Below are 57,671 nucleotides of genomic sequence, written 5' to 3'. Positions count from 1 at the left end.
CGCCTTCCTGTTACAGGAAGGAGTCTTCACCAAGGTTTCGGACACGATGGTCGTCTATATCCGCGCGCGGGCGCAGAACGGCCTGCTGCGCGGGATCATGGTCGAAGATGACCGCCAGCCCGATAACCGGGCCACGATCCTGGCCAACCATGGCACCATTATCATTGTGAACAACGCACCGAGGGTTATTCTTTACGATGGCACGCGCCAGAGCATCGACCACAAGACCGGTCGGCTGAACGTGCTGGCCTTCAAGGAGGACACCATAGACCTTGCCTCCGCCAAGCAGACGGATAACGGGTCGCGCGATGTGGGCGAAATGTCGCTTGGGGAACTGCTCTACCCCAACCCCAAGGAAGTGGCACCCAAGGATATCGGCAAGGTCAAGGTAGAGGGGTGGCGGCGCCTGGCGTCACCGCTGACATGCTTTTCCTTTGCCATGGTGGGGCTGTTCGCGGTGCTGCGCGGGGCGTTTTCGCGCCATGGAAACATCAAGCGCCCGCTGGCGGCGGTGCTGAGCGTGGTGGCACTACTGGCGGTAAGCCTGCTGCTGCAAAACCTGGCCGGCCGCAATATTGCCCTTATTCCCCTGATACCTGTGCTCGCGCTGCTGCCCGGGCTTGTCTGCTCGGCCATCCTGTTCGTGCCGGAGATGCAGGCAGCCAAGGCAAGGCCACGACAAGCGTGAGGAAAGGGTCTGGCGGATGATGGTGGCCGTTACCCTCTCCCGTTACATTGCCCGGCAGTTCGTGCTGTCGGTATTGTCGATGCTTGCGTCGCTGACGGGTATCGTCTGCCTGTTCGACTTTATCGACCTGCTGCGGCGGGTCGCGACCAAGCCCGATGTCTCCACCAACGTGGTGACGAAAATCGCCGCCCTGCATATTCCCTATTTTTCCATGGAAATCCTGCCCTTCGCCATTCTTCTGGGCGGCATTGTCTGTTTCTGGCGCCTGACGCGTTCGTCCGAACTGATCGTGGCGCGGGCATCGGGGGTTTCGGCCTGGCAGTTCCTGACCGCGCCGGTGGCCTGTGCCATTGTCACGGGGGCGATCGGCACCATGCTGATTTCTCCCCTGTCGTCCATGATGTACCGCCAGGCGGAGGAACTGGACCAGCTTTACCTGCGCACCGGCGGCGGCCCGCTCAATTTTTCCAGCGGATCGCTGTGGCTGCGCCAGTCGGACACGCAGGAAGACACGCATGGCGTTGCGATCCTGCATGCGCAGGGCGTGCAGCTCAAGGACGGGGTGCTGCGGATCGAGGGCATTACCGTCCTGCGCCTGAGCCCGCAGGACACGCTGATATCGCGAATCGACGCGCCGAGTGGCTACCTGGCCAAGGGTGCGTGGAGCCTGGAAGGTGCCTCCACCGTCCGCCCCGATGAAGTGCAATCCCCCGTGGGGCACATGCTGCTGCCGACCGACCTGACGGTGGACAGGGTGCAGGAAAGCTTTGCCTCCCCCGATACGCTGTCCGTCTGGGCGCTGCCCAGTTTTATCTCCCTGCTGGAACGCTCGGGATTTTCCTCCATCCGGCACAGGCTGCATTTCCAGTCGCTCCTGGCGCTGCCCATCCTGGCGGGCACCATGGCCCTGGTGGCTGCGGGTTTTTCCATGCGTCCTTCGCGCCACGGGGGTGTGGCGAAAATGATCGGGTCTGGTGTTGCGGCCGGTTTTCTGCTTTTCACCGTATCGAAGGTGGCGGAGCAGTTCGGCAAGTCGGGAGCGCTCCCGCCGTTGCTGGCCGCATGGGCGCCTACCCTTGCCGGCCTGTGCCTGGCGATCACGTTGCTGCTGCATCTGGAGGATGGCTGATTGACTGTGGTGCTTCGGCCTTTACGCGGCTCCCTGCCGCGCCGCCGCACGGCACTGAGTGCAGCCACGGCACTCGGCGGCGTTGCCGCGTGCTTCATGGCAGCACCACAGGCGCAGGCGCAGTTTGCGCCCACTCCCATGCATATCAGCACGGGCAGCGGCCATACCGCCCCCGACGAACCCGCGACCTTCCAGGCCGACCGGGTCGATTATAACGATGTCGAGCACACCATAACCTGGACCGGCAACGTGCAGGTCTGGCAGGGCGATCACGTCATGCGGGCGGACAAGATCGTCTATGACCGCGATACCGGTGTTGTGGCCGCGCGCGGCAATGTGGCATCCGTCCAGTCCGACGGGTCCGTCCTGTATGCCCATTATGCCGAACTGACAGGCGGCATGAAGGACGGCATCATGCTGCACGTCAACGCCACCCTGGCCGAAAACGCCAAGCTGGCAGCAAACGGCCTGCGGCGTACCGGCGGCAAGGTGAACGACCTGAGCCGTACGGTCTATACCGCCTGCGAAATCTGCGAAAAAGACAAGACACGCGCACCGTTCTGGCAGTTCAGGGCCTTCGATGCGACGCAGGATCTCGAACACAAGAAAATCGACTTCCGCGACGCGTATATGGACATTCTGGGCATTCCCATCCTGTACCTGCCGTTCTTTTCCATGACCGACCCGTCGGCCAAGCGGCATAGTGGCTTTCTCATGCCCGGTATCACGCCCCATGACCGTTACCTGGGGTCGTATGTCACCATTCCCTATTACTGGGTGATCGACGACCAGTCTGACCTGACGGCACAGGGCCTGTTCTCGACCCGGACCGGCCCGCAGATCAGTGGTGTGTACCGCAACCGCCTGAACTTCGGCTCGCTCAACGTCCAGCTCGGCGTGGCGGACGATACGAACCACAGTTCCAACTACACCAACGGATTTGGCGAGAATGTCAGCGGCGGCAACAGCCATGGCATGCAGGGCTACCTGTTCGCGAACGGGCAGTTCTCCATTGACGAGCACTGGCGGGCGGGGGCGAATGTCAGGCTCGCAACATCCGCGAACTACATGCGCGACTATCGTGTGCAGGGCTACGGGAGCGATACGCTCAATTCCAACGCCTATATCGAAGGCTTTGGCACGGGCGCCTATTCCCGGCTGGATACCCAGTTCTACCAGGGGCTGAACCAGGGCGTGATCCACAACTCGGACCTGCCCTTCGCCCTGCCGCGCTATACGTACAGCTTTGTCGGCCAGCCGGATGCCTGGGGCGGGCGCATCAGCTTCGACACCACGGATTTCAATGTCTACCGCGCCAACGGTACGTCCGACATGCGCGGCCAGCTTGCCGTGAACTGGGATCGGGCCTTTCTCAGCAAGGCGGGTGAGCAGTTCCTTTTGACCCTGCGGCTTGATTCCATGGTCTACCGGGCCAAGAAGCTTTATCAGCAGCCCAATTATTACACGAACACCGGCACGCTCGTCAGCGGCCAGGTGCTGCCGACCATCGCGCTCAAGACCAACTGGCCTTTCGTGCGCACCTTTGAAAACGGCCGCGGCACCCAGCTTGTCGAACCGATCGTGCAGGGGATCTACGCCCCCAATACCGGCTCGGGCATGGACGACCTTATCCCCAACGAAGACAGCCTGGCCTACGAGTTCACGGATTCCACGCTGTTCTCTCTCAACCGCTACCAGGGCACCGACAGGCTTGACGGCGGGCTGCGCGCCAATGTGGGCATCCATGGCAACTGGACGTGGGACGGCCATGAAATCGACCTGCTGGCGGGCGAGAGCTTCCAGGAACATATCGAGCATGACCGCCTGCCCTATTCCGGGCTGGACCACCATGCCTCCGATATCGTGGCGGGCGGGCGTGTCGCCCCCAACCAGTATTTCGACTTCACGGCCCGCATGCGCCTGAACCCCTATACCCATCAGTTCGATTTCGGGGATGCGCTGTTCAGTGCCGGTCTTCCGCACTTCCATGTCCGGGGCGGCTATGTGTGGGAACCTGTCACGCCCTATTACTACTACGCCACCAATTACCGTTCGTATTCTCCGCCGTCGCTGTATTTCGAGCGCGTGAACGAACTGAGCGGCGGTTTTTCGGCCGACTATTCGGGCTGGCATCTGTCGGGCTTTACCCGCCGCAGCCTCTCCCGCAAGGAATTCGTGACCCTGGGCGGCGATGCGGGCTTCAACAACGACTGTTTTGGCATCGATTTCATGTATTTCAAGCAGTATACCTCCATTGGCGGTGAACAGCGCAACTCCACCTATCTGGTGACAGTCAGCCTGAAAACGCTGGGCTCGTTCGGGCTCAAATAAGAACCGCTTCAAAAAAGGCGCTGTCTCCGTTATCAGGGGTAATCGTTCCTGATCTGGCAGAAAGCTGAAAGACCGTTCCGTATGCGTCTGCGCTCCCTTACTCTGGCCTGCTGCACCCTGACCGCACTGGCTGTTCCGGCTACCCTGAGCACACCCCGTGCGGCACTGGCCCGTGCCAGCACCCCTGCTGCCCACAGCCAGGCCACTGCCCAGACACAGCCCGAACCCGATGACATGATCCTGGCGGTGGTGAACGGCATTCCGCTGACCAAGCGCGACGTGGACAACCGGGGCCGCCTGTTCGCCCTGTCAACCGGCCTGCCTTTGACACCCGACCTGATGGAACGGCTGCGCCCCCAGATTATCCGCCAGATGATCGACGAACGCCTGCGCACGCAGGAAATCCTGAGCCGCCATATCAACGTGCCGCCGGACCAGTTGGCCGAAGCCATCGTCAACATCGAACGCCGCAATGGCATGCCAGAGGGCACGCTGCGCTCGCACCTGGCCCAGGATGGTGTGTCCCTGACCACGCTGATCGACCAGTTGCGCGTGCAGATCGGCTGGATCCAGGTCCTGCGCCAGGAACTGGGGGCCCGTTCGCGCATTTCCCCGCAGGACATCGCGCAGCGCCAGGCGGCCCTGAAGCGTGAAGCCGGGCGCACGGAATACGAAATCAGCGAAATTTTCGTAAAAGTGGATGACCCGCGCCACGCGGAAGAAGAACTGGCTTTTACCAACACCATCATTCAGGAACTGCGCAAGGGCGCCCCCTTCGCGATCGTGGCCGCGCAGTTTTCCCAAAGCCAGACGGCACTGGACGGCGGGTCCATGGGCTGGGTGCAGGAGGACGAGCTTGACCCTGCGGTCGTCAGCATCGTCCGGCAGATGCCCACCGGCGTGGGTGCCGTGTCCAACCCCATTACGGTGCCCGGCGGCTTCCTGATCGTGACATCGAACGCGAAACGCGTGATCGGCACGGAGATGGGGCATGTCATCACCATCCGCCAGCTTTTCCTGCCCTTTGACAGCATGCTGGACCCCGAACACGTCACGCAGCAGCAACAGGCCACGCTGAACAGGGCCGTCCAGATCGAGCAGACCGTTCATAGCTGCGACGAAATGACGGCACTCAACAAGCAGGCGGGTGAAAAACGCCCCAGCGACCCGGGTGAGCTTGCCCTGGAACGCCTGAACGAGCAGATGCAGTCCGTGCTGACCAACCTGCCGATCGGCAAGGCATCCCGCCCCATGATCTCGCGCGACGGCATTGTCCTGCTGATGGTGTGCACGAAAAAGGAAAAGAATTTCGCCAACCGTTCACCCAGCGAAATCGCGGATCAGCTCATGAACGAACGCGTCGAACAGACGGCCCGCCAGCTCGACAGCGACCTGCACCGCCGCGCGATGATCGATCTGCGTATCAAGCTCAAGGGAGTCTAGGCCGCTGCCGCCCGAACTGGAGAGCCTGGCCGAGGTTATCCGCCGCCACGGGCTTGATGCGCGCAAGGCCCTGGGGCAGCACTTTCTTCTGGACCCCGGCATTACCGAACATATCGCGGCTTTGGCTGGCAAGCTTGAAGGCCAGCATGTGGTCGAGGTTGGCCCCGGCCCGGGCGGGCTGACCCGCGCGCTGCTGGCAGCCGGCGCAGCAAGCGTGCACGCGGTGGAACTGGACAGCCGCGCAGTGGCGGTTATCGAGGAACTGGTCCGTTCCTACCCCCAGCAACTGCGCGTGACGGAAGCAGACGCCCTTAAAACCGATCTGACGACACTCTGCCCCGCCCCCCGCCAGATCGTCGCCAACCTGCCCTATAACGTGGCAACCCCCCTGCTGATCGGATGGCTGCGTCAGGCCGCGGCCTGGCAACGGCTGACGCTGATGTTCCAGCTGGAAGTGGCCGAACGTATCTGTGCGCGGCCCGATACGACGCATTACGGGCGCCTTGCGGTTATCAGCCAGTGGTGCGCGGACTGCCACATTGTCATGAAACTGCCCCCCGGCGCATTTTCCCCGCCACCGGCTGTCTGGTCGGCGGTGGCCAGCATCACTCCCCATGCCGAACAACCCGGCCCTGCCCTGTTCCGGGCCATGGAGCAGGTCACAGCCGCCGCCTTCGGCCAACGCCGCAAGATGCTGCGCGGCGCCCTGAAAGGCCTGCAAGGCGACAAGCTGCTGGCAAAAGCGGAGATCGACGGCACCCGCCGGGCCGAAACGCTCAGTGTGACGGAATTCGACCGGCTGGCCCGCGCACATCTGGGCGAACCGCAGATCTGAGGCCTTGGGAAACCACGCCGATTCCGTCGCCGTAATCAGGCCGCCTTACCAAAAGACTGCCATCGACTTGACGCGGATTTCCGCCACATTTCGCTGCGGCTCCTGATAGCCGGTTAGACCGGGCAACAGGCAAGAAGCAAAAGGCCGAAACGCATCCTCCAGACAAGCGGGACAATGTTGATGCATCGCTTGCATCCCACTGGTCTTGCAACATTCAATCGCCGGCCTGCCTGAAGACACGAAATCACGCTGAACATCCAACTGACAGGCTGCTTCAAAATCGATCGGCACGCTGTGGCGGGTCTTTATCGCACCTGAATACGTTGGCTTTTCGATCTCTGCATCGCGACTTCAAACCCGCTTCAACCCACCATCAATCAGAAGCGTGAGCAATTCTGGTCAAAGACGATCTTTATCGAGTTTAGCCACAATTCGCGCTAACGCATTGGACATCGCTATCACCCCCTGGGCCAGCCCATTGATTTGGGCCACCAAATGGTTGGTATGGAAATCATTGATTGTTTTTCCATGAATAAACGACGCCTGCATGACCTTAAGGCCGCTTTTGTTATTTATAGCCTCGCGGATAACATTATTTCTATATGCCAGGTGATAATCGAAATTCTTTTCATGTCGACTTGTATCAGACGCCATGCCTGTGGGCTCTCTATGATGATACGAACACAAAAAGTCTTCTATGATACCAATTTCGCCACACATCATAAGCCTTACGAAGAGGTCATAATCCTCGTAATGATTCATGGTGGTGTTTACGTTCCCGGTCGTCTCAATCAATCCGCGCCTGAAAAGGAACGTAATTGGTAATATTACCCCAACACCGGAAAGATATACCGCAAAATCAACTATAGTACCACTCTTTTTACCTGCAGCCGAACTTTTTTCTTTAATAACAATTCGATTGTTGTCTACATATTCATATATGTCATGATTACTTGTCGTCACTCCGGAAAAAACTTCGGCCGTGTCATGATCAAGGTACGAAACAGTTTTTTCCAGGAATGCGGGCTCCCATGTGTCATCGTCGTCATGGATGGCAATATAGTCCTCACGTGCCAGCCCTATTCCAAAAGACAGGGCGCCGCCACGGCCGGATGAAACGGGAACATCTATCAAACTCACCTTATCTAGAAAACTTTTCCCATAATACCCAATAATTTCTTTCAGATTTGCAGGCTCACCACCATCGTTGATAATATAGACATGCCAGTCAGGAAACGTCTGGCTTATTATCGATTCAATAGCTCTTTTTAAAAACAGAGGCCTGTTTTTTGTTCTTACGATTATAGCGACTTTAGCTATGCTGCTTTTTCCCGATTCCATTTTTTCCTCTCTGTGCTGCGCACTGGGATTCAATTATCTACGAATAACGAAATTCATCTCGCGCCAAGGCCGTCGAAAAGAAACAATGCCCTCTTCCCCAAGAGCAGGTATCTCTCTTTCCCGGTTCGGAAACCTCATTTGCATAACATCATAACCCAACCCTGGATCACGAAACCGAAGAACATTGACATCAGATTTCACACTTCGATCCTTCGGCGATTGATGCGCGCTGAAAGACCTCAAGAAGATGGTGGCTAAAAAGATGCCGTTCCGCTGTCATCCCTTAGATCTGGCCCATGCTGATCTCACTATGAAACAGCACCAGATCGCGTCATCTCGGACAGATGATCAGGTCGAATGAAGGAATGAACCTTACAATCAAAGGCATAACGGTCAAGCGCTTCGACTGCAAAGCGCATAATCAGTTCCGGCAAGGCTCGTCACCGGCCGTCATTCCATCAGAGGAACACTCGACCAATCACTTATCCCTATGGTTCCTTTGAAAATCCTCATAAGTCTGCTGAAGACCGGTTCGAAGGGACCTGGCGTTATTCCATCCTATAGACCGTAACCTTGAAATATCCGCAAGCTTGCGAGGCGTACCATCCGGACGATCTGGGTTAAAAACCAAACTCCCCTTAAAACCAACGACATCGCAAACAGTTTTTGCCAAGTCGGCGATCGATATCTCCTCACCGGAACCGATATTGACAGGCATCATGTCAGAGTAATGCTGCGTGACGAACAATACAGCTTCCGCCAGATCATCCACGTGAAGAAACTCACGCAACGGCTTGCCTGTTCCCCATACCGTCAGCACCGAGGCATCATTTATCTTCGCTTCGTGGGCCTTTCTCAAAAGCGCTGGTAGAACATGGCTTGTCTCAAGGTCATAATTATCTCCAGGCCCATAGAGATTGGTCGGCTGGAGGGAAATAAAGTCGCGCCCGAACTCTTGCCGATAGGCCTGACAAAGTTTGATACCGGCAATTTTTGCGATGGCATACCATTCATTGGTCTTTTCCAGCGGCCCCGACAGCAGGTCTTCCTCACGTATCGGTTGCTTCGCATCCCGCGGATAAACACAGGTCGATCCTAAGAAAACAAGCTTCTGGACGTCGATCTGTGCAGCACACTCGATAATATTCGCCTCTATCATAAGGTTATCGTAAAGAAAGGCTGTCGGCCGATTGCTGTTAGCCGCTATCCCACCAACACGCGCTGCCGCAACGATAACAACCTCTGGCTTATGGTTTTTCATCCATAGTCGCGTTGCCGCCTGGTCTCGAAGATCGAGATCCTTATGCGAGACCGTGAGAATATCACAATTAGTCTTGTTTAATTGTCGAACGAGCGCCGCCCCCACCATGCCCCTGTGACCGGCGACCCAGATCCGCTTTCCTTCCAGACGAAAGAGCGCTTCCCGCTGAATGGCCTGATTAGTGAAATTGTGCATTGCCGGAATACTTCCCGATATCCGATAAAACCATTTCCGTAATCATATCTTCCAAAGAGGTGGTCGCTTTCCAATTCAGTTCCCGAGCCGCCTTGGAAGCATCACCCAGAAGAATATCGACTTCAGCGGGACGAAAGTAGCGAGGGTCCACTTCGACCAGGCATTGGCCAGAGACCCGATCAAGACCACGCTCCGAAAGCCCCTCGCCTGTCCATTCGATATCAATATTAGCCGCCTTGAAAGCAAGCGTAACAAAATCACGTACACTTGTTGTGCGGCCTGTCGCCAGCACATAATCGTCAGGACTATCCTGCTGAAGGATGCGCCACATCCCTTCGACAAAGTCCCGCGCATGCCCCCAATCCCGCTTTGCATTGAGATTACCAAGATATAAACGATCCTGCTTCTTATGCACGATAGCGGCCACAGCCATGGTAATCTTGCGGGTTACGAACGTTTCCCCTCGTACAGGGCTTTCATGATTAAATAAAATTCCGTTTGCAGCATACATACCGTATGCTTCTCTATAATTGACGGCAATCCAGTACGCGTAAAGCTTAGCGACACCATAGGGAGAGCGCGGATGAAAAGGGGTCGTCTCGCGTTGCGGCGTTTCAGCCACTTTTCCGAACAGTTCGGATGTTGAAGCCTGGTAAAAGCGGGTTTCCTTTTCCAGGCCAACCGTGCGGATCGCTTCAAGTAGTCGCAATGTTCCCAAAGCGTCGGAATTGGCCGTATATTCCGGTGTCTCGAAACTGACCTGCACATGTGACTGGGCTGCCAGATTATAGATCTCGTGCGGCTGCACTGTCTGCACGATACGAATAAGATTGGTGGCGTCTGTCATGTCCCCATAATGAAGCACGAGCTTGCGCTCAAACTTGTGGGGATCTTCATACAAACCGTCTATTCTTTGGGTATTGAAACTTGAAGAGCGGCGTTTAATACCATGTACTTCATACCCTTTCCCAAGAAGCAATTCGGCCAGATACGACCCGTCCTGACCTGTTATTCCCGTAATGAGTGCGCGCTTGATACCTGTCATGATTTCTTATCCTTGATACGGCTGGGCAACAGAGGAAAAAACCTCCGCTACGCGTGCGATATCTGCCTCGCTTAAATTGTAATGATTGGGCAAATAAATCCCATAATCATGAATGACATCCGCATGCGGCAGGCTCTGCTTCGGGTGGTCTTTGAGCCAAAAAGGATGACGCGCAATATTGCCGCAAATCAGCGGGCGACACTCAATCCCGTGTGCCGCGAGATGCTTGTAGGTCTCCAGGCGATTTTCAATCAATGTTCCATAGGCAAACGAAGACAAAACAGGCGTATTACTCGTTTGAAAAAAATAATCGCCTAAAAAGTTTTTATATAATTTATAATTTTCGCTCCGCTTTTTTACAATGACGTCCAATTTTTTAAGCTGCGACCGACCAAGATAGGCCTGCAGGTCTGTCGACCTGAAATTGAATCCCGCATGGTAAAAAGTATAGAGATTCTGAAAATCATCGATATTATATTCTTTTTTTAATGCGTCGCGTGTCGCAGGAGCAAGATCGCGGCTCCAGCCATGTGATCTCAAAGAGAGCATAAGCTGATGCATATCGTCATCATCTGTAACGACCATGCCCCCTTCGATGGTCGAAATATGATGTCCGTAATAAAAGGAAAAACTGCCCGCCACCCCCAATGTGCCAAGCTTCCGGTCCCCATACGTCGATCCCAACGCTTCGCATGAATCTTCCAGAAGCATGACCCCATATCGATTACATATGTCGCGTATTGCATCCATGTCGCCAGCATGCCCGAGAACATGGACCAGGATCAGCACGGCCGGCGGCGAAACTCGACACAGAGATTCCAGATGATCCACGTCAAGGCTCAGTGAATGTGGATCACAATCACAAAGCCGCACGTCAAAGCCGAGCTGTAGAAGGGGTGCAACGGTCGTAACCCAGCTCACCCCTGCCGCAATGGCCTTGTTATTGCGCAGGCGACCAGATTCTTTCAAAGCTGCAATCATCAGAAGATTGGCGGAGGAACCCGAATTGACATATACGGCATGCCGACATCCCTGCCATTCGGCAAACTCCTTTTCGAAAGCCAATGTCTGCTCTGACTTGGTCAGTCGGTTGCCTGCCAAAATCCATTCTGTGAGGCTCTCAAGCTCATCATGAGAAATTGTCTCTTCAGCGAGACAAATGGAACGTTCTGTTGTCATTACGCGGTCTTCTGTGCCCGAATTGCCTGCAGGATCTTCAGTTCGATATAATATCTTTTTACTTCCGCATAGGCCGCTGTCAGCGCCGCCTGCTTTTCCGGCGAACCCTGCGCGTCAATTGTGATACTTCCCGGGTGGGAATAGAAAAATGCCAGCGCTTCGTGAACAAACCCGACATTGGGATAACGCAGCATGGAAAGCAGTGTGACAAAGCAGTCAGGCCCCACGCCGTGATAGTCATGGTTTGCCAGAGGCAGACGCCCCTGGTACAGGGCATCGATCAGGATCTGGCGACGAAAGAGCGCGGCAGCCGGCGATATGAGCCCGTTAAGAATCCTGTTTTCCAAATCAACCGCTGGATAAATGCCCGTTTTTGGAAGCCAGTTTCCAAAAAGTTCCAACTTGGGAGCCGCGCCGACAGCCTCAACGACATGGGCGACCGTAAAGGCAAATCCTACGTCTTCTCTCATAACTCCTAGACACGCCTCCACGAATTGGGGAGCGATCCAGTCATCATCGTATTGCAGATGGACGAGGTCGCCTTTGCTATGCAAGACCCCCTCCAGCCAGCAAAAATGTGGCCCCAGATCCTTTTCTCTACGAATATAAGTAATTCTATCCTTATAGGCGGCAGCGACATGCTGCGTCTCGTCAGTAGAGCCGTGATCAATAACAATCACCTCGCACGAAACGGTCTGGGCCAGCGCGCTTTCAATGGCTCGCGGCAACATGGCAGCGCGATTAAATGTAGGAATAACGATTGAAACAAGTTCAGACATCCAAGGCTCCCAGAATTTCGCGCAGCCTTGAGATATCGGCCACTAATGTATTGGCATTCCCAACAGAATGTATTTCAAGTGGTTGAGGACTAAGTTTCTGGACAAAATCTCGAATTCTTGTACCATAACCCGATCCAATATTAACCGGCCCGGTTGCCGAAGCCAGCACAAGACGCACTATCAATTCGGCCGCGCGTTCAGCCGGCAGAAAATCTCGTACGCTCTCCCCCCCCTGAAGAAGAAAGGGCTTCGACAAATCTTCCGACGACAGTCGCCGCTCGATAGAGGGACGCAAGAAAGACCCCACCTGGTCCGGATCATGAATCGAAAAAACACGCGCGGCACAGAAAGGGCGGCCAGTCGCATGACAGATATCAGTGGCAGCACTTTCAGCGGCCCATTTCGTGCGACCATATAAAGAAACCGGGACCTTTTCCGCATATTCATTGATGGGCATCGAAGAACCGGAATAAACATGACTGGATGAACAAAACAGAAAAGACGCATCAATACCAGAAAGGGCACTGAGAAGATTAATTGTCCCCGCAACATTGACACTATAAGCATGCTGGGGATCGGCATTCACTCGTTCAACCGGCGTCAACGCCGCTAAATGAATGACACAATCGACAGATTTTATTTCAGCAATTTCCTGCCGTATATCTTCAAGGCTCGTCAAATCTGCCCGGCTAATGATAATTTCGGAAGCCGGGGAAAGATTACCAAGATGGCGGCAAACATGCCTGCCAAGAATCCCGCGAGCTCCCGTCACCATCACACGCATTTATCGCATCCGAAAATGGAAACACGTCTATATCGACCACATATCAAGACTACAGAAATCAAATCTATATCCAGTCCTCAATGACAGATTTAGCGCCTGCATTCTTTGCCCATTACGGCATCTTCAATCATGACCGTTCTGACAAAAGAGCATATAAAATCTCACATCGACAGATATGGAAACTTTAAACGATTTTAACATTTTATGATAGAGGCGATAAAAGCATCGGCATCTCTTTACCTTGCTCTCCATTACCCAAGATGCCATCCCAGCCCCTCTCATCCGCTATAAAAACAAAAATCTCCACACCTAAAAAATGAGCAACTGCTGCCTTCTTCAACCTTGGGCAATCGACTCTCTGCTATCTTCGGTTACTTGAATTTTTCGATAATTTCTTTAACAATATTCGCGCCCTTCTCGTTCTCATAAAAAGCGCTCGCCGCCTCATAGTTACGGGATGCATACTCATCATAATGATCGACAACCTTTTTGAGGGCCTCAAATATAGAAGGAACTGTCCAATCATCAAACCCTTCAAAGCTTGCATTGTAATTTAAAAGAAATTCCGCGCTGGCCGAACTATTAGGCACGACCACGGGTGCACCGCTCGAAAAACCTTCGCATGCCAAGCCGGACCATGATCCTTTATATGCACCCGGCTCATACGGACAAAGAACGATATCCAGCGAGTCAATAAAGGCATTCCATTCTTCCCCCGAACAGGATCCTTCGAGTATTTCAATGCGATTATCTGCTGCTGCCAACTGATGCAAACTACGCTGGATATCCTGCGCTTGATCAGGTCGGGAATTATGGATCCGGAAACACACATGATCCCAATCCCTTTCCCTGAGAAAACTATGAATAATGCCTTCTAAATGATGATAGCCTTTGGCATGCCGCTGGTGCCCACCCAATCCGATAGTAATCTTTTTTTTCCCTGCCCGATTTTTTGGCGCTGCTAAAACCCGCAAAGGATCAGTCAGGGTAAAAACAGGTTGATGCAAAATTCGGCTATAAATATTACTCACACGAGAATTGAACGATATAAGTCGAAAATTCATATTCTCGGGAGATGGTAATATATCTCCGACATAAAGCCACACCTGATCACTAAAATCTCGTCCATTTTCTTCATAAGTACTTTCATTGAAATCTATATATGTTTTATAAAATACTTCCGCAACTATCGTGGGTGCTTTTTCGCCCATCTCGGACACCCACTCCGTCACGGCAAGAAGTTGCGATGGAAGAACAGAATTAACATAAACTATGTCATCCTGCCCTATTCCGGAAATTCCCCTTAATTCCTCAAGCATTCTTCTTCTAACGGTTTCCGTTGCGCGCAAACTATCCCGCACGGTCTCCCGCAAGACTGAATAAGCGCTAAAACGAAAATATGGTACAATATTGACCTTCATCTCATCCGCAAGATCAGCGGGAAGAGAGTTGTTCGCAAGGACCGTTACCGGAAGACCGGCCTCTTCAGCCATTCCTATAATGCGCTTGCAAAAGTTATAATGATGTCCAGACAACTCTTTCAAGCTGCAATCAAGGTAGATAAATCGCATCTGCCTCTCCTATATCGACACTGCAGGTCTGGAATTGTTCTTTTCTTTAAAGAAAGACATCGTACTATTGTCATTCCCGGAAATAGCCAGGGGCGGAAAAGCAGCAAATGCTTTTATTTTGGGATATACTGCCGACATCTGCTTATCAAGGCTAAACGGCTGATTGGATAGAGACCGAAGCGGTATGCAAGCTTCCAGGAGAAGCCTCGCGCCGCGAGGAGATACTGCGTAGCAATAGAGTCCACTCGCCTGCAGCAGGGGGTAAGCATTTGCTTCAACGGAACGACTATGCCAAGTATAGGCGGCCTTGCGCATTTGATTAAAATCAAAATAAAAGCCACAGGGTGATACGCCCGGTATCGCGTTTATGACGCAGGACGCATCAAAATCATACCCAAAAAGTATAATATCCCAGTCATCATTAAGTTGACCAAGAATTTTCTGACGCTGTTCAACAAAATTCTGACATAAAAGAGCATTATCTTCCATAATCATAAGCGGCTTTTGCTCTGACAACACAGAAGACCATAAAAGTGTATGGGTCAATGCCTGACTTAAAGCAGCAGAGTCACCAGAAAAATCGCTCCGGAGGAAGCCTTTATTTATCAAGTCAGCTTGACTGTTTCCGTCATCTATAATCGCCTGAAATCGTTCAATATCCGGAAAATGCGCATTGGACTGTCTAAATATCGTGGATTGATTCTCAGCGCCTTCCTTATTTATAAAAACTGACCTCATTGCTTCCCCCTATCAATATAGATAAAATCATAGTTTCGTATAACAGATACTCTCAAGCTATCATTTAATTATAACCCTGTCCAGACAACGTGTTTATAGCATTTTTTTAATCTGAACAGATCCAATATCTGCAAGCTGCACGCGTATAGCTACAGTCAGCCAGGTCTTTATTGCATCCGCAGTGTGTGGTCACCAACATGGCGGGAAGAACTGCCTCCACCGCAGACCATCCCAGGGATGGAGCTAAAAAATATTATTCCAGACGGTCTACTTCATCACTTACAGTAATCTACCCTTTTGCCTTTACAAATCTGGGTCAAAATCGTGATACCGATTTTCATCCCGGCCCGTGATACCACCTTTGGCTTCCAATGACTTGTCATTACCTCAGCCTGGGCTTTGAATGGCCGGTTGCCAAAAATCTACGAAAGCACCCTTCATTCAGATCATAGGCCCTCAAGACCCGAAGAAGCCAAAGCAGCCGATGGCGTACCGGCCGTCGTTTTTTCAGGAGCAGGCCGGGCGATCCTGACATCGATGACAAGCCCGGTGTTTGGCAGCAGAACCGCCTGGAGCGTTTTTTGCGCCACGAATTCCGGAGCGAGAAGGGTTGAACTATCCTCTGGCCCAAAATTCTGTCGCCGCATGGGGGTGCTGGTGCGCTCGGGGCTGATGCAGTGGACCCTTATGCCGTCCGCTATCCATTCTTCCGCAAGGGCTTGCGACAGATTGACGATCGCGGCCTTGGTCGATGAATAAACGGCGTAAAGCGCGCGCCCCCGCGTATAGGAACTGGACGAAAAATTAACGAGACACCCTTTTGATTTCAGAAGATGCTGCCTGGACGCCGTTGCGACATTGATGGCACCCAGGTAATTGGTCTCGACCATTTCCCGAATACGTTCGGATGCCGCCTGGGCAAGTGGTTCACGGAACATGACCCCGGATGTATTAATAACCGCATCGATCTGTTTTCCGTCCGCGGCAATCCTGTCCAGAAAGTGCGAAACGGAGCGGGCGTCAGAAACATCGACAGAATTTTCGGAACGGCTGGCGGAGAATACCTCCGCCCCGCAGTGGAGAGCCAGATCCCTTATGGACTTCCCTATTCCACTTCGACCGCCAAATATGACAAGCCGTTTTCCCTGCAATTTGGCAAAATCTGTCGTATCTTCAAGATCAACCATTCTGGACTGAATAAGTTTTTCAGCCAGGAACAAATCTATCGGCTCTGTTATTTTAATGTTACTGGCAGATCCCGGCACAGTAGCAACCTGTATGCCAGGCAGCATTGCCATGACAACACCGCAGTCGCATGTGAATGTCTTGTCGCTGTAATTGTTCTCGATAATCTTTGTGTAAGCTTGTCTTATGATATCAAGACGAAACCCTTGCGGCGTCTGCCCGCGGCGTATCTTGCTGCGGTCGGGAATTGCGGCAACGAGATCGTCGTCCTGCACAGTCACGATGGTATCCGAAGATGGCACGACCGTATCGACGGCGGGGAATTGTTCCAGAGCCTGTATGCAATCATTCAGTATTGTGTTTGTCACGAAAGGACGAACAGCGTCATGAATGAGCACCTTGGTATCAGGCGGACAGGCCGACAGTGCCTCCAGCGCGGCAAGCGTGGATTCCGTCCGGTTTTTCCCGCCGACGACAATGCTTTTCAGTTTTTTCCACCCCGATGAACGGGCTATGTTTTCTACAACACCAATATAGTCGTCTTTCGTGACAACGACTATCTCATCGATAAGGGACGATTTTTCAAAAACATCTATCGTATAGTCCAGGACGGCGCGGCCTGCCAGCTTCGTAAACTGCTTGGGCACGCTCGCGCCAAAGCGGGTGCCATCGCCTGCCGCCAGAATAACCCCAATGGTTTTTGTCTTATGCTTCGTCACAAAATCAATCCATATATTCCGTGGCGAACGCTATCGCCCCGTTCTGACAGGGAAAGTCGCACCTTTCCAACCCACGCAGTTTGCGGGGCAAGATAATGCGCGCCAGCATATCTGGGCCTGACTTGCGCAACAATCCCCGCCCCGCCTTCAAGCGCCCCGATCGACACCCAGACCCGCCGCTATGTCATCAAGAATGATGTCTGACGGAAGCCTGTCACCGGGGAACAGAGCCTTCATAAACCGCTTCCGGTCATCCTGATGCGTATCGACCATGGTTTTATTTTTATAGCCGAGGACGACTTCCTTCATTTTGTCGAAATCAGACACTACGTCCGCACAGGCGACGCCCATCTTGCCAATCTCATTCAGCGGCGCATGCAAGCCGGAGTCAAAGAAGACCAGCGGCTTGCCAAATATCGGGTATTCCACAAAAAACGAGATGCCATCCGTAATCATAAGATCGGAAGCGGCAAAAAGACTGCCATAGCGTCCGTTTTCACAGGTGCAATTTGGAAGGCCGTTCCAAAGCTGCAAAAAAGCATCCACCGTCTGCTGCGAAAGGATGTTGCGATTGACGACACTTTTGAAAAGTTCCGGGTGGGGTTTCAGGACGAATTCTATCCCCGGCTCCTTGCTCGCCCATTCCAGAAAATCCCTGCAAATTCTATGGAAGACGCCGAAATTCAGCCAGGGATCGCCCGCCGTATGATGGGGTGCCCATATGACACGGAACGGACGATCGCCCGCTGTGTCTGCCTTGAATTCGGGCCAGGCCGGCGGTTCATCCAGAAGGCGCTGAAGCTTCGGGTATCCTGAAAGAACAAGCTTTTCCGGGGCTGAATGGTGAAAAGACCTGAAATATTCTAGAGCATACTGGTTTTCACAGAAAATCCGCCACGCCGCCCTGTGATAAGGGGTATCACAGGACAGTTCGTTCGAGCTTTCTCCTGATCCCGTATTACTGGTATATTTTTCAAGGACTATAATACCGTACGGAACGACACAGAGCTTGGCAAAGCTCAGGCAGTCCGATGAAAAGGCGGGAGGATAAAGGTTATCCCATTGCGACTGGCGGAAAATTACATCAGGCGCCAGGCCCCGAAGAATATTGAGGCCCGCGAAGGAATCTTCCATCTCCAGGCGCAAATGGGGAATATCGAGACTGGTCAATCCATCGCTTGCGCGCTGTTCTCCGCTGAAATGCGCATCCCCGCCCAATCGACGGTTGATTGTTGCGACAATCGGGTCGAAATGGTCGTCCTCCAGCATGGCTTTGTAGACGTCATACAAAGCATCCCAGATCTCGATGGAATTGACGAGAAAAACACACCGTATTTTCTTGCCAATGGGTTGTGAGCGTGACGCTGCCAGGGCCTGTATGGCACTTCGCGCCTGCTTGGCCTGCATATGAAGATCAACGACAAGTTGCGACAGGGATCTTAGCAGCGTTTCCATGTTCCCCTGCCTTTCGGCAAGGGAAGACAACATCGTTACCGTTCTCTCGTTGAGTTCCTGGAGATGTTTTTCGCTTTCAGACATGAACTTTCCTTAGCGCAGCGCCGTTATCAATTACATCGAGAGCCAGTGTAATTTCCGGTGGAAGTGACCGAAATTTCGGGGCCCCGTCAAACGAATTCTTCCCTCGCGCCAGCGCTGCATTCCCTGGAGCGCGCGACCCTGCATTGCGAGACGGGGAGCAAAATATTCCCAACTGTATCCTGCCCCTTGCCTGCCGCGGCCTACGCGATGGATATTCGTGAACAATCAGACCCCGGCTATCCGGCGGGGGGAAGGCACGCCCCTGCGGAGTGCTGCATGCAGGGTCACGTCAGTGACCACCCACCTGCGCGCCATGCGCCCGTCTTGCGTGAAGCCGTTCGCGCCCGTCGCGTCGCCTGCCCGAACGCTGCTGCGTTTGCGCCACCTTGCGGAACATCCATCAATTCAGCCCTTCCGCCTTCGCCATATAATCCCGTGTCAGGGGTACTGCGGTCATGGAGCGTGAAAGCTGTAGCTGGAAGTTCATATGGCCCTGGACGCGAAAGGCCAGTTCCGAAGCGGCCAGGTAGAACTCGAACATCCTGGCGAAGCGTTCGTCGTAAAGCGCGACGGCTTCCGCCCGACGGGCGGCGAAGCGCTGGCTCCAGATGGCTATGGTTTTAGCGTAATGCAGGCGCAGGATTTCGCAATCCGTCATCCACAGACCTGAGCGTTCGACTGCGTCCAGCACCTCGCTCAATGCCGGGGAATAGCCGCCGGGGAAGATGTATTTGTTGATCCACGGATTGGTGGTGCCCGGCCCGTCGCTGCGCCCGATGGAATGCAACAGGGCCACGCCATCATCCCGCAGGCTGCGATGGATGGTTTCGAAAAAGATGGGGTAATGCCCCACCCCCACATGCTCGAACATGCCGACAGAGACAATCCGATCGAAGCGGCGGCGCAGTGTACGGTAGTCCAGAAGTTCGAAACGCACGCGATCTTCCAGGCCTTCCGTGCGCGCACGGTCGCGGGCAAAGGCCAGTTGCTCCTCGGAGAGGGTGATACCGGTCACGATCGCCCCGTAATCGCGCGCCAGCGTCAGGGCCATGCCACCCCAGCCACAGCCAATATCCAGGACCTCAAGCCCCGGCCGGTCCAGGAGCAGCTTGGAGGCGATATGGCGTTTCTTGGCCTCCTGCGCCTCATCCAGCGTTTCATCGCCGTGGCGGAAATAGGCGCAGGAATATTGCCAGTCCTTGTCCAGGAAAAGGGCGTAAAGACTGTTCCCCAGATCGTAATGATGCGCGACATTACGGCGCGCGCGCGATGTCGGGTTGAACTGCGTCCACCCCCGTCGCACGTAGCGCAAGGCCGCTGCAAGGCGTTCGGCCACATGCCCGCCCGGCGTCATGGCATTGAGCATGAGCACATGCAGCAGGTCGTAAAGCGTGCTGTCATGCGGCTGGAGGTCACCCTCCATATAGGCTTCGCCAAAACCCAGCCCGGGATTGACGATCAATGCCTGGATCGCGCGCTGGTTTTGCAGCCACACGCCAGCAGTCGGGCCCGGTTTTTGCCCTGTGTAGTGGCTGATGGTCCCATCGGGCCAGCGAACGGCCAGAGCGCCCGCGCCAATGAAATGCTGCAAGATCCGATCAAGAAGGCGTTTCATCCGTCTCTCTCCCCTTCCTGCCGGACACTCTCGCCCAGCGCATGACAAAAAAAAAGAGGGCAGATGAAAATCTGCCCTCTTTTCCAAGTCCTTACAAAAAACAGCCCGCTTACGCGGTTGCTTCCTGCGTCGGTTCTTCAACGCTGTCCTCGGGCACGATCTCGCCTTCAATGAAGGCTTCATCCCCGGCCAGGGTCGCTTCTTCTTCCGGCGTCGCGGCTTCGCCACGGGCCTGGCGTTCGGCTTCTTCTTCCGAACGGGCGACGTTGACGACAACCGGCACCACCACTTCGGGATGCAGTGCCACCTTGACGTCATACAGACCAAGGGACTTGATCGGATGAGCAAGGGAGACCTGCTGGCGGTCGATGGTGAAGCCGGCTTCGGTCACGGCCTGGGCCACGTCGCGCGGGCTGACGGAGCCGTAAAGGCTGCCGCTGTCACCGGCCTGACGGATCAGGACCACAGCCAGGCCTTCCATCCGTTCGGACAGACGCTCGGCTTCTTCACGGCGCTTGATGTTCGCGGCTTCAAGCTGCACGCGTTCACGGTCGAACCGTGCACGGTTGGCTTCGTTGGCGCGAATCGCCTTACCCTGAGGCAGCAGGTAGTTACGGGCATAACCCGGACGCACCTTTACCACTTCACCCATCTGGCCCAGGTGTTCAACACGCTGGAGCAGGATTACTTCTGTAGCAGCCATGGTTGTTCCCCTCAGCTTACGACGTAGGGAAGCAGAGCCAGGAAACGGGCACGCTTGATAGCCTGTGCCAGCTCACGCTGCTTCTTTGCGGACACCGCCGTGATGCGGCTGGGCACGATCTTGCCACGCTCGGACAGGAAGCGGCTGAGAAGGCGCACATCCTTGTAGTCGATCTTCGGCGCGTTCGGGCCCGAGAACGGGCAGGACTTGCGACGACGATAGAACGGGCGGCGCGCACCCACGGCGGGGCGACGGGCGGCGGGATTGATTTCAGTTGTTTCGGACATCTGCTTCACTCCGCTCCGTTGTCGGCCACTTCGGCCGGGCGTTCATCACGACGACCGCCACGGCCGCTTTCAAAACGACCGCCGGTCGGCTTGGGACCACGGAAGCCACCGCGTTCGCCACGGTCGTCACCCTTGCGGGACAGAACCGGAGAAGGCGCTTCATCAATGGTTTCCACCCGCAGCGTCAGCAGGCGCAGCACGTCTTCGTTCAAGGAGAGCTGGCGCTCGATTTCCTTGAGCAGTTCCGAGCGCACGTCCAGACCCAGCAGGACGTAATGGCCCTTGCGGTTCTTCTTGATGCGATAGGCAAGGCTGCGCAGGCCCCAGTATTCCCGCTTGCGGACAGCGCCGCCATCGGCTTCGATCTGGGCGGCCACGCCATCAATGATGGCATCGACCTGCTGCTGGGAAATATCATTCCGCGCGATCAGCACGGTTTCGTACAACGGCATGTTCACTCCCTTCGGATACAATCAACCCGCCCGGACCGGACCCTTCCGGCTTGCGGTAACCCCGGCCAGCCCCAGGGGGACATGCCGGAATGCGCAGGTATAGCCGGGCCAATGCCATGAACCCGGCAGGGAAAGCGCAGTCTCAACCACATTTCGGGGTACAACGCAAGCGTTCAGACGCGCAGGTGCCGTGGAATATCCAGCCCCAGCCTGTCCGGCACATCCCAGATCTCGTCCACTTCACGCAGGGGCGTGAACCCGGCCGCGCGGTAAAGGGGCAAGGCGCGCGGATGATCGGCCGTGCAGGTGTTCACCCGCACCGTGCGCGGGTGGCGTCGCCACGCCCAGCGCAACACGCTGTCCAGGAAGGCGCGCCCCACCCCACGGCCTATGGCTTGAGACAAAAGACCGAAATAGGACAGGTTGATGGCCTGCGGGTCGGTATAATCCAGTTCGTAGAAGCCGCGCAGTGCGCCGTTTTCGCGCAGCAGGCCAATGCCAATGGGGGCGGTGGCCAGAAGTGCTGCCAGAACGCGGTCAGGCTGGGCCTGGCGCATCCACCAGCAGCACGACCGGCCCACCCCTTCATGCAGGGCGCGATATTGCGCAACACTGGGCCGCACGTCGTGCTCAAGCATCCAGCCCGGTGGCAGCAGCAGGCGGGGGGCTGGCGGCGGGGCGGTCATGCGCATGAAGGTGATTGTCACCTTCATGCGCGTTACGGCTTCGTGCAGCGCGGACTCAGTTGTCATCCAGGAAGGACCGCAGCTTGCGGCTGCGGCTGGGATGCTTGAGCTTGCGCAGGGCCTTGGCTTCGATCTGGCGGATACGCTCACGCGTGACGTTGAACTGCTGGCCAACTTCCTCAAGCGTGTGGTCGGTGTTCATGCCAATGCCAAAGCGCATGCGCAGCACACGTTCCTCACGCGGGGTAAGAGAGGCCAGAACCCGGGTCGTCGCTTCACGCAGGTTGGTCTGGATCGCGGCATCGAGCGGAATAACCGCGGACTTATCCTCGATGAAGTCACCCAGATGGCTGTCTTCCTCATCCCCGATGGGTGTTTCGAGGGAGATCGGCTCCTTGGCGATCTTGAGAACCTTGCGCACTTTTTCAAGCGGCATGCCCAGCTTTTCGGCCAGTTCCTCCGGTGCGGGTTCGCGACCGATTTCATGCAGCATCTGGCGCGAGGTACGGACCAGCTTGTTGATGGTCTCGATCATATGCACGGGAATTCGGATGGTGCGCGCCTGATCGGCGATGGAGCGGGTAATGGCCTGGCGGATCCACCACGTGGCATAGGTCGAGAACTTGTAGCCCCGGCGGTACTCGAACTTGTCCACCGCCTTCATCAGCCCGATATTGCCTTCCTGGATCAGGTCGAGGAATTGCAGGCCACGGTTGGTGTATTTCTTGGCAATGGAAATCACCAGGCGCAGGTTGGCCTCGATCATTTCCTTCTTGGCGCGGGCGGAATCACGCTCGCCACGGGCGACGGTCGCATAGACACGGCGGAATTCACCGATCGGCAGCCCGGTTTCCTGGGCCAGCAGCGCAACCTGGTTACGCAGTTCCAGGACCATGTCCGCATGCTTGGCGACAAAATTCTTCCATGACCGGCCCGGCAGGGTGGCGACAACTTCCATCCAGCCCGGGTCCAGTTCGCGACCGCGATATTTCATCAGGAAGTCATCGCGCGAGACGCGACAGCTTTCCGCCAGACGCAGCATGCGGCCTTCAAGCATGTTGAGCTGCTGGAACATCTGCTTGAGATGGGCGACCAGTTCCTCGATCCGGTTGTTGTGCAGGTGAATCTGCTCAACCTTGCCGACCAGGCGGTCCCGCAGCGCCGCATAGGCTTCCTCGAACGAACCATCGACTTCCGAACCGGATGTCAGCGCCTCGATCCGGGTGACCTGCAATTTGCGCAGCTCTTCGTAAAGCGGTTCGATTTCATCGAAATGGGCAAGGATTTCGGGCTTCAGCTTTTCTTCCAGCGCCGAAAGGGACAGGCCGCTGCCTTCCCCTTCCATATCGCCTTCGGCTTCCTGGTCCTCGGAATCCTCGGTCTCGGACTCCGCAATGCCCTCGCCTTCGGTTTCGGATGCACCCTCTTCCATGGGGCTTCCGCCCCCCTGCATGGCTTCAAGATCGACAATGTCGCGCAGCAGCATCTCGCTGTTGCGGATCTTTTCATGCCACGAAATGATGGCGCGGAAGGTCAGCGGGCTTTCGCACAGCCCGCCGATCATTTCGTCCCGACCGGCTTCGATCCGCTTGGCAATGGCGATTTCGCCTTCGCGCGAGAGCAGTTCCACCGTGCCCATTTCGCGCAGGTACATGCGCACCGGGTCATCGGTCCGGCCGACATTCTCGGCATTGACATTGCCGGACGGGCCTTCGGCCTCCGCCTCGGTGTCGGCTTCCTCTTCCTCGGCGTCCTCCTCGCCCTCGGCGGGCTTGGACGCTTCGGTGTCATCCGTGTCTTCGCTCTCGACGACCTGAATGCCCATTTCCGACAGAAGGGCCATGATGTCCTCGATCTGCTCGGAAGACATCTTGTCCTGGGGCAGAACGGCATTCAGCTCGTCGAACGTGATGCAACCGCGCTCGCGCCCCTTCGCTATCAGTTTCTTGACTGAGGAAGACTGCGTATCCAGCAGGCTGGTGTCACCATCCTGCTCCTGCGTCGCGTTCGTAGATGCCGTTTTTGTCGCCATGCCAGACCTGCTCCTCCCCGCCCGCATCCGGCCAGGATGCAGAACGACCAGTTTATCATGTACTGTTCAATTTCCAGGGCGGGCAGGACGTGGGATATCCTGCGCCTTAAGTCAAGGGGAACACGCCTTGGAACATTCCGCCAAACCCTAGATATCCGCGTCGTCCACCCCGCCGCGACGCAACTGGTCCATAATATCCATGCGTGCCTGCAACCTTTGCCACTGGCTGGAATCCCCGCCGTTTTCGGCAAAGCCCGCAATATCGCGCGCCACTTCGCGTATGAACTGCTCCCGGTGCAGCAGGCCATAAAAATGCCACCACTGTGTTCTTGCCGCCACAGTCTGCGCAGGGTCGTCCGACTCTGTAAACTCATCGGGGCGCGGCAGCGTTCCCTCGACCAGTTGCACAAGACGCAGCGCGTCCTCGCCCCCCATCGTTTCGAGCCGCGCGCGTAACGCCCCCCCTGTCTGCGGCAGCCTGCCTTCGGCCGAAAGATCGAGCAGCATCTCACGCAAGGGCGCAAGATCGGCCGGCAGGTCCAGGCGGCAGAGCGCTTCCTCCACCTCCTGCATCAAGGTGGGGACGTGCAGGAGCAAACGCAACATCAGCCGCTGCCGCTCCCGCGCCTGATCGACCATGACCGGCGCCGTGCCCGCAAAGCCCTGGCCCGCAGACATACCCGAAGACCACCCGCCAGCCCCCGCACCACCGGACCGGCCGCCAAACTGCCCCTTGCCCCCTTTACCCCCCCGGAACTTGCTGAAAAAGCGATCGAGCAGGGTCGAGCGGTATTCGGCAGCCAAGGCGCGATCAGGGATCAGGGCCGCAGTTTCGGTCAGGCGGGTGCGCAGGGCGGCGCGTTCCTCCGGCCCGGGGGCGGACATGCCACTTGTCAGCAGGTCGAACAGGACATCGGTCAAAGGCTGGGCATTGGCGAACAGTTCGGCCACCGCCTGCTCCCCCCGCCCGCGCACCATGCTGTCCGGGTCCTCACCCTCGGGCAGCAGGCACAGGCGCAGGGAATGACCGGCCTTGAGCAAGGGCAAGGCGGTTTCCGCCGCCTTGATGGCCGCGCGCCTGCCAGCCCCATCGCCATCGAAGCACAGAATAGGCAGGGGGCTGACCTGCCACAGCACTTCAAGCTGCTCGGCGGTCAGGGCCGTGCCCAGTGGCGCCACGGCCCCGGCAAAGCCCGCCTGATGCAGGGCAATGACATCCATATACCCTTCCACCACCACCAGGGCCGGTGCCTCCACGCCCCTCGGGCGGGGTGCGCGCACGGCGGCACGGGCGCGGTCCAGCCCGAACAGCAGGCGCCGTTTCGAAAACAGCGGCGTTTCCGGCCCGTTGAGGTATTTGGGCTGGCCATCGCCCAGAATACGCCCGCCAAAGGAGACCAGCCGCCCCCTGCGGTCGCGAATGGGAAAGGTCACGCGCCCCCAGAACAGTTCGCCCTTGGGTTTTCCGTCCTCATCGACGCGCATCAGGCCCGCTTCGGCCATTTTCTCGGGCGTGATGCCCTCAGGCGCCAGGGCCTTCACCAGGTCGCCGCGTCCCTCGCTGGCCCAGCCCAGGCCGAAAGCGGTAATGGTCTGGCGCGTCAGGCCACGGCCCAGAAGGTAGTCCAGCCCGGCACGGCCTTCGGGCCGCCAGAGGGCGGCGGACCAGATTTTCTGCGCAGCCGCCAGCACGTCTTCCAACGTGCGGGCATGGTCCATGACCTGCCGCGCCGCCTGGGTCTGGACAGGCACCTCCATGCCGGCAGCAGAGGCCAGTTCCTCCACCGCTTCGGGAAAGGCCTTGCCTTCCATCTGCATGACAAAGGAAATGACATCTCCATGCGCGCCGCAGCCGAAGCAGTGGAAATGATCGTCATAGACATAAAAGGAGGGCGTTTTTTCGCCATGGAAGGGGCAGCACCCCTTCCAGTTCCGGCCCGAACGCGCAAGCTTGACCCTGCGCCCGATGACGGATGTCAGGGGGGTGCGGGCACGCAGTTCTTCCAGAAAACCGGGATCAATCGCCATGATACCCTACCCTGCCCCCGTTGCACCACGCACCCGCGCCACCAGGCGGAATAGACCGCTCGGCCCGCGTTCGCACTCCATCACGCCCCGCCGCACCCGGCACCGGGGATTGGCACCGCCATAGGGCCGGCCCCACTTGGCCCGTCCCGAATTGCCCGGGCCCGAAGCTGCTCCGCCTGGTTCAGCCCAGCCGGGCTTTGACGGCCGCACTGGCGCGCGCCATGTCCAGTGCCGCCCCAAAGCGGGTCTTGAGTGCCGCCATCACCTTGCCCATGTCCTTGAGCGTGGTCGCACCCGCGGTGCCGATGGCCTCGTCCACTGCTGCGTGCAACGCCGCTTCGTCCAGTTCCGGCGGCAGGTAGCTCCGGATCACGGCTATTTCGGCTTCTTCCTTGTCCGCCAGTTCGGGGCGGCCGCCATCGCGGTACATCGTCGCCGATTCCGTGCGAGACTTGATCATGCCGCGCAGGGCGGACAGGGCTTCTTCCTCACCCAGTTCTGTCGCTCCCTTGGCGCGGCCGGCAATTTCCACGTCCTTCAGCCGGGCCGTTATCATGCGGATGGTCGCGACACGCGCGCTTTCACCCGCCTTCATGGCTGTCTTTAAGTCGGCCATAAGGTTTTCACGAAGGGTCATGGACTTGTCTGCTCCGGCAAATGCTGGCGCCCCCGGTGCGAGAACGCCTGAATAAAGGTCCTGACCCACCATACCACCCGGCGCCGGCAAAAGGCATCCACCCCGGAGGGAAAAAATTTCCCATGGGTTTTTCTCATGCGCCGAACAGGTGGGAAATTTCTTCCCAAAGGGATTCCGAAATGCTAGATGGCCAGACGGGGAGGCACAGCCCAGGCCATGTCCATGTCAATCGATTCCATCATTGCCCGCATTGGCGGGCCAGACGCCACCGCCAGACTGACCGGTGTCGGCACCGAGGCCATTCGCAAATGGCGCCAGGCCCAGGCCATTCCGGCCAGGCACTGGCCCGCGATCGCGCAGGCGACCGGCCTTTCGCTGGATGACCTCCAGCCCGCACCCACCGTGACAGACCGATCCTTCCCGCATGCGGAAGGCAGCAAGACAGGAACATCCATGCCCGACGCCCGCCCCGATGGCGCCACCGCCGCTCTTGTTCTCGCAGATGGCAGCGTATTGTGGGGAAAGGGCTTCGGCGCCTTCACACCCAGCCCGGCCATTGGCGAAATCTGCTTTTCCACAGGCATGACCGGCTACCAGGAAACCCTGACGGACCCGTCCTTTGCGGGGCAGATCATCACCTTCACCTTCCCGCATATCGGCAATGTCGGCGCGAATGCGGAGGATGACGAAGCCGCCCGCGTGTTCGCCCGCGGCCTGGTGGTGAAGGAAGACCCCACCGCCCCCGCCAACTGGCGCGCGACCGAAAGCCTGGACGCCTGGCTGAAGGAACGCAACGTGGCCGGTATTGCCGGGGTGGACACCCGCGCGCTGACCCTGATCATTCGCGACAAGGGACCGCAGACGGCAGCCCTCGTGTTCCCCGCCGATGGCCGTTTCGACCTTGAAGGCATTTTGGCCGAAACGCGCGCCTGGCCGGGGCTTGAAGGCATGGATCTCGCGCGCGAGGTGACCTGCGCCGCACCTTACACCTGGCAGGACAGCGTATGGGAATGGCCGCATGGCGCGCGCGCCGTCCCCGCCCGGCGCAGGCGCGTGGTGGCGGTGGATTACGGGGCCAAGCGCAATATCCTGCGCTGCCTGGTAGCCGCCGGCTGCGACGTGACAGTCGTGCCCGCCACCACGACGGGTGAGGAAATCCTGGCCCTCAAGCCCGAAGGGGTTTTCCTCTCCAACGGGCCGGGCGATCCGGCGGCCACGGCAAGCTACGCCGTGCCCGCCATCCGCACTGTGCTGGAAGCCGGCGTGCCGCTGTTCGGCATCTGCCTGGGGCACCAGCTTCTGGCCCTGACACTGGGGGCCAAGACCTACAAGATGGAGCGCGGCCACCGGGGTGCGAACCAGCCGGTCAAGGACCTGCAGACCGGGCGGGTGGAGATCACCAGCCAGAACCACGGTTTTGCAGTGGACGCCGACACCCTGCCGGATGATGCGCATGTCACGCATGTCAGCCTGTTCGACGGTTCGAACGAAGGGCTGGCGACAAGCCGGTATGCCGCATTTTCGGTGCAGTACCACCCCGAGGCCAGCCCCGGCCCGTCCGACAGTTTTTACCTGTTTGAACGGTTTGCCACCCTGATCGACACCCACGGCGCCAAGAACTGACAGGACCGCACGTATCATGCCCAAACGGACAGACATTCGCTCCATCCTCATCATCGGCGCCGGTCCCATTGTCATCGGCCAGGCGTGCGAATTCGATTATTCGGGCGCACAGGCCTGCAAGGCCCTGCGCGAGGAAGGCTACCGGGTCATTCTGGTCAATTCCAACCCGGCCACCATCATGACCGACCCAGGCTTGGCCGATGCCACGTATGTGGAACCGATCACGCCCGAAGTGGTCGAACGCATTATCCTGAAAGAAAAGCCCGACGCCGTGCTGCCGACCATGGGTGGGCAGACAGCGCTGAACACCGCCATGGCGCTGCATGCCTCGGGCTTTCTGGAAAAGCATAATGTGGAACTGATCGGGGCCAAGGCCGATGTGATCGACCGCGCCGAAGACCGTCAGAAATTCCGCGAGGCGATGGACGCCATCGGCATCGAAAGCCCGCGCAGCCTGATCGCCCATACGCTGGCCGAAGCGCATGACGCGCTCAAGCAGATCGGCTTTCCCTCCATTATCCGCCCGTCCTTCACCATGGGTGGGTCTGGTGGCGGCATTGCCTATAACCGCGAGGAGTTCGACCAGATCGTGCTCTCGGGGCTGGATGCCTCCCCCACCACCGAAGTGCTGGTCGAGGAATCCGTGCTGGGGTGGAAAGAGTATGAAATGGAAGTCGTGCGCGACACGGCGGACAACTGCATCATCATCTGTTCCATCGAAAACATCGACCCCATGGGCGTGCATACGGGCGATTCCATTACCGTGGCGCCGGCACTGACGCTGACCGACAAGGAATACCAGCGCATGCGCGATGCCTCCATCGCGTGCCTGCGGGCCATCGGGGTGGAAACGGGTGGATCGAACGTGCAGTTCGGCATCAACCCTGCCGACGGCCGCATGGTGGTGATCGAGATGAACCCCCGTGTTTCACGCTCTTCCGCACTGGCATCCAAGGCCACGGGCTTTCCCATTGCCAAGGTGGCGGCCAAGCTTGCGGTCGGCTACACGCTTGACGAGCTGAAAAACGACATCACCCGCACCACGCCCGCCTCGTTCGAGCCGACGATCGACTACGTGGTGGTGAAGATCCCGCGCTTCACGTTCGAGAAATTCCCCGGTGCCCCTGCCCTGCTCTCCACCTCCATGAAGTCGGTGGGCGAGGCCATGGCCATTGGCCGCTCCTTCCCCGAGGCGCTGCAAAAGGGCCTGCGTTCGATGGAAACCGGCCTGCACGGGCTGGACCCGGTCGAAGTGCCCGGTGATGGCGGGGAAGACGCATTCCGCGCAGCCCTGTCCCAGCCGCGGCCCGAGCGTATTCTCATGGCGGCACAAGCCCTGCGCGCGGGGCTTTCGGTCGAGGATATCAACGAAGCCTGCAAGTTCGAACCGTGGTTCCTGCGCCAGCTCGAAACGCTGGTCCAGGCCGAACGCATGGTGGAAAACCACGGCCTGCCCAAGGATGCACAGGGCCTGCGCCGCCTGAAAGCGCTGGGCTTTTCAGACGTGCAGCTTGCCCGCCTTTCGGGCACGCAGGCGAGCGAGGTCGAGAAGCTGCGTCTTCAGGCCGGCGTGGTGCCCGCCTATCGGCGTATCGACACCTGTGCGGGTGAATTCACATCCGCCACGCCGTATATGTATTCCAGCTACGAGGGGCTGTTCACCCCTCCGACCTGCGAGGCCGATCCCACGGACCGTGAAAAGATCGTCATCCTGGGTGGCGGGCCCAACCGCATCGGCCAGGGGATCGAATTCGATTACTGCTGCGTGCATGCCGCCTACGCCCTGCGCGAAGCCGGTTACGAGACCATTATGGTCAACTGCAACCCCGAGACCGTGTCCACCGATTACGACACGTCCGACCGGCTGTATTTCGAACCGCTGACGGCCGAGGACGTGATCGCCCTGATCCGCCGCGAACAGCAGAACGGCACGGTCAAGGGCTGCATTGTCCAGTACGGTGGGCAGACCCCGCTCAAACTCTCGCGTGCACTTGAAGCGGCCGGCATTCCGCTGCTGGGCACCCCGGCCGATGCGATCGACCGGGCCGAGGATCGCGAACGGTTCCAAGCCATGCTGCACAAGCTCGGCCTGCGCCAGCCCGAAAACGGCATTGCCCGCAACCCGGAGGAAGCCGAGGCCGTGGCCGAGCGCGTGGGCTATCCGGTCGTGGTGCGGCCGTCCTACGTGCTGGGCGGGCGGGCAATGGAAATCGTCTATGACCGCGCGTCGCTCCAGCGCTACATGCGCGACGTGCTGCGCCATGCGGGGCACGATATCTCATCGGGGCCGATCCTGCTCGACCGCTACCTGAACGAAGCGATCGAGGCCGATGTGGACTGCATTTCCGACGGGACGGAAGTGTATGTGGCCGGCGTCATGGAACATATCGAGGAGGCGGGCATTCATTCGGGCGACAGTGCCTGCGCCCTGCCGCCCTACACGCTTTCCCCCGCCATCGTGACCGAACTGAAGGCCCAGACCGAAGCCATGGCGCGCGAGCTTGGCATTGTCGGGCTGATGAACGTGCAATACGCCATCAAGGACCAGGAAGTGTTCGTGCTGGAGGTCAACCCACGCGCGTCGCGCACGGTGCCGTTCGTGGCCAAGGCCACGGGCGTTCCGGTCGCCAAGATCGGCGCGCGCGTCATGGCGGGTGACAAACTGTCCACCTTCAACCTGGACGACCGGGCGGTGGTGCCGCATGTCGCGGTGAAGGAAGCGGTCTTCCCCTTCAACCGCTTTGCCGAAGTGGACACCATCCTGGGCCCGGAAATGCGTTCCACGGGTGAAGTCATGGGGCTGGACACCTCCTTCGAGCGCGCCTTCGCCAAGTCGCAGCTTGGGGCGGGGGTCAAGCTGCCCATGTCGGGCACGATCTTCCTGTCCGTGCGTGAAAGCGACAAGCCCCAGCTTGCGGCCCTTGGCCGCCTGCTGGCATCCATGGGCTTCAAGATCCTGGCCACGCGCGGCACGGCCCGCCGGCTGCGCGAGTCCGGGATCGAGGTGGAAGTGGTGAACAAGGTGCTTGAAGGCCGCCCGCACTGCGTGGACGCCATCCGCTCGGGCGAGGTGCAGATGGTCATCAACACCGCACGCGGCGCGCAGTCGGTGGCCGACAGCTTCGATATCCGCCGTTCAGCCCTTGTTCTGGGCATTCCGCACTACACAACCATGGCCGGAGCGCGGGCGGCGGTGCATGCCATTGCGGCAATGCGCGAAGGACCGCTTGAAGTTGCGCCGCTTCAGTCATATTTTAGTGGATCGTTCTAAGCGACAGGGGCAGGCCATACCAGCCTGCCCCTGCCGTTTGTGGTTCGGCCTCCCCCTTACCCGTAAGGGAGGGGCCGGGCCATGAAGAGTGTGTAACGTTCACGCCGGCCCAGGCCGACAGCTTTATTCCGGGGATACGCCTTGCAGAAAACTCCGATGACGGGCCAAGGCCTGCGGCAACTCGAAGATGAGCTGCGCAAGCTTAAATCAGAAGAACGCCCGGCGGTCATCCGCGCCATTGCCGAAGCACGCAGCCATGGTGACCTTTCAGAAAATGCTGAATACCATGCCGCGCGCGAACGCCAGTCCTTTATCGAGGGCCGTATCCTGGAATTGGAAGAGATCATCTCCACCGCCGAGGTGATCGACCCCGCCACCCTTTCGGGCAAACAGGTGAAGTTCGGCGCCACGGTCAGCCTGGTGGACGAAGACACGGACAAGGAAATCACCTACCAGATCGTGGGCCTGCATGAAGCCGATATCAAGCAGAGCAAGATTTCCATTTCTTCCCCGCTGGCCAAGTCGCTGATCGGCAAGCAGGAAGGAGACACCGTGTCCGTTCCCGCCCCCGGTGGCGATCGCACGTATGAAATCCTGTCCGTAAAATTTATCTGACATGATCTCCATGCAGGATATCACCGCCGCGGCTGAACGGATCCGCGGCAAGGTGATCCGTACACCCACCGTCCAGTCCCATGCCCTGTCCCTGGCCACGGGGGCGGATATCACGCTGAAGCTTGAAAACCTTCAGGCCGTCGGTTCCTTCAAGGAACGTGGGGCCGCCAACAAGCTGGCCCTGCTTTCGCCCGAGGAACGCGCACGAGGCGTTATTGCGGTTTCAGCCGGCAATCACGCCCAGGGCGTTGCCCGCCACGCCAGCCTGCTGGGCATTGACGCGGTCATTGTCATGCCCAGGTTCACGCCCGGCGGCAAGGTGGTGCGCACCCGCAACTGGGGTGCGCGCGTGGTGCTGGAGGGCGAGAACTTTGCCGAGGCGCTGGCCTTCGCCAAGGATTTGCAGGCGCGTGAGGGGCGGACCTTCATCCACCCGTATGATGACCCCGCGATCATGGCGGGCCAGGGCACCTGTGCACTGGAACTGCTCGAAGATGCGGGGGATATCGACACGCTGGTCGTGCCCATTGGCGGGGGCGGCCTGCTGTCGGGCTGCGCGGTCGCGGCCCGGGCACTCAGGCCCGGGATCAGGCTGGTTGGCGTGGAGGTCGAAAATTACGACTCGCTCTGCGCCTTTCCGGGCCCGGCCATCCAGCCCAATGGCGGGGCGACCATTGCCGAAGGCATTGCGGTCCTGCAGATCGGCCAGCAGACGAACGAGGTCATTCGCAAGCTGGTGGACGAAGTGCTGGTCGTGTCCGAATGCGCTATCGAAAACGCCATCACCCTGCTGGCCGAAGGGGCGAAGCAGGTCAGCGAAGGGGCTGGCGCTGCGGCCCTTGCCGCCGTGCTGACCTATCCCGAGCAGTTCAAGGGCCGCAAGGTGGCCATGCCCATCTCGGGCGGGAATATCGACAGCCGCATTCTGGCCAATACGCTCATGCGCGCCATGCTGCGCGACGGTCGCATCCTGCGCCTGATCATGGAAATTCCCGATCGGCCCGGCGTGCTGGCCGATATTGCCAAGACCATCGGGGATGCGGGCGGCAATGTGATCGAAGTCTCGCACCAGCGGCTTTTCTCGGCCCCGTCCGTCCAGGCCGCCGTGCTGGAAATCATGATCGAGGCGCGCGACCCCGAACATGCGGCAACCATTACCACCGAGTTGGAAAAATCCTACACGGTCCGCCGCGCCTGACGCCCCGCGGGTGGGGCCTTTGCCTCACCCATGGGCGAAAACGTCACGCGGAGATTATTTCAAAACGAAAAAAAATATTCGGGTGTCGCCTTTTTTAAAAAAAGTGACAGTCTTCGAAGCTTTTTTGAAAAAAGCTTCACCAGAAACTTTTATAAAATAGACCGGCACTTCGGGGGCAGATTTTTAAAACGGCTTCCTGTCGGCAATGCAGCGTCTTCCACCCCTCGCCTTATCGCGCGGTCATCTTGCAGATTGCGCTCCCAATCGTCCAAATAAAACGCGAATGACGGTCTGAAATACCTTGGCTTACCCGAAGCAATGTGACCTCCAGCCAACGCCTTCTTAACGATTTGTTAATGATTGTAGCGGACTGTAACGGTTTCGCGGTCTGGTTGAAGGCGAGACAATGACAGTTTCTACCGTGCCGTCCGGGTATGATGACCTCTTCCTGACTGCCGCCGTTCTTGGTGGGAGCGATCTGCACAACCAGACATCGGCAAAGGGCCATGAAGCTGCAATCCATGCCGCGCTGGCCAGAACCCGCAAGGCACTGGGCCTGTTGACAGGCTGAAACAGACCACCGGTCGGGACCATGGACATGCTCATCTCCGTACCGTTTACACAAGCTGGCCCGTCTCCCTCCGCGATGGATGCCGGGGTGAACGATGCTTCGGCCTCCCTTTCGGGCGGGCAGCCGGATCAGGCGGAAGCGTCCTCCGTTGTCGTCACGTTGTCGCAGACGGCTCTCGATTTTCTGGCAGGTTCGTCCGCCGGCAGCCAAAGCCAGTCTTCCGCCCAGCAGGCCCTGGCGCGGCTGGACCAGATCATTCAGTCCAGCCACGCAACCGCCAGGCAGCAAGCCGAGCAACGGCTCGACAGCCTCAAGGCGCAGATGTTCGCCTTGATGGAAATGGGGGGCATCCTCTCGCCCAGGGCGATGGCGGCGGAAGTCGCGCGACTGGCCCACCAACTCGCAGCCGCCGTGGCGCAGTATGCGCAGAATGGCGGAACCGCGACGGTCAGCACAGCACTGGCCACGGACATGCCCGCGGCACCACAAGACGCATCAAGCACCGATACGGCTGCAACAGTTGACGGGACCGGTCAGGATTTGCATCCCAGTACGGACGGAACACAGGCTGAACAGCCCCCGCCCGGCGAGCCCGCCCCGGCAGCGCAACCTGCGGCCACCACAGACGAAAACCAGCAGTTCCGGCAGGCTGCAAGCAGTCTGGCCAGCCAGATGATGGGGCTTCTTCGAGAAAGCGAGCGCCACCTGAAAAAGCCGGACGCAGCCTTGGACAGTGATCTTACTAAAGGGCGGAACGCGCTCGATATGGTCGTACAACTCCTGCCGGCATTATAGGGGCTGGGTATCCTCCTGTGTCACAGGATGAAGCGCCCTGCCCTCGCGGATAAACAGGATGCCGCGAACACCACGGCATAAACGGGATGGAACAGCGACCGCCCGGATAATGCCCGGTCATGCGTCATGGCCGCTGCCGGATCGGGCAGAACGCCTGCCTGGCTTCAGCCTTCGTGGTCGGAAGGTGGCAGCGTGTGGGGAAAAGCGGCCGGGTTGAACAGGGCCAGCAGGATACCGCACAGGGCAACGGTCGCGGCCAGGGGTGTCAGCACGCCGAAGCCGTAATGGGTCAGCACCTGCCCGCCCGCCGCCGAGCCGAGCAGAATGCCCGCATTGCTGGCGGCGTTGATCGCGGCCCCCGCCACATCCGGCCGCGTGGCGCGTGTGCGGATGGCGCCGGACATGACAAAGGGAATAATGGCCGAATAGCCGATACACCACAGCCCGACAGCACCCACGGACAGCCAGCCCGACAGGATATGCCCGTACATCAGCCCCATGCCCACCAGCAGGGCCAGGCCCGCGACCAGCATGCCCAGGGCGGGACGCCGATCGACCACCTGGCCCGCCCCCCACAGGCCGACAATACTGAGTGCCCCGGTCATCAGCAGGGCAATGCTCAGCGCGCCGCTGGCCAGGCCGTGATCGAGCAGAAGCGGGGTGACATAGGTGTAAAGCAGGTTATGGGCGAAAAAGAACACCGCATCCACCGCCACGACAACCAGGAATATCCGCATGATCCGGGGCGAGGTGACACTGGGCAGGTTCGCCTTGCCCTGAACGGGGGCCGATACGGGCGGCAGGAAAAACGCGATACACGCCGTAAGAACCACCGCAAGCCCGATCATGATGTACATGGCGGTGCGCCAGCCTGCCAGATGCCCGACGGCGGCAGTGCCCGGAACACCCAGGATCGCCCCCAGCGAGGTACCGCCATACACGAAGGAAATGGCCCGCCCCGTCATGCTGGGGGGCACGAGCCGCGCCGCATAGGCCGAGACGATGGACATCAGCAGCGCATGCGCCACCCCGCCGATCAGACGGCCGACGCAAAGCAGGACAAAGCTGGGGGCCATGGCCATGACCAGGTTGGACAGCACATACCCCGATAACGAGACAAGCATCAGCCGCTTGCGATCGATATGCGCGGTCATGATCGTCAGCGGCACGGCGCCAAGGGCCACCATCAGGGCGAAGGCGCTGACCGCCAGCCCCGCCTGCCCTTCCTGAATATGAAAACTGTCGGCCATTTCAATCAGGATACCCACGGGGGCTACTTCGCTGGTCAGCGCCGTGAAGGTGCAGGCGAACAAGGCCCAGAGCCCGATAACGGCCCCGGTCGGGAGGGTTTTAAAAAGCATGATGACCTGTTTCGGATACAGCGAAGCGGACCGGTGCCGATTCTTCAAAAACCCTTCTGGCATTGCTGGCGTCAAAACGGAATAGGGTTTTGTACATCTGTAAATTATCTTTTCTTTTCAAATCGTTAAGATATTTTTCGCCAACCTGGCACACCCCTGCCCCACCGGATCGCAAGCCCCCACAGCACCTGCCCACCGCGCAAGGGCACACGGGCCCGCCTGCCCGCCGCACCCCTTGCCTGGCGCATGGAAGGGCTGCGCCATGCACGGGGAGTGTTGGCGCCCTTCTTGCAACACCCGCTTTGTGTTGGCGCCATTTTGGTGGCATGATTTGCCGATAATCAAGAACCGAAAATAAAGGTCCATGTCATGTCAGTCTCCGCCCCCCGCCCCAAACGCCCGGTCATGCTGGTTATTCTCGATGGTTTCGGCTGGCGGGAGGATACGGCCGATAACGCCGTGCGCCTGGCCCATATCCCCAATTTCGAACGGCTATGGGCGGAAAACCCCCATAACTTCCTGCGCACCAGCGGCATCGATGTCGGCCTGCCCAACGGGCAGATGGGCAATTCGGAGGTGGGGCACCTCAACATAGGCGCGGGCCGCGTGGTCATGCAGGAACTGCCGCGCATTTTCACCGCCATTGAAGATGGCAGCCTGGCCCGCAACCCGGTCCTGACGGGGCTGATCGCGGCCCTCAAGGCCAGTGGGGGCACCTGCCACCTGATGGGCCTTGTCTCGCCCGGGGGCGTGCATTCCCACCAGGACCACGCCGTGGCCCTGGCGCGCATCGTAGCCGAAGCGGGCGTGCCCGTGGCCTTTCACATGTTCACGGACGGCCGCGATACGGCCCCCCGTTCGGCTGCCGATTATGTGGCACAGGTGCAGGCGGCCCTTCCCCCGCAGGTCAGGCTTGCAACGCTGAGCGGGCGCTACTACGCCATGGACCGCGACAAGCGCTGGGACCGTGTCGAAAAAGCGTATGACGCCATTGTCTGCGGCCAGGGCCCGCACGCCGCAACGCCGGCGGATGTCATTGCCAGCGCCTACGAAGCCGACGTGTCGGACGAATTCATCCTGCCCACGGTGCTGGACGGCTATACGGGCATGAAGGACGGGGATGCCATGCTGTCGTTCAACTTCCGGGCCGATCGCATCCGCCAGCTTATGGACGCCCTGCTCGAACCCGATTTTTCCGGCTTCGCGCGGGCAAAGACCATCCATTTCGCAGCCGCCGTGGCCATGACCCATTACAGCGACACGCTGGCCGCGCGCATGACGACCCTGTTCGGGCAGGAGGAACTGACCAACCTGCTGGGTGAGGTCATCGCCAAGGCCGGGCTGCGGCAGTTGCGCATGGCGGAGACCGAAAAATACCCGCACGTGACGTATTTCATGAATGGCGGGCGCGAAACCCTGTTCGAAGGCGAAGACCGTATCCTGGTCCCTTCCCCCAAGGTCGCGACCTACGACCTGCAACCCGAAATGTCGGCCGCCGAACTGACCGACAAGGCCGTAGCCGCGATCGACGCGGGTGAATACGACCTGATCGTGCTGAACTTCGCCAATGCCGATATGGTCGGCCATACCGGTATCCTGTCCGCCGCCATCAAGGCGGTGGAGGCGGTGGATGCAGGGCTTGGCCGTATTGCCCAGGCCATTGCCCGCCAGCATGGCGCATTGCTGGTCACGGCCGACCACGGGAATTGCGAGATGATGAAAGACCCGCAGACCGGCGGCCCGCACACCGCCCATACGCTCAACCTGGTGCCGCTGATCGCCTACGGCACAAACGCCCCTGCCCTGCGCGACGGCGGCAAGCTGGCGGACCTGGCACCCACATTGCTGGATATCATGGACCTGCCCAAGCCCACGGAAATGACGGGCATGTCCCTGCTCGTGCACTGAATGGACAGGCTCTGGCCTTTTTTTGCCCCGGTCCTGCGTGACAGACTGGCCAGACGCAAAACGCGCGCCGCCATGGCTCACCCCTTCCACGGGGCGGTATGGCTGCTTGCCCTGGGCTGTCTCCACCCTGCTAATGCGGCGAATGGCGCACACACATCCGTAGCCCATACGGGCCACGCATCGGGGCATGCCAGCGGCCATGTGGGAACGTCCCACACGGGCCCGACCGCCCATACGCTCCACCTGCCCGCCGGCCATTCAGCGAGCGGGAGCAGCACTGGCAGTGGGGGGGGCAGCGGGGCGGCATCCGTCAGGCAGGCGCAGGCGGCCCTTCGCGCCACGCATGCCAGGCAGGAAGCCCTGGCGCGTGAGAACGCACGGCAGGCAAAAGCCGTGGCGACCTCGCGCGCGTTGAGTGCGGCCGCACAGGCCGCCGCCGCACAGGCCAAGGCCCGCTCCACAGCCCTGTCAGCCGCCACGGTCGAGGCCACGGCACAGCTTCAGAACACCGAACAGCAGATTGCCGATATCAGCGACCGGATCGATGCCGCCCGCAGCGAACAGGTAGCACTCCAGACCAGGCTGCGCGACGGTGCCCGCGCCCTGGCCCCCATCCTGCCCCTGGCGGAGCGGCTTTCTCTCTACCCGTCCGATACCTTGCTGGCCGCCCCCCTGCCGCAGGGCGATGCAGTGACCGGCTTTCTGATCCTGCGCGGGCTGTCACGCCAGATGGAACAGCAGGCCCAGGCCATGCGGGCCGAGCAGGCCCGGCTGGACGCGGTGGACCGCGACCTGTCGGGCGAAATGGAGCGGCTGCACGCCCTTGAACAGACCCAGAACCAGCAGCGCCAGGTCGTGCAGCGCCAGGCATTGCAGGCGCGCCAGGCGCAGAGACGGGCCGACACCGCCGTGTCGGCCGCCGCACGCCAGCTTCAGGCCGCCACGGAACGCGCGACCAGCCTGCAGGACGCCATTGCACGGCTGGACACGCTTGAGGCCGAAGCGGAAGCAACCGTGCAGAAGGAAAAGGACCGTGCCGCCGCCCTGGCGCGCGAGGCGGCAAGCCGGCGCAGGGCTGCAGAATCCTCCCACACGGCAGTTGGCAACCTTGCAGCCCCGCCCCCGCCTGTAGCAGCACCCGCGCAGGATAACGGCCCGGGCCTGCCCGACCATCCTTCATCCGGGCTCAAGCCGGTTGCGGGCACGCTGGTTTCGGACTGGGGCAGCCCGACCGAATCCGGCCCCGCCACGGGGCGAACCTATCGCACGCCGGCCGGGGCGGGCGTGCGCGCACCCTGCACGGGCGGGGTGGATTTTGCCGGCGCGTTCCGCACCTACGGCCAGATGGTTATCCTGAACTGCGGACAGCATTACCGCTTCGTTCTGGCGGGCTTGTCGGTGCTTTCGGTCGAGACGGGGCAAAGTTTGACAAAGGGTGCGCCAGTGGGACAGATGGGGAATTCCGGCAGTTCGGCCACGCTGTTCATTCAGCTCCGTCACGGGCAGAAAACCGTCAACCCCGCGCCTTTTCTCTAGGCCGGACACCAGGCACCATGCGGCGACGGTTTCCTATCCGTGACGGAACAGCTAGTCTTGCCCCGTGACCGGCAAGCCCGCTCGCATGCAGGTGCCACGGTGACACGGGCCGCGCCGTGGATGAAGACAGGAAGAACACGCGCCAGGGGGCTTGAACACCCGGCGACAGGAGACACGATCGCATGAAGTTCCGCACAGGTCTGATGCTCGGCGCCACAGCCATGACCGGCCTTGCCCTGGCTTTTTCTCCGGGCCAGTTTTCTTTGGGCCAGTTTTCCCCCGCAGGCCTGCTTATTCCCGCAGCACGGGCGCAAGCCCAGCCCGAAGCCCCCGCCCAGACCCCGGCGACCGATACGCCGGATGCGGCCCCCACCACCAACCATGCCGAAACGTACCGGCTGCTTACGCTGTTCGGCACGGTGCTCGACCTCGTGCGCTCGGATTATGTCGAACCCGTATCGGATCGCGACCTGATCACCAACGCGCTGAACGGGATGCTGAGCGGGCTTGACCCCCATAGTTCGTACATGACCCAGAAGCAGTACGAAGACATGATGGTCCAGATGAAGGGCGAATTCGGCGGGCTGGGCCTGGAGCTTCAGCAGCAGGACGGGCATATCCGCGTGGTATCGCCCATCGATGGCACGCCGGGCTTTCGCGCCGGGATCAAGCCGGGTGACTTCATCATCGCCGTGGATGGCCATACGGTGGACGGCGTACCCCTTGATGAAGCCGTCAAGAAAATGCGCGGCAAGCCGGATACCAAGATCACCCTTACTTTGGTGCGCGAAAAAACCCCCAAGCCCATTGTCGTGACGCTGACGCGCGAAATCATCCATATCGATGTGGTGAAATCCGCCCTGTACGACCGGATCGGCTATCTGCGCATCGCCCAGTTCAATGAAACGACGGAAAAGGAACTGCTCAAGGGGTATAACGCGCTCAAGCAGCAGGCGGGCGGCAAGCTGGCCGGCCTGGTCCTTGACCTGCGCAACGATCCGGGCGGCCTGCTGGACCAGGCGGTAGAGGTCTCGGCCAGTTTCATCCGCTCGGGCGAAATCGTCTCGACCCGGGCGCGCCACCCCAAGGACAGCCAGCGCTGGGATGCCCACGGCACCGATATTACCGATAACGTGCCCATGGTGGTGCTGATCAATGGTGGATCGGCCTCGGCCTCCGAAATCGTCTCCGGCGCATTGCAGGACCACCACCGTGCGGTGCTGCTGGGCACGCGCTCCTTCGGCAAGGGGTCCGTGCAGTCCATTATCCCCATCCCCGGCAACGGGGCGGTGCGGCTGACCACGGCGCGCTACTACACGCCATCGGGCCGCTCCATCCAGGCCCTGGGCATCACGCCTGACATCGCCGTCAAGGAAGTGCGCGAAGACCCGGGCCTGAGCCTGCGTGAAGCCGACCTGGATCATATTCTCAAGAACCAGGGCGGCAACCAGACAAAGGCCCAACCCAGGACGGACCTGCCCGCCATCGCCAAGGATATCGCGGGTGAACCCCCGGCCAACTGGCCCAGCTTCGATTACACCAAGCCCGCCACGGACTACCAGCTTCAGCAGGGGCTGCGGGTTGTCCGCTCCATGGCGGGCCTGCCGGCCCCCGACCCGGCCGCAGCCCTTCCGCCCGCGAAACCCGCCGCCAAAACCGACGCGCCGGCCCATCATTAGGCCGGGGCGGAGGCTCTAACGTGAAAGGCGGCGCTTATGCGTAGCTCTTCGTGGTGGGACCGGATTCCCGCAAATGGCCGGGTGTTCGTCCGTTTCTGGGGAACATGCCTGGCCGCAACGCTGCTTGGCGGCGTGGCTTTGCAGGTCATGGGCCCACCCCATCTGGCGGTGGAAGGCCAGGATATCGACGTGGCGGACACGCAGGGCAAGGGTGCTGCCCTGCCCCGGCATATGGGCATCCTGCCGCCCCAGACCGCCTTGCTGGAAAGCGAGAACGGCCCCGGCGGCCTGCCCCTGCCCAAGCGTGGCCCGCAGGGCCAGCAGGCCCGACAGGCTTATGCCGCACCCGCGGTCGATGTTCCCGCCGGCACACCGGTTGTAGCCCTGCTGATCGACGGCATAGACCAGTCCGACGACATCACGAAGGATGCCATCACCTCCCTGCCCGGAGCGGTCTCCCTGGCGCTGTCGCCCTACCTGACCGATGCGCAGAGCCTGATGGCCGCAGCACGGGAGCATGAGCATGAAACACTGCTTTCGCTGCCGATCCAGAGCACGGCCGAACCGGCGGCCAACCAGAATGGCGCGGCACCCGCCGACAATGCCGGCCCCAAGGCGCTGGGGCTCCTGCTTTCGCCGCAGCAGAATGCGGCCAACCTGAACTGGACGCTTTCGCGGCTGGCGGGCTATGTCGGGGTCACCAATGCCTTCGGCAACCAGGACGGTGCGGGTTTTTCCCATTCGGATGCGTTCAAGCCCGTCCTGGCCACGCTGGACCAGCGCGGCCTGCTGTATCTGGACGGCACCCCGCCCCTGCCCGATGCTGCGGGCAATACGCCAAGCGCACCCGATCGGGCCGATATCCGCGTCAACACGGATACGGATATCGTGAATATCGATATCCAGCTTCTCAAGCTGCAACAGCTTGCCCGCCAGAACGGGCGGGCCATTGGCGTGCTCGGCCCGCTGCGGCCGGTCGCCCTTGCCTGCCTGCGCGCGTGGATACCGCATCTCAAGGATGTGGGGATCGCCCTGGTGCCGGTCAGCCAGATTACGCAGTCGGCCGAGCTTGCGCGCAACACGCTGCCATCCGCCCCCAATGGCGGGATGCATGTCAATCTGAGCAGCGTGAACGGCCAGAAACAGCCGCAGCAAAAACCGCAGGATGCGCTGGGCACCCTGCCGTAAGCAGCACCCCCAAGCCCGAGTATTGCCCTTGTCCAGCACACCCAAAGCCCCCGGCCCCGTTCCTGCCCCGTCAGCCGGCCCATTGCCCGGCACGCCAAGCCCCACCGCGTCGGACCTGCCGTACCGGCCCAATGTCGGGGCCATGATCTTTCACCCCAACGGCCAGGTTTTCATTGCACGCCGGGCGGACATGCCCGGAGCCGGCGGGCCATTGTGCGATGGTGTGTGGCAATGCCCGCAAGGCGGGATCGATGCGGGCGAAAGCCCCACGGAGGCCGTGCTGCGCGAAGTGCAGGAGGAGATCGGCACCAACCGGGTCACCATCCTGGCCGAACATCCCGACTGGATCACCTACGACCTGCCTGCCCACCTGATCGGCCACGCCCTGGGCGGCCAATACCGGGGCCAGACACAGAAATGGTTTGCGCTGGCGTTCACCGGCCAGGACGAGGATATAAAGCTGGACCTGCACACGCCGCAGGAATTCGACGCCTGGATGTGGGCCGAGCTGAACAGCCTGCCCGAGCGTAATGTCGGCTTCAAAAAACCGGTCTACGAACGCCTGGTCAAGGATTTCGCGGCTTTTGGCATAGCCCGCTGACCGATCTGCCCGGGCTCCCGTACGTGTAATCGCACCGACTTGCCGCTTGAACCGGGCCCCGGCGGGCCCGGCCAGCGTCAGTGGGCACCCCGGGCCTTGCCATCTCCCTTGATGGAAGAAAACAGGAAGCAGAACGGCACGCACAGGAACGCGCCAATACCCAGGATCATGAATACCTCGTTATAGGCGAGGATCGCCACCTGGTGGGAAAACGCCGAGAAGATCTGGTGCTGCGCCACCTGGCTGGCCGCTGCTTCGGTCAGCCCGCGGGCCTGGACTGCCGCCTGCACCTGATCCGTATAGGTGTTGTAGGGCTGGTGGTAGGGTGTCATCCACTGCACCATATGCGCCTGACGGGCCTGCCGCCGTTCGGTCAGCAAAGCCGCGGCACCCGAAATCGCCAAAGAACCCAGCACGTTGCGCGCCATGCTGAACATGGCCGAGGCATCCGCATTCAGCCGTTCGGGAATGGTCGAATACGCAATGGTGGAAAGGGGCACGAACAGGAAGGCAAGGCACGCCGTCTGGCTCATGCGGAAAATCACCAGATGCCTGAAATCAAGCGCGGGCAGCAACTGGGCCGAGAAAAACAGCGCCAGCCCCATCAGGCTGAACCCCACGGCAATCAGGCTGCGTACGGTCATGACCGTCATCAGCTTGCCGACAATGGGGATGAGGATGATAACCGCAATACCACCGGGCGAGAGCAGCAGCCCGGACAGGGTTGCCGTATAGCCCATGACCTGCTGGGCAAATTGCGGAACGATAATGGCCGAGGCATAAAGCAGCGCCCCCATGGCCCCCATGAGCGCCGTACCCACCGCGAAATTCCGGTCCTTGAACACGCGCAGGTCAACCGCGGGCTGTTTGGTATGCAAAAGCCACCACACGGCCCCCCCCAGCCCCAGCACCGCCAGAACCGCCATGATGCGGATGAAATTTGACCCGAACCAGTTAGCGTCCTCACCCCGGTCCACCATGACTTCCAGGCAACTGAACCCCACCGTGATCAGGCTGATGCCGATCACATCCACCGGGGCTTTTCTCTTGTTGGCCCAGGGCGGGTTCTCGACCACGGCCATGACCCCCAGCGTGGTGAGGATACCGAACGGCACGTTGATGAAGAAAATCCACCGCCAGGAGAAATTATCGGTAATCCACCCGCCCAGGGTCGGGCCGATCACCGGCCCCACCACGGTGGCGATGGCAGTCAGCCCGAAGGCCGCCGCGCGCTTTTCGGGCGGGAAACTGTCGAGAATGATGGATTGCTGGTTGGGTTGCAGCCCACCGCCGAAAAACCCCTGCATCAGCCGGAATATGACAAGTTCGCCCAGGCTGGTCGCCATGCCGCACAGGAAGGACGACACGGTGAACATGACGATACAGATCATGAAATACAGCTTGCGGCCGAACACCTTGCCCAGCCAGCCCGAAATGGTCAGCACAATGCCGTTGGCCACCAGATAGGCGGTCAGGGTCCAGGTGGCGTCCTCGTACGTGCTGGACAGGCTGCCCGCGATATGCGGCAGGGAGACGTTGACGATGGTGGTGTCCAGGATTTCCATGAACGCCGCCATGGTCACGACAAGGGCCACGGTCCACGGGTTATGCTTGGGCTTCCACGCAGCCGCCGCCTGCTCGGCAGAGCCGCTCATTACTGTGTGGCCTGGCCGGGGGTTGCGGCACTATCCCCGGCAGGGACCTGCGCGGGCGGAGCCGGGCGGGACGCATCCTTGGGGGGCGCGTCCGAATGGCCCTGCGTGTCCACATGCACGGTGGGGATGACCGAAAGGCCAAGGGCCAAGGGCTGGTCGGGGTTCATGCCATCGTCGATGACGATCTTGACCGGCACGCGCTGGACGATCTTGACGTAGTTGCCCGTGGCGTTTTCCGGCGGGAAGGTGCTGAACGTCGCCCCGGTCCCCTTCTGGATGGAATCGATATGGCCATGCAGCGCCAGGGACGGATACGCGTCGACCGCGATATCCACCTTCTGGCCCGGCCTCATCCGGGTAATCTGGGTTTCCTTGTAATTGGCGGTCACCCAGACTTCAGGCTCGACAATGGAAAAGACATTCTGCCCCTTGTGGACGTAGTTGCCCTGTTCGACATTGCGCTGGCTTATCCAGCCGTCACGCGGGGCGCGGATCGTGGTCCATTCCAGGTTGAGATCGGCCGTGGCCAGGTCGGCCTGAGCCGATTTGACCTGCGCTTCCTCCTGCGAGACGCGCACGGTGGTGTTCTCGATATTGGGCTGCACGGGCATGGCCATCTGCACCGCACCCTGGGCGGCCATGACCTGCGCGCGCGCCGCATCCAGGGCGGCCTGCGCGTAATCGATATCCTGCTGCGACGTTGCCGCCCGTTCCACCGAATGCTGGCGGCGGTAATCGGTCTGGGCCTTGAATTCGCGCGCCTTGGCATCGGCCAACTGGCCCTGGGCCTGCAACAGCCTGCCCGGATATTCCAGGGCAGCCACGGCATGCAGCATCTGGCTGGCCTGCAAGGCAGACTGCGCCGCGGCGACGGCTGCGGCCGCGCGGTCGCGCGCAGCCTGCCAGTCACGCGGGTCGATACGGGCAAGGACCTGCCCCTTGCGGACGAACTGGTTGTCGTTCACCAGCAATTCGGTCACGTAACCGTCCACATGCGGGGCAATGCCCACCGCGCGACCTGCCGTAAAGGCGTCATCCGTCTCGATTTCGTTACGGGTCAGGAACCAGTAGGCCCCTGCACCGACCGCCAGAATGACAATAACGCCTGTCAGAATCGCCTTCCTGCGCCCGTTGTTCTTTTTCTGCGGCGCTGCCTGGGTATCAGGCGTTGCGGAAGACTGTTCGCTGTGGTCGTCGGCCATTCTGTTCCCTGCCCTGCTCAAAACACGTCATCAGTCATCATGCGTGGCCCGCCAGCACAGCGCTGACCGACCGGTTCGGTCAGTATGTGACACGTTCACGCGCGCTCATCAAGCGTGAGTTGCATTACATCCTGCCCTGCCTTGCCCATCGCCCCTGGCGTGCCCGCACACACGCGCGCTGGCAGAACGGGGCACCGGAGGGCACCGGGGCGGGGCAGCCGGGCAAAGGCCCGCGCCTTCGGACGATCTCAGCCCCCGTGGCCTGTCAGCGCGCCAGCCCCTGCGTGCGGACCAGACGGGCATACAGCCCGTCGCGCGCCATCAGCGCATCATGCGTGCCGCATTCCGCCGCCCGGCCATCGGCCAGAACCACGACGAGATCGGCCGAGCGGATGGTGGAAAGCCGGTGCGCCACGATCAACGTCGTGCGCCCGTGCCGCAGGGTGGCGAGTGCTTCCTGCACGGCGGCTTCGTTCTCGGTATCCAGCGCGCTGGTGGCTTCATCCAGCAAAAGCAGGCGGGGGTTGCGCAGGAGCGCGCGCGCCAGGGCAACACGCTGGCGCTGCCCGCCTGAAAGCCGCTGCCCACCGGGCCCGACCAGGGTATTGTAGCCCTCGGGCAGGCCGAGAATGAAGTTTTCAGCTGCTGCCGCCCGTGCCGCCGCCTGCATCTCGACCTGCGAGGCATCGGGCCGGCCGATCAGGATATTGTCGCGAATGGACAGGTCGAACAGCAGAGGGTCCTGGCTGACATAGGCCATGGCGTCGCGCAGGGCGGACAGTTTCAGGTCGCGCAGGTCTTCCCCGTCAAGCAGGATGCGCCCGGTGCTGACGTCGTGCAGGCGGGGCACCAGCGACAGGGCGGTGGATTTGCCCGCCCCCGACGGCCCGACAAGGGCCACGGTAAAGCCGGGCTGGGCATCGAAGCTCAGCCCCGCCAGCCCCGTACGCCCATCCGTGTAGACGAACCCGACATTGTCGAACACCAGGTGCCCGCGCCCGGGTGGCAGCGGCACGGCGTTGCTGCGTTCGGTCACGGCAGGTTTTTCATCGATAATGTCGAACACCCGCACCAGCCCGGCCAGCCCTTCCTGCAAGGCGGCGTTCAGGGCCCCAAGGGCGCGCAACGGGCGGGCGGCAAGCAGCAGGGCCGCGACAAAGCCCGAGAAATCGCCCAGCGTGGCCCCCCCGACAGAGGCCCGCCACCCCGCAAAGCCAAGGACAGCGGCAACAGCCGTGCCGCCAAGGGCTTCAAGCAGAGGGTCCACCCGCGCACGCCCCCGCGTGATGTGCAGCATGGCCTGGTACAGATGGTCGAAGGACTGGTCAGCGCGTGTGCGTTCGCTTTCTTCAAGCCGGTAGACGCGCACCGTGCGGGCCTGGGCGAAGCTTTCGGTCAGGAAGGCCGCGGTCTCCCCGATCCGTTCCTGCATGCCGCCCGATGCACGGCGCACACGCCGCCCCAGTTTTTGAATGGGCACGGCGGCGATGGGGTACAGCAATGCGGCGATCAGGCTCAGTTCCCAATCCATATAGACCATCGAGCCGATCAGCCCCACCACCGTCACCACATCGCCCAGAGAGTTCACGGCCCGGATCATCGCCTCGCGGATGGAGACGGCATCGGTCGTGAAGCGGGCCGCCATCTTGGCCGGGGCCTCGCGCTCGAGCTGGGTAATGTCCGCGCGCACCAGATGATCGAACATCTCGCCCTGCAAACCGCGAATCACGCTCAGCACCAGCCCCTGGGCGGCCAGCGTCTGAGCGTATTGCGACAGGGCCTTGGCCACGGTGATCACCACCACCAGCAGCGGCACCTGGTACAGGATACGCGGATCATGCGCACCGAACATGTCCAGCGCGCGCTGGATCACCAACGGGTACAGCGCCGTCAGCGCCGCTGTCAGCACGGTCAGGCCAAGAACGGCGGCCAGGCGCGTGGGATGGTGTCGAACCTGGCCACGCCACAGGCGCCCCAGCAGAACGCGCGTGTCATCGGGCAGGAGCTTATTTACGGTGGACGGCACGCCGGCCGACGTCAGGAGGGTCATGCCCCGTTTGTAACAGCCTCCACCCCCCGCGCGTAAGAGGCTGCGCGAGGTTTATTCCGCAAGGTTCATTCCACGGCTTCTTTACACGGGGTGCATTCCGCCCGCTCTATTCCGGCGGCGCGCAATCGTTCAGTACAATGGCCAGTTGCGCGCGGCATTCCGCCGCCGTGGCACGGCAGCCCTGGGCCTTCCACCAGTCTTGCACACGCGCCAGGGCCCGGCCCACGGCTGGCCCCGGTGCCGCCCCCAGGGCCAGCGCATCGCGCCCCGCCAGCGGAAAGACCGGCACCGGCATAAGCGCCAGCCGCTGGCGCAGGGCCGCAAAATCCGCCTCCTGCGCGCCATCCCGTGGCAGATCGGCCTGGGCCAGCCACAACCTGCCCAGCAGATGATCCGCCGGCTCTTCGGCCAGCAGAACCCGCAAGGCGTCATCTGTCACCGGGAGCAGCGTGCCCGAAGCCACGGCGGGAAAAGAAAGGCCTGTTCCACGCAGATACGCCGTTTCCGCGCGTGAAAGCTTGAGGCGACGTGCCACGGCCAGCGGCTGACGGGCCAGTACCGCAAGGCGCAGCAGGGCGCTGGCCGGCGCATCAAGCTCCACAAGGCGTTCGAACCGGGCCAGATCGAAGCCTTCGGGCAGCAATTCGGCCACCACACCCGTACGCGCCATAAGCCCGACCACATCCACCACATTGGGCCCTGCGAGAATACGCCGCAGTTCCGACCATACGCGCTCGACCGAAAGCCCGCGCAGCAGCGCCGCATTATGCGCAATCGCCTGCACCGCGTCATCGTCGGGCGCAGCATGGCCGTAACGCCCCAGGAAGCGGAAAAAACGCAGGATCCGCAGCGCATCTTCCTGTATTCGCCGGGCCGCGTTCCCCACAAAACGCACCCGCCCGCACCGCAGATCCGCCTGGCCGTCGAAATAGTCGTGCAGCCTGCCATGCCGATCGAGCGTCATGGCGTTGATGGTAAAGTCGCGCCGGGCTGCGTCCTCTCGCCAGTCCCGGGTCCAGTCGACCACCGCATGGCGGCCATCGGTCATGACATCGCGCCGCAATGTCGTAATTTCGTAAGGGGCCCCCTCCAGCACGGCGGTAACGGTTCCGTGGGCTAGACCGGTGGCTTCCACCCGCATCCCCGCCGCGCGCAAAAGCGCCATGACCTGATCCGGGGGCTGGGGGGTGGCAATATCCATATCCGTTACCGGGGCCGGAACCAGCATATCCCGCACCGCCCCCCCTACCAGCCGGGCTTCGGGCAGCACGGCCCACAGGCGTTCCAGCCCCTGCCGTTGCCCGGGTGTCAGCCCCGCCAGCAAGACCAGGCTCATACGCAGGGGGTTCCGCCGGGGGCGCCATGGGCATCGGGGCTCTGGGGGGCACTGCTTTCCGGCATGCTGGCATCCCCGTTTTCACTGGGCAGGCGGGCGAGCGGGAAAAAACTGCCGCAACTCCATACGCCAAGACACGGCACGCCCCGGCAGGTGCCGGGCTCGGCCAGGGCCGCGAGTTCGTACCATACGCTACGGGCCAGCCGCGCCTCCAGCCCGAAGGCACCATCGCCCGGGCGGATCAGCAGGTAAGGCGGGCAGCCTTCTATGCAGGCTTCGGGCGGGACATCCCACACTGCGCGAATCGGATGATCGGCATCGGCGGTCACCGTTTCGTCCATGTTGGTGCGAAAACACAGCCGCTGGTTACGCCCCGCACCATGCCACTGAAGCTCCACCGCCAGGAACGGCACGTCCTCCACCGTGATGAACCCGCTCTCAAACGGGGAGCGCAGCAGATATGCGCCCTGCTCATCCCGCGTAAGCAGGGAAGCGAACAGGCAGACCATCGCCTTGCGCTTGACCGGCGTGCCCCGATACAGCCACACACCGTCGCGCCGGATCAGAAACGGCAGATGCCTGCCCCCGGGCGAAGGGGGGGAAACATCTTCCATCGCCCCTTCGCACAAAGGGGTCTGTGCGTTATCCGCCAGTTCACCTTTCACTGCCCGATCATCCCCTAATACGTGTCCATTTGATCCTTCCAATGATATAGGAAGGATACCCCGCTTGATGTAAGCCCTGCATTACCTCCAAACTGGACTCATGACCGCATCAGACGCACCCCTTTCAGGCCAATTTTCTTCCGCCATCGCTGATGCGCGGGAGGCAGACCGCATTTGTGACCGGCTCAAGGCCGTGCAGGAGGAGCTCTCAGGCGTTATTTTCGGCCAGGACGCCGTCATCCGCCAGGCCCTGACCACAGTGCTTTCGGGCGGGCATGCCCTGCTTGTCGGCCCGCCCGGGCTGGGCAAGACCCTGCTGGTGAACACGCTGGGCACCGTGCTGGGGCTGGACGCGCGGCGCGTGCAGTTCACCCCCGACCTGATGCCTTCCGACATTACGGGCGGTGAAATCCTGGATGAGGATGCCGCCGGGCACCGCAGCTTCCGCTTCGTGAAGGGGCCGGTCTTCTGCCAGTTGCTGATGGCCGACGAAATCAACCGTGCCAGCCCGCGCACGCAATCGGCCCTGTTGCAGGCCATGCAGGAACATCACGTTACCGTGGCGGGCGTGGAACATGCCCTGCCGCGCCCGTTCCATGTGCTGGCCACGCAGAATCCGTTCGAGCAGGAAGGCACCTACCCCCTGCCCGAAGCCCAGCTTGACCGGTTCATGCTCCAGATCCCGCTCGATTTCCCCGCGGAAGATGCCGAACGCCAGATGCTGCTGGCCACGACCGGCGTGACCACCCAGGTGGCCAGCCCCATCATGAATGCCGCAAGCCTGATCGAGGCCCAGGCCCTGGTGCGCCGCATGCCGGTGGGCGAAAAGATTGTGGACGCCATTCTCACCCTCGTGCGCTCCGCCCGCCCGCAGCACGCACCTGACGATCTGAAAAGCGCCATTGCCTGGGGCCCCGGCCCGCGCGCGGCCCAGACGCTCATGCTCACGACGCGGGCGCGCGCTTTGCTTGATGGCAGGCTTTCGCCCAGCCTGGACGATGTGGTGGCCCTGGCACAGCCCGTTCTGGCCCATCGCATGGCCGTGAGCTTTTCCGCCCGGGCGGATGGGCTGCGACCCGAAGATATCATTGCCCGGCTTGTCAAACGGCTGAGCTGATCTCTTGCGCGGAGCTGCTTCTTTTCTCCCCGACTTTGCCCGCCGTCTTTTCTTGCCGCAGGCCGGGGCCGCGCGTTCGGGATCGCATCGCCCCACCGCACCCTTTGCGAACGCGGCCGCCCCCCAGCCCCACGCGGCGGAGGCCGAGGCATCGGCCCTGGCAGCGCGCATGCCCGACCTGCTGCTGCGCGCCAGCCGCACGGCCGCGGCCCTGGCGGCAGGCCTGCACCCGCAGCGCCGCGCCGGCTGGGGCGATGCGTTCTGGCAGTATCGCCCGGCCCAGCCGGGTGAGCCCGCAACCCGGATCGACTGGCGGCAATCCGCCCGCAGCACCCATGCGCAGGTGCGCGAAATGGAAGCCGAGACGGCGCAGACCATCCTGCTCTGGTGCGATCTCTCGCCCTCGCTGAACTGGCGCTCTCTCCCCTCGCTCCCCACCAAGGGCGACAGTGCGCTTGTGCTGCTGCTGGCCATGGCGGCATTGCTGCTGCGCGGCGGGGAACGGGTGCGGCTTCTGGGGCCGGCGGGGGTTGTGCCGCTACCGCATGGGGGCACGCCGCTTGAACGCCTGGCCACCGGCCTGCTGGCGCAGAATGCAGCCCCCCAGGCCGACAGACCGGGCTCCCCCACCGCCCTGATGCGCATTGCAAGCCTGCCGCGCCGGGCGCATATCCTGCTCGCCAGCGACTTCTTATGCCCCCAGCCCGATCTGGACGCGGCACTGGGCCATCTGGCCTCGCTACCCGTCAAGGTACATCTATTGCATGTCTACGACCCGGCGGAAGCCAGCCTGCCTTATACCGGGCGCGTCCTGTTTACCGGGCTGGAGGATGAACCAGCGGTGGAATTCTCCGAAGTGCAGGATGTGCGGGGCGACTACCATTCCCTTATCGCGGCCCGCCATACATGGCTGAGCCGGACAGCGGCCCGCCATGGCCATGATCTCGTGCGCCACCAGACCGATGCCCCCGCCTTGCCCGCACTGCTGGCCCTGCACGCATTGATGGGCCATGGTGCGAGCAGTTATGGGGCTGGCGGTTATGGGACAAGTCGCCCGGCATGAGATTTCATTCCCCCGCCTTGCTGCTGGCCCTTCTGGGCCTGCCGATTATCTGGTGGCTTCTGCGCGCGACACCGCCGCAGGCCCGCAGGCAGGCTTTTCCCCCCGTTACCCTGCTGGGTGCGTTGCGGGCCCGCCAGGCCGAACCCGTCCGCTCCCCCCCCTGGCTGCTGGCCTTGCGTATTGCAGCCTTTGCCCTGCTGGTCGCAGGCTTTGCAGGCCCCTTCCTGCCCGGGCAGGTCGAGCAGTCCCGTGACGTTGGCCCGGTTCTGCTGGTTGTCGATAACGGCATGCTGAGTGCGACCGACTGGAACGACCGGCTGAATGCCGCCCAGGCCGTGGTGGACGACGCCGTGCGCACCCATAGCCCCGTGACCCTGATCGCCACCGCATCCCCCACCCTGGCGGAAAACCCTGCGCCCGCACCCCAAGCCCTGGCCCCGGAGCAGGCCCGGCAGGTTCTTGCCTCTCTCAGGCCCGAACCCTGGCCGTCCAGCCGGGGGGCAGCAGCACACGTGATCGCGGGCCTGCCGCCTGCCCATTATGCCCGCATTCTCTACCTGGCGGATGGCATCGCCCAGCCGCAGGACAGCCAGTTCGCCAAGGCGTTGCAGGCCCTGGGGCCGGTGCAGGATATCCGCTTTGCCCACCAGCAGGGGCTGGTGCTGGCCCCCGTGGTCCCGACCGAAGGCGATGTCATGGCCCGCGTTCTGGCCATGCCCGCCCCGCAGCCACGCGCGCTTACGGCACTCGTTCGCGCGTCGGACGGTGCGACACTTGCGGTTGTTCCCGTAACCTTGCCCGCAGGGGCAACCCAGGCCGATATCCGCGTGGCCCTGCCGGTGGAAATCCGCAACCGGATCGATACGATCGCCCTGCAAGGCAGCACGGGGGCGGCCACCATCGTGCTGATGGACGAGCGTGATCGCCTGCGCCCGGTGGGGCTGCTGGCGGCCGGGGCCGTGACGGGGGCCGCAACCGCCAGTGCGGACACGCCCCTGATCGGCACATTGTTCTATGTGCGCCGCGCCCTTGCCCCCACATCGGACCTGCATGAAGGCACGCTTGCCACCCTTCTGTCCCGCCCGCTTTCGGTCCTGATCGCGCCCGATGGCACATTGGGCGACGCCCAGGCCCGCCGCGAAATACGTCAATGGGTGGAAAACGGCGGCACGCTGATCCGTTTCGCGGGGCCGGTGCTGGCGGGCACGCCGCACGACATCGCCAACCCGCCCGACGACCTGCTGCCCGTGCCACTGCTGGACGGCACCCGCCAGCTTGGCGGTTCCATGACATGGGGAGAGCCGCAAAAGCTTGCTCCGTTCGAGGCAACATCCCCTTTCCGGGGTTTGAGCGTGCCGGCCGATGTCACGGTAACGCGCCAGGTTCTGGCCAGTCCTTCGGCCGATCTGGGCGAACATAGCTGGGCCCGCCTGGCCGATGGCACCCCGCTTGTCACCCACGCGGCACTGGGCAAGGGCGACATCGTGCTCTTTCACGTCGGCAGCACGGCTGGCTGGTCGAACCTGCCCTTGTCGGGGCTGTTCGTCTCCATGCTGCAACGGCTTACCGAACACGCCAACGGGCTGAGCGTACCCGCCGACGACACGGTGCTTTCCCCCGTCGTGACACTGGACGGGTTCGGTATTCCCGGCACACCGCCCTCTACCGCACGGGGGCTGAAGGCCAACGCCTTCGCCACGACACCGGTCTCGCCCGAACATCCGCCGGGCCTGTACGGACCGCGCAGCGGACGGCGCGCGCTTAACGCCGCAGCCCATCTGGGCAGCCTGCAGCCCGAAGCCCCGGCCGGTGTCCTGACCAATGCCGCGGGCCAGAGACCGGATATGCCGCTGGACCGCTACAGCCTGAGCATAGCCCTGCTGCTGCTGCTATTGGACGGGCTGATTATCCTGCTCCTGCGCACGGGCCTGCCCAAGACCTGGTCGAACCCGTGGCGGCAGCCGCCCGCTGCCATGGTGGCAATGCCCCTGATCATTCCCCTGGCTATCCCCCTGGCACTTGCCCTCGGGCTGGCTACGGCCCCCCTCGCCCATGCGCAGGACACCCCGCCAGACGTTGGGGAGGGTTCGGCCCTGCCCCCACCTGCGGATAATACGCCCGCCCCGGCCCCAGCGGCCATGGCCGCCCCCACCGTGCCGGGGGCCGCACTGCAAACCCGCCTGGCCTATGTCGTGACCGGGCATGAGGACGTGGACACTGCATCGCGCCTGGGGCTGAAAGGGCTTTCGGATTTCGTAAACGCCCGGACTTCAGCCGTGCTGGGCCCGCCTGATGCGGTGCGCCCCGGCGTGGATGACCTGAACTACTACCCCCTGCTGTACTGGCCGATCACGGCGGATGCCACGACATCCCCCGCCATGACGGCGGCACTCAGCACCTTCATGGCGCGCGGCGGTATTCTGCTGATCGACACGCAGGGCCAGGGCGCGACCGACACACAGGCCGACGCCCCCGTGGCCGGAGATATGCAGACCGCCCGCACCGCCCTGCGCCACGCAACGGCCGGGCTTGTCATTCCCCCCCTGACCGCCATGACCGACCACCACCTGCTGGCCCATACCTTCTACCTGCTGCACGACTTTCCCGGCCGTTACGCGGGGCAGCCGGTCTGGGTCGCGCGCGAGGGCGATGCCGAAAATGACGAGGTCAGCCCCGTTATCATCGGTTCGGCCGACTGGGCCCATGCCTGGGCTGTGGATAATAGCGGCAATACGCTGTTCGCCGTGCTGCCCGGCGGGGCCGACCAGCGCGTGCAGGCCTATCGTTTCGGGCTGAACGCCGTCATTTACGCGCTGACCGGCAGTTACAAGGCCGATCAGGTGCATGTGCCCATGCTGCTCAAACGCCTGGAAGACACGCCATGATCGAGCGGCTGATCCACCATGTCGGCTTTGAACCGCTGATCCCGCGCTGGCTGCTGGCGGGGCTGGGGCTTGCGGCGCTGGCGTTGTGCGGGCTGGGCCTTTTGCGCGGCAGCCGCATTGCGGCCCTGTGCAGGCTGGGAGCTGCAGCCGTTATCCTGTTCTGGCTGGCCGGACCGCAGCGTTTGCGCGAAACATGGCAGTTGCTGCCCCAGACCGCGCTGCTGCTGGTCGATCAGTCCCCGTCCATGACGCTGGGCCAGCGTTCGGCCATTGCGCGGCAGGCGGCGGATATCCTGGCCCATACTCAGGTACCCGGCCTTACGATCCGCACCGTCGGCGTGCAGGATAATGGCCATGACGGCACAAGGCTGTTCGAAGCACTGGACCAGGCGGCAGCGGATATTCCGCCCGCATCCTTCGCCGGTGCGATGATGATCACCGACGGCCAGAACGCCGACACGCCCGCTGCCATTCCCGAACGGCTGACCCCTTCGGACGGCGCGAACGGCCACACCACCCTGCCGCTGCATGTGCTGCTTGCCGCCAAGGGTGAGGAAAGGGACCGCCGGCTGCGTATCCTGCAAGCCCCCCCGTATGCCCTTGCCGGGCAGGACGCCACGTTACGCGTGCAGGTGGACGATGCAGGGCCCGGCACCCAGCCCGGCACCGCCGCGGAACTGACCATCAGGACCAGCGATGGCACGCTGCGTACCGTGCCCGTGCGCACCGGGGTTGCGCAATCCGTTACCGTGCCGGTCAGCCACCCGGGGCAGCTTCTGGTCAGCCTTGCGGTCTCGCCCCTGGAAAACGAGGTTTCGGGGCTGAACAACCAGAGCGTGCTGAGCATGACCGGCATACGCGACCGGCTGCGCGTGCTGCTGATTTCGGGCACGCCCAACCAGGGCGAACGCGTGTGGCGGCGGCTGCTCAAGGCCGACCCGGCGGTGGATCTGATCCACTTCACCATCCTGCGCCCGCCCGAGAAGGATGACGGCACGCCGCTATCGGACCTGGCCCTGATCGCCTTTCCCGTGCGGGAACTTTTCCAGGACAAGATCGACCAGTTCGACCTGATCATTCTCGACGGGTTCGAGAACCGTCATATCCTGCCGCGCACCTATCTGGAAAACATTGCCGGTTTCGTGCGCAAGGGCGGGGGCCTGCTGCTGACGGCGGGGCCGGAATTCATCGGTCCCGGTTCTTTGCAGAACACGCCGGTGGGCGATATCCTGCCTGCCCATGTCGCCCCCGAAGGCAGCATGATGGAGCAGCGCTTCCGCCCCACGCTGACGGATGCCGGCCGGCGGCACCCGGTTACGGGCTCGCTCCCCGGTGCGCCGGCGGCAGGCCATGCGCCCGATACGGCCCTGACAGTGCCCGGCGTGTGGGGCCCGTGGTACCGCGCCCTGCGCCCCGACAGCACACATGGCGAGGTACTGATGAACGGGCCCGACGGCGCGCCCCTGCTGGTGCTGGACCATGTCGATCTGGGCCGCGTGGCCCTGCTGTTATCCGACCAGATCTGGCTGTGGTCGCGGGGTGAAGGCGGGGGTGGCCCGCAGGCGGAACTTCTGCGCCGTGTGTCGCACTGGCTGATGAAGGAACCCGAACTGGAAGAGGAACAACTGGTTGCAAGCCTGACCGAAGGCACGCTGAAGGTAACCCGCCACAGCCTGACGACATCGGCCGAAAACACCGTGACCGTGATCTCCCCTTCCGGCAAAAGCCAGGTCCTGACCCTGCGCCCCACCGGGCCGGACGCGACACCCCAGGCCAGCATGCGCGCGACCGAAGACGGGATATGGCAGGTCACGGACGGGGTGCGCACCGCCTATTGCGCACCGACCCAGACTAATGCTGCGGAATTTTCGCAACTGCGCGCAACGGCAAGCAACCTGGGCGACATTGCCGGGCAGACGGGCGGTGGCGTCTTCTGGCTGGGCGAAAGCGGGGCGGTCCATGTGCCCGATATCCGGCTGGCCCCCAAAGCCCCCCTGCACGGGGCCAACTGGCTGGGCTTCGGGCAAGGAGGGGCGCATACGGTCACCGGCAAGACAGCGGCCCCTCTGCTGCCCGCGTGGCTGGCCATGGTCGTGACCCTGGCACTGGTCCTGGCGGGCTGGTGGCTTGAAAGCCGCCGCCGCCCGACT

45 protein-coding genes (2 of these 45 running past the window's edge) are annotated in these 57,671 nt (G+C 61.1%); 20 read left to right on the top strand and 25 right to left on the bottom strand.

Going from position 1 to position 57,671, the window contains the following annotated elements; genetic code table 11:
* From lptF to rsmA, 5 genes are all read left to right on the top strand, one after another.
* A protein-coding gene (gene lptF, locus J2D77_RS02285) for an LPS export ABC transporter permease LptF (protein WP_207844650.1) crosses the window boundary here: on the top strand, positions 1–688 show its 3' portion. 461 nt of this gene lie to the left of the window's left edge; the window shows 688 of its 1,149 coding nt (coding positions 462–1,149); its start codon lies beyond the left edge, outside the window; its stop codon occupies positions 686–688.
* A 16-nt stretch (positions 689–704) separates the two neighbouring features.
* Complete coding sequence (gene lptG / locus J2D77_RS02280; RefSeq protein ID WP_207844649.1) at positions 705–1,817, top strand: LPS export ABC transporter permease LptG; 1,113 nt, start codon at positions 705–707, stop codon at positions 1,815–1,817.
* A gap of 6 nt (positions 1,818–1,823) precedes the next feature.
* Complete coding sequence (locus tag J2D77_RS02275; protein WP_207844996.1) at positions 1,824–4,148, top strand: LPS-assembly protein LptD; 2,325 nt, start codon at positions 1,824–1,826, stop codon at positions 4,146–4,148.
* Between the two features lie 81 nt (positions 4,149–4,229).
* On the top strand, positions 4,230–5,591 hold the full coding sequence (locus J2D77_RS02270) for a peptidylprolyl isomerase (protein WP_207844648.1): 1,362 nt from the start codon (positions 4,230–4,232) through the stop codon (positions 5,589–5,591).
* Positions 5,592–5,595: 4 nt separating this feature from the next.
* A complete protein-coding gene (rsmA, locus tag J2D77_RS02265) occupies positions 5,596–6,426 on the top strand; it encodes a 16S rRNA (adenine(1518)-N(6)/adenine(1519)-N(6))-dimethyltransferase RsmA (protein WP_230975472.1) in 831 nt (276 codons plus the stop codon).
* A gap of 45 nt (positions 6,427–6,471) precedes the next feature.
* Here the strand turns inward: rsmA and J2D77_RS02260 are convergent, their stop codons facing one another.
* From J2D77_RS02260 to J2D77_RS02170, 19 genes are all read right to left on the bottom strand, one after another.
* Positions 6,472–6,717, bottom strand: coding sequence for a hypothetical protein (locus J2D77_RS02260; protein WP_207844647.1), 246 nt, complete (start codon positions 6,715–6,717; stop codon positions 6,472–6,474).
* A gap of 108 nt (positions 6,718–6,825) precedes the next feature.
* Positions 6,826–7,767 carry a glycosyltransferase family 2 protein gene (locus J2D77_RS02255; RefSeq protein ID WP_207844646.1) on the bottom strand — a complete coding sequence of 314 codons (942 nt, stop codon included), beginning with the start codon at positions 7,765–7,767 and terminating at the stop codon, positions 6,826–6,828.
* Positions 7,768–8,245: 478 nt separating this feature from the next.
* Complete coding sequence (locus J2D77_RS02250; RefSeq protein WP_230975407.1) at positions 8,246–9,223, bottom strand: GDP-L-fucose synthase family protein; 978 nt, start codon at positions 9,221–9,223, stop codon at positions 8,246–8,248.
* Entirely contained in the window at positions 9,207–10,268 is a 1,062-nt protein-coding gene (gene gmd, locus J2D77_RS02245) for a GDP-mannose 4,6-dehydratase (RefSeq protein ID WP_207844645.1), read from the bottom strand. The genes J2D77_RS02250 and gmd overlap by 17 nt, the downstream gene beginning before the upstream one ends.
* A 6-nt stretch (positions 10,269–10,274) precedes the next feature.
* A complete protein-coding gene (locus tag J2D77_RS02240; protein ID WP_207844644.1) occupies positions 10,275–11,447 on the bottom strand; it encodes a DegT/DnrJ/EryC1/StrS family aminotransferase in 1,173 nt (390 codons plus the stop codon).
* Positions 11,447–12,226: a glycosyltransferase family 2 protein gene (locus J2D77_RS02235; protein ID WP_207844643.1), complete on the bottom strand. Its 780-nt coding sequence runs from the start codon at positions 12,224–12,226 to the stop codon at positions 11,447–11,449. The genes J2D77_RS02240 and J2D77_RS02235 overlap by 1 nt, the downstream gene beginning before the upstream one ends.
* Positions 12,219–13,010: an NAD-dependent epimerase/dehydratase family protein gene (locus tag J2D77_RS02230; RefSeq protein WP_207844642.1), complete on the bottom strand. Its 792-nt coding sequence runs from the start codon at positions 13,008–13,010 to the stop codon at positions 12,219–12,221. The genes J2D77_RS02235 and J2D77_RS02230 overlap by 8 nt, the downstream gene beginning before the upstream one ends.
* Positions 13,011–13,381: 371 nt before the next feature.
* On the bottom strand, positions 13,382–14,581 hold the full coding sequence (locus tag J2D77_RS02225) for a glycosyltransferase (RefSeq protein WP_207844641.1): 1,200 nt from the start codon (positions 14,579–14,581) through the stop codon (positions 13,382–13,384).
* A 9-nt stretch (positions 14,582–14,590) separates the two neighbouring features.
* Positions 14,591–15,319: a glycosyltransferase family 25 protein gene (locus tag J2D77_RS02220; protein ID WP_207844640.1), complete on the bottom strand. Its 729-nt coding sequence runs from the start codon at positions 15,317–15,319 to the stop codon at positions 14,591–14,593.
* Between the two features lie 446 nt (positions 15,320–15,765).
* On the bottom strand, positions 15,766–17,223 hold the full coding sequence (gene ispD, locus J2D77_RS02215) for a 2-C-methyl-D-erythritol 4-phosphate cytidylyltransferase (RefSeq protein WP_207844639.1): 1,458 nt from the start codon (positions 17,221–17,223) through the stop codon (positions 15,766–15,768).
* Between the two features lie 147 nt (positions 17,224–17,370).
* A complete protein-coding gene (locus J2D77_RS02210; RefSeq protein ID WP_207844638.1) occupies positions 17,371–18,762 on the bottom strand; it encodes a hypothetical protein in 1,392 nt (463 codons plus the stop codon).
* A gap of 400 nt (positions 18,763–19,162) precedes the next feature.
* On the bottom strand, positions 19,163–20,377 hold the full coding sequence (locus J2D77_RS02205) for an SAM-dependent methyltransferase (protein ID WP_207844637.1): 1,215 nt from the start codon (positions 20,375–20,377) through the stop codon (positions 19,163–19,165).
* A 109-nt stretch (positions 20,378–20,486) separates the two neighbouring features.
* The gene (gene rplI, locus J2D77_RS02200; protein WP_207844636.1) at positions 20,487–21,080 is read right to left on the bottom strand and encodes a 50S ribosomal protein L9; all 594 of its coding nucleotides are present in this window, start codon (positions 21,078–21,080) and stop codon (positions 20,487–20,489) included.
* An 11-nt stretch (positions 21,081–21,091) separates the two neighbouring features.
* Positions 21,092–21,367, bottom strand: a complete 276-nt coding sequence (gene rpsR / locus J2D77_RS02195; protein ID WP_025827191.1) for a 30S ribosomal protein S18 — start codon at positions 21,365–21,367, stop codon at positions 21,092–21,094.
* A 5-nt stretch (positions 21,368–21,372) separates the two neighbouring features.
* Positions 21,373–21,819, bottom strand: a complete 447-nt coding sequence (gene rpsF / locus J2D77_RS02190; RefSeq protein WP_207844635.1) for a 30S ribosomal protein S6 — start codon at positions 21,817–21,819, stop codon at positions 21,373–21,375.
* A 173-nt stretch (positions 21,820–21,992) separates the two neighbouring features.
* On the bottom strand, positions 21,993–22,571 hold the full coding sequence (locus tag J2D77_RS02185; RefSeq protein ID WP_207844634.1) for a GNAT family N-acetyltransferase: 579 nt from the start codon (positions 22,569–22,571) through the stop codon (positions 21,993–21,995).
* Positions 22,561–24,537 (bottom strand): RNA polymerase sigma factor RpoD, encoded by a 1,977-nt coding sequence (rpoD, locus tag J2D77_RS02180; RefSeq protein ID WP_207844633.1) that lies wholly within the window; start codon positions 24,535–24,537, stop codon positions 22,561–22,563. The genes J2D77_RS02185 and rpoD overlap by 11 nt, the downstream gene beginning before the upstream one ends.
* A gap of 147 nt (positions 24,538–24,684) precedes the next feature.
* On the bottom strand, positions 24,685–26,565 hold the full coding sequence (gene dnaG, locus J2D77_RS02175) for a DNA primase (protein ID WP_207844632.1): 1,881 nt from the start codon (positions 26,563–26,565) through the stop codon (positions 24,685–24,687).
* Between the two features lie 181 nt (positions 26,566–26,746).
* A complete protein-coding gene (locus J2D77_RS02170) occupies positions 26,747–27,202 on the bottom strand; it encodes a GatB/YqeY domain-containing protein (protein WP_207844631.1) in 456 nt (151 codons plus the stop codon).
* 216 nt (positions 27,203–27,418) lie between these two features.
* On the opposite strand from J2D77_RS02170, the gene carA reads away from it, so the two are divergent.
* From carA to J2D77_RS02140, 6 genes are all read left to right on the top strand, one after another.
* Positions 27,419–28,825 carry a glutamine-hydrolyzing carbamoyl-phosphate synthase small subunit gene (gene carA / locus J2D77_RS02165; protein ID WP_207844630.1) on the top strand — a complete coding sequence of 469 codons (1,407 nt, stop codon included), beginning with the start codon at positions 27,419–27,421 and terminating at the stop codon, positions 28,823–28,825.
* 16 nt (positions 28,826–28,841) lie between these two features.
* Positions 28,842–32,096: a carbamoyl-phosphate synthase large subunit gene (gene carB, locus J2D77_RS02160; RefSeq protein ID WP_207844629.1), complete on the top strand. Its 3,255-nt coding sequence runs from the start codon at positions 28,842–28,844 to the stop codon at positions 32,094–32,096.
* A 141-nt stretch (positions 32,097–32,237) separates the two neighbouring features.
* A complete protein-coding gene (greA, locus tag J2D77_RS02155; protein ID WP_207844628.1) occupies positions 32,238–32,711 on the top strand; it encodes a transcription elongation factor GreA in 474 nt (157 codons plus the stop codon).
* 1 nt (position 32,712) lies between these two features.
* Positions 32,713–33,909: a threonine ammonia-lyase gene (locus tag J2D77_RS02150; protein WP_207844627.1), complete on the top strand. Its 1,197-nt coding sequence runs from the start codon at positions 32,713–32,715 to the stop codon at positions 33,907–33,909.
* Positions 33,910–34,315: 406 nt separating this feature from the next.
* A complete protein-coding gene (locus tag J2D77_RS02145) occupies positions 34,316–34,480 on the top strand; it encodes a hypothetical protein (RefSeq protein ID WP_207844626.1) in 165 nt (54 codons plus the stop codon).
* 27 nt (positions 34,481–34,507) lie between these two features.
* Positions 34,508–35,275, top strand: a complete 768-nt coding sequence (locus tag J2D77_RS02140; RefSeq protein ID WP_207844624.1) for a hypothetical protein — start codon at positions 34,508–34,510, stop codon at positions 35,273–35,275.
* Between the two features lie 164 nt (positions 35,276–35,439).
* Here J2D77_RS02140 and J2D77_RS02135 read toward each other — a convergent pair whose 3' ends face one another.
* Positions 35,440–36,636 carry an MFS transporter gene (locus J2D77_RS02135; protein ID WP_207844622.1) on the bottom strand — a complete coding sequence of 399 codons (1,197 nt, stop codon included), beginning with the start codon at positions 36,634–36,636 and terminating at the stop codon, positions 35,440–35,442.
* 369 nt (positions 36,637–37,005) lie between these two features.
* On the opposite strand from J2D77_RS02135, the gene gpmI reads away from it, so the two are divergent.
* From gpmI to J2D77_RS02110, 5 genes are all read left to right on the top strand, one after another.
* Positions 37,006–38,544: a 2,3-bisphosphoglycerate-independent phosphoglycerate mutase gene (gene gpmI / locus J2D77_RS02130; RefSeq protein WP_207844619.1), complete on the top strand. Its 1,539-nt coding sequence runs from the start codon at positions 37,006–37,008 to the stop codon at positions 38,542–38,544.
* A 72-nt stretch (positions 38,545–38,616) separates the two neighbouring features.
* Positions 38,617–40,080: a murein hydrolase activator EnvC family protein gene (locus J2D77_RS02125; protein WP_230975406.1), complete on the top strand. Its 1,464-nt coding sequence runs from the start codon at positions 38,617–38,619 to the stop codon at positions 40,078–40,080.
* Positions 40,081–40,262: 182 nt separating this feature from the next.
* Positions 40,263–41,759 carry a S41 family peptidase gene (locus J2D77_RS02120; protein ID WP_207844615.1) on the top strand — a complete coding sequence of 499 codons (1,497 nt, stop codon included), beginning with the start codon at positions 40,263–40,265 and terminating at the stop codon, positions 41,757–41,759.
* Positions 41,760–41,795: 36 nt separating this feature from the next.
* Complete coding sequence (locus J2D77_RS02115; protein WP_207844613.1) at positions 41,796–42,947, top strand: divergent polysaccharide deacetylase family protein; 1,152 nt, start codon at positions 41,796–41,798, stop codon at positions 42,945–42,947.
* 82 nt (positions 42,948–43,029) lie between these two features.
* A complete protein-coding gene (locus tag J2D77_RS02110; protein ID WP_269142516.1) occupies positions 43,030–43,548 on the top strand; it encodes an RNA pyrophosphohydrolase in 519 nt (172 codons plus the stop codon).
* Between the two features lie 77 nt (positions 43,549–43,625).
* Here the strand turns inward: J2D77_RS02110 and J2D77_RS02105 are convergent, their stop codons facing one another.
* From J2D77_RS02105 to J2D77_RS02085, 5 genes are all read right to left on the bottom strand, one after another.
* Positions 43,626–45,203, bottom strand: a complete 1,578-nt coding sequence (locus tag J2D77_RS02105) for a DHA2 family efflux MFS transporter permease subunit (RefSeq protein WP_207844609.1) — start codon at positions 45,201–45,203, stop codon at positions 43,626–43,628.
* The gene (locus J2D77_RS02100) at positions 45,203–46,405 is read right to left on the bottom strand and encodes an HlyD family secretion protein (RefSeq protein ID WP_207844607.1); all 1,203 of its coding nucleotides are present in this window, start codon (positions 46,403–46,405) and stop codon (positions 45,203–45,205) included. Before J2D77_RS02100 ends, J2D77_RS02105 begins: the two co-directional genes overlap by 1 nt.
* Before the next feature lie 265 nt (positions 46,406–46,670).
* A complete protein-coding gene (locus tag J2D77_RS02095; RefSeq protein ID WP_207844606.1) occupies positions 46,671–48,455 on the bottom strand; it encodes an ABC transporter ATP-binding protein in 1,785 nt (594 codons plus the stop codon).
* A 106-nt stretch (positions 48,456–48,561) separates the two neighbouring features.
* On the bottom strand, positions 48,562–49,791 hold the full coding sequence (locus J2D77_RS02090; protein WP_207844604.1) for a CCA tRNA nucleotidyltransferase: 1,230 nt from the start codon (positions 49,789–49,791) through the stop codon (positions 48,562–48,564).
* Positions 49,788–50,456, bottom strand: a complete 669-nt coding sequence (locus tag J2D77_RS02085) for a DUF1285 domain-containing protein (protein WP_407927064.1) — start codon at positions 50,454–50,456, stop codon at positions 49,788–49,790. The genes J2D77_RS02090 and J2D77_RS02085 overlap by 4 nt, the downstream gene beginning before the upstream one ends.
* Positions 50,457–50,556: 100 nt before the next feature.
* On the opposite strand from J2D77_RS02085, the gene J2D77_RS02080 reads away from it, so the two are divergent.
* The 4 genes in view from J2D77_RS02080 to J2D77_RS02065 are tightly spaced (at most 4 nt apart) and all read left to right on the top strand, a layout consistent with a single transcriptional unit that may run on beyond the window.
* Positions 50,557–51,573 (top strand): AAA family ATPase, encoded by a 1,017-nt coding sequence (locus tag J2D77_RS02080; protein WP_207844602.1) that lies wholly within the window; start codon positions 50,557–50,559, stop codon positions 51,571–51,573.
* A gap of 4 nt (positions 51,574–51,577) precedes the next feature.
* Entirely contained in the window at positions 51,578–52,636 is a 1,059-nt protein-coding gene (locus J2D77_RS02075; RefSeq protein WP_230975405.1) for a DUF58 domain-containing protein, read from the top strand.
* Positions 52,633–55,521, top strand: a complete 2,889-nt coding sequence (locus J2D77_RS02070; RefSeq protein WP_207844601.1) for a DUF4159 domain-containing protein — start codon at positions 52,633–52,635, stop codon at positions 55,519–55,521. Before J2D77_RS02075 ends, J2D77_RS02070 begins: the two co-directional genes overlap by 4 nt.
* On the top strand, positions 55,518–57,671 hold the 5' portion of the coding sequence (locus tag J2D77_RS02065) for a VWA domain-containing protein (RefSeq protein ID WP_207844598.1). Its footprint extends 9 nt past the window's final position; only the first 2,154 of its 2,163 coding nucleotides appear in the window; its start codon is at positions 55,518–55,520; its stop codon lies off the right edge, out of view. Before J2D77_RS02070 ends, J2D77_RS02065 begins: the two co-directional genes overlap by 4 nt.

The organism is Acetobacter garciniae (genome assembly GCF_017377735.1).
Taxonomy (GTDB): Bacteria; Pseudomonadota; Alphaproteobacteria; order Acetobacterales; family Acetobacteraceae; genus Acetobacter; species Acetobacter garciniae.
The sequence above is the reverse complement of the archived record's forward strand: the minus strand, read 5'-3'. Positions and strand labels throughout refer to the sequence as shown.

Coding starts and splice junctions, on each gene's coding strand:
- J2D77_RS02250 (WP_230975407.1), bottom strand. CDS start 9,223: ATGCACAATTTCACTAATCAGGCCATTCAGCGGGAAGCGCTCTTTCGT.
- J2D77_RS02220 (WP_207844640.1), bottom strand. CDS start 15,319: ATGAGGTCAGTTTTTATAAATAAGGAAGGCGCTGAGAATCAATCCACG.
- J2D77_RS02095 (WP_207844606.1), bottom strand. CDS start 48,455: ATGACCCTCCTGACGTCGGCCGGCGTGCCGTCCACCGTAAATAAGCTC.
- dnaG (WP_207844632.1), bottom strand. CDS start 26,565: ATGGCGATTGATCCCGGTTTTCTGGAAGAACTGCGTGCCCGCACCCCC.
- J2D77_RS02255 (WP_207844646.1), bottom strand. CDS start 7,767: ATGGAATCGGGAAAAAGCAGCATAGCTAAAGTCGCTATAATCGTAAGA.
- J2D77_RS02100 (WP_207844607.1), bottom strand. CDS start 46,405: ATGGCCGACGACCACAGCGAACAGTCTTCCGCAACGCCTGATACCCAG.
- J2D77_RS02140 (WP_207844624.1), top strand. CDS start 34,508: ATGCTCATCTCCGTACCGTTTACACAAGCTGGCCCGTCTCCCTCCGCG.
- rpsR (WP_025827191.1), bottom strand. CDS start 21,367: ATGTCCGAAACAACTGAAATCAATCCCGCCGCCCGTCGCCCCGCCGTG.
- J2D77_RS02090 (WP_207844604.1), bottom strand. CDS start 49,791: ATGAGCCTGGTCTTGCTGGCGGGGCTGACACCCGGGCAACGGCAGGGG.
- J2D77_RS02205 (WP_207844637.1), bottom strand. CDS start 20,377: ATGAAACGCCTTCTTGATCGGATCTTGCAGCATTTCATTGGCGCGGGC.
- J2D77_RS02225 (WP_207844641.1), bottom strand. CDS start 14,581: ATGCGATTTATCTACCTTGATTGCAGCTTGAAAGAGTTGTCTGGACAT.
- J2D77_RS02240 (WP_207844644.1), bottom strand. CDS start 11,447: ATGACAACAGAACGTTCCATTTGTCTCGCTGAAGAGACAATTTCTCAT.
- carA (WP_207844630.1), top strand. CDS start 27,419: ATGTCCATGTCAATCGATTCCATCATTGCCCGCATTGGCGGGCCAGAC.
- J2D77_RS02115 (WP_207844613.1), top strand. CDS start 41,796: ATGCGTAGCTCTTCGTGGTGGGACCGGATTCCCGCAAATGGCCGGGTG.
- J2D77_RS02230 (WP_207844642.1), bottom strand. CDS start 13,010: ATGCGTGTGATGGTGACGGGAGCTCGCGGGATTCTTGGCAGGCATGTT.
- J2D77_RS02185 (WP_207844634.1), bottom strand. CDS start 22,571: ATGACAACTGAGTCCGCGCTGCACGAAGCCGTAACGCGCATGAAGGTG.
- gmd (WP_207844645.1), bottom strand. CDS start 10,268: ATGACAGGTATCAAGCGCGCACTCATTACGGGAATAACAGGTCAGGAC.
- rplI (WP_207844636.1), bottom strand. CDS start 21,080: ATGGCTGCTACAGAAGTAATCCTGCTCCAGCGTGTTGAACACCTGGGC.
- carB (WP_207844629.1), top strand. CDS start 28,842: ATGCCCAAACGGACAGACATTCGCTCCATCCTCATCATCGGCGCCGGT.
- J2D77_RS02070 (WP_207844601.1), top strand. CDS start 52,633: ATGAGATTTCATTCCCCCGCCTTGCTGCTGGCCCTTCTGGGCCTGCCG.
- J2D77_RS02135 (WP_207844622.1), bottom strand. CDS start 36,636: ATGCTTTTTAAAACCCTCCCGACCGGGGCCGTTATCGGGCTCTGGGCC.
- J2D77_RS02270 (WP_207844648.1), top strand. CDS start 4,230: ATGCGTCTGCGCTCCCTTACTCTGGCCTGCTGCACCCTGACCGCACTG.
- lptG (WP_207844649.1), top strand. CDS start 705: ATGATGGTGGCCGTTACCCTCTCCCGTTACATTGCCCGGCAGTTCGTG.
- rpsF (WP_207844635.1), bottom strand. CDS start 21,819: ATGCCGTTGTACGAAACCGTGCTGATCGCGCGGAATGATATTTCCCAG.
- J2D77_RS02120 (WP_207844615.1), top strand. CDS start 40,263: ATGAAGTTCCGCACAGGTCTGATGCTCGGCGCCACAGCCATGACCGGC.
- J2D77_RS02145 (WP_207844626.1), top strand. CDS start 34,316: ATGACAGTTTCTACCGTGCCGTCCGGGTATGATGACCTCTTCCTGACT.
- J2D77_RS02170 (WP_207844631.1), bottom strand. CDS start 27,202: ATGACCCTTCGTGAAAACCTTATGGCCGACTTAAAGACAGCCATGAAG.
- J2D77_RS02105 (WP_207844609.1), bottom strand. CDS start 45,203: ATGAGCGGCTCTGCCGAGCAGGCGGCGGCTGCGTGGAAGCCCAAGCAT.
- J2D77_RS02125 (WP_230975406.1), top strand. CDS start 38,617: ATGGCTCACCCCTTCCACGGGGCGGTATGGCTGCTTGCCCTGGGCTGT.
- rpoD (WP_207844633.1), bottom strand. CDS start 24,537: ATGGCGACAAAAACGGCATCTACGAACGCGACGCAGGAGCAGGATGGT.
- J2D77_RS02210 (WP_207844638.1), bottom strand. CDS start 18,762: ATGTCTGAAAGCGAAAAACATCTCCAGGAACTCAACGAGAGAACGGTA.
- gpmI (WP_207844619.1), top strand. CDS start 37,006: ATGTCAGTCTCCGCCCCCCGCCCCAAACGCCCGGTCATGCTGGTTATT.
- J2D77_RS02150 (WP_207844627.1), top strand. CDS start 32,713: ATGATCTCCATGCAGGATATCACCGCCGCGGCTGAACGGATCCGCGGC.
- J2D77_RS02080 (WP_207844602.1), top strand. CDS start 50,557: ATGACCGCATCAGACGCACCCCTTTCAGGCCAATTTTCTTCCGCCATC.
- J2D77_RS02235 (WP_207844643.1), bottom strand. CDS start 12,226: ATGTCTGAACTTGTTTCAATCGTTATTCCTACATTTAATCGCGCTGCC.